Consider the following 57671-nt stretch of genomic DNA (forward strand, 5'->3'; position numbering starts at 1 on the left):
CTGCTTCAGGGGCTGAAGGCCAATGTCAGCATCGACTGGGCGCACCGCGACAGCGCCCGGGCCCGATTGCGGGTGCTCGTGAAACGCATCCTGCGCAGATACGGCTATCCTCCAGACCTTGAGGACGCGGCGGTGCGTGGTGTCTTGGCACAGGCGGAGGCCTTGCTGCAAGGTGCGAAACCGGACATGGTTTCCGCTTCGTATGGTTGAGAGAAAGCAGCTAGGCCAGGGCGGCTCGTTTCGCGTCCGACCCTTGATCTCAAGGCATACATGAAGATGCCACGCGCTGTCCTATCTGGTCAGGTCACCACGCGCCATGACCATCCTGCTGGGGCTGGAGTTGCGGCCTTGTCCTAGGGTGGTGGCTGACAGAGCTGCGCCAGCGGGTTGCAACCATCTGAAACGGCTCTGACGCCGATGCGCCGATGTAGCCTTTTCCACCGTTTGCCGGACACTCGCCCTAAACATGCAAGGATGACTTGGCAAATTTCTTTTGGGTGAAGCGAAACGGGTAGAAAGGGCGGACAGCGGCCTGATGGCGGTGCAGCGAACCAGCAGCCTCGGGACGCAGGAGCGGCCCTTCAGCCTCGGGGCAGCATCACGCGCACCGGACCCGACGCAAAGGACCGACCAGGGCCGAAAGCCCCGGCCGATAGGATGGCTAGAGGTCTATCGCCTCTGACAGCGACAGCGCGTCCTCGATATCTACACCAAGATAGCGCACGGTGCTGTCCATCTTGGTGTGGCCGAGCAACAGTTGAACAGCACGCAGGTTACCCGTCTTCTTGTAGATCTGGGCAACCTTGGTACGCCTCATCGAATGGGTGCCGTAGGCGCTCGGCTCCAGACCAAGCGACATGACCCAGCCCCGGACGATTCGGGCATACTGCCGTGTTGACAGGTGCGCGCTTCCGTGGATCCGGCTTGGCCACAAGAACTCGAGGCCGATCATCTCGGGGTTCCGGATCCAGCGGTCCAGGGATTGGCGCGTCGTATCGGTAATCTCGAACCGGACGGGTTTTCCCGTCTTGCTCTGGATCATCGAGGCGCGCTCCTTCACGTGCCCTGCGGCGAAAACATCTCGGACCCTCAGGGCCACGAGGTCGCATCCGCGGAGCTTGCTGTCGATCGCCATGTTGAACAGCGCGAGGTCGCGGGCATTGCCTGCCATTTCGAGCCGGACCCGGATCGACCAAACGTGCCGTGGCAGGAGCGGCCGCTTCTGACCGACGATGCGGCCCTTGTTCCAACTGACGCGCGCAGGCCTGACGGCGGGAAGAAGATCAATAGACATGGTGACACCTCCTGTCCGCCATGCCCGCCCTTCTTCGATAGTGTCGACAAACAAAGCATATCATCCAGCAGGTTCGGCGTCTGCGCTCAAGCCGGCATCAGGAGCGGCCGTATACCGAGTGCAGGGGGCCGAAGCACTTCCGGCGGCAAGGGCGGCAGCATCGACGCATCAGGTCCTTAGCAGAGGATCAATATTGTTCGATTTCTCGCGGTCGAGTGCGTTGTCATTTGCCGCAGCTATTTGTGCGGATCACAGGGTTACGTTCTACTGGTGTATTGGAAGCCGTCGAAGGCGGGGAACTTGGGTTGCAAATCGTGAGCATGTAACAGGCTTATATATGTTAAGAATTATAGATTTGCTTATCACGCCAACGTTTGGCTATGAGATAGTTGGGCGGTCGCCCTTAAGGCCCGCCAGTCTGGAGTCTGATAAATTAGTATAGACATGCTGCGAATGCTTGATCCAGCAGAAATCGTTGCGACCCTTCGTCAAAGTCTTCTGGTTTTGACCGAGGACCTGGTGGTTGAGTATGTGAATGATTGGTTTCTGGCGACGTTCCAGGTCGACCGTAACGACACGGTCGGTCTTCCGCTGCGTGTTCTAGGAAACGGGCAATGGAACATCCCAGTATTGCTGGAACAGCTGGCTCTGATTGTAGATGGCTCAGGCGTAGTCGAGAATATGGAGGTCGACCACAGCTTCGAGGACATTGGGCGACGTGTCATGCGCTTGAACGCGCGGAAGACCGTCCGGCCCGGAAACGGGTCGCGGCGGATCTTGCTGGTTATAGAGGATGTGACAGAAGCGAGCGATGCTGCCGCCGCTCTTGAACGCGAGCGCCTGCTCTCGGCCGGAGTGGTTGCGACGATCCGTGAGCCGTTGCTGGTTCTTGACGAGCGGCTTACGGTCATCAGCGCAAACCGTGCTTTCTACACGACATTTCAGGTCGAGGAGACTCAGACAGTAGATCGCCGCCTTGATGATCTGGGCAACGGCCAATGGTCGATCCCTAAGCTCATAGAGCTTTTGACCGAGGTGGTGCCGAAAGATACCGTAGTCGAAGATTTTGAGGTGAAGCATAGCTTCCCAAAGATCGGCGAGCGCGAGATCGTGCTCAATGCTCGCAAGGTTTTCCGAAAAGGCAACCATACGCACATGCTTCTGCTGGCAATGCAGGACATCACTGTGAGAAGGCGCATCGAAGCCGAGCGGGAGGCCGCATTAGAGCACGCTGGACGACTTCTGGAAGAGATCAATCATCGGGTGATGAACAGCCTGACGATGATTGCTGGCGTTATTTCGCTGGAGGCGCGCAATCTCAGCGATGAAACCTGCAAAGCTGCGCTTGCCCGGATCAGGTCGCGGGTAGATGCGATCGGCCGTCTTTATAAAACGCTATCGCGAAGCGGATCTGTTGATAGCGTCGGAACCCGGGACTACTTGACGGCGCTGGCAAGTGATTTGATCTCGACCTCGGAACAGGCTGATTGCTTGTCGCTTAGCTTGGAACTGGACGATATTCCGCTTTCTACGGAAGTTGCTGTTCCTCTAGGGCTGGTGGTCAATGAACTGATCACCAATAGCATAAAATACGCTTATAACGGGCGATCCAGTGGGTCGCTGGCCATTACCTTGAGGGGCCTGCCTGACCGGCTGGAAGTTAAAATATCGGATGATGGACCGGGCATCGACCCAAACGCGCGCGTTGACTCCGGTCTCGGCCAGAAACTGACCGAGGCGTTCATGACGCAGCTTGGTGGCGTGTTGATAACAGATAGCAATCGGGACGGGACGACACACGCGTTTACTGTCCCGCTCGGTGCGACGGCTGGAGGCTACAGCTAATCGGTCCGGCGGTATATCTACTAGCTGCCTAAGCTGAAGGATCCCTAGCGATCGTCCGCTCGGACCCGCAGAGCAGACTGTGCCTGCTCGATCTCGCTGCGCCAGGCACGAACGTCAGGTTTGGAGGAGCTGCACGGCGGCATTTGCCAATCGTCGACCGGCCGCAATGGCCGGGCACGATGCTGCGCCTGCGAAGGTGCCCTCCATGCTGCGGCCTGCCTGAATGTCGCTGATGGGCTCTTAGCGTCACGCGCGGAGCCGACCCCCAGTGGCCGCTTCGTCTCAATCGCCCCAGGTCGCTGGCCGCGTTAGTCTTGTGACCCTGCCTGCTGTCGGCCGATGGGAAACATATCTTCACCGTAATGATGCAGCTTGACGTGATGGCTGCGGCAGAGCCACCGCACGTTCAAGGGTTCGTCGTATCGGTCGTGGTGGGCATCGACCTTGGCTGCGCCGCAAACCTCGCAGCCCTGCTTTTCCAGTGCGCCGGACATAAGCGCCCGCTGAACAGCAAGATGGGCCTGATACTTCGGCAGGTTGGTGCGGCGCCAGTTTGTCTGGCGGGTCTCGCTTTTCAGCGACGGGGGGCGTGGAGGCTTTGGATCATCCGTCATCACGCCGCCGCTGCTTGCCGGCCCAAGGTGCGATACACGGTCGGCCGTGAGATCGAAAAAACCTCCGCCAGATCACTGATGGAATACTCGCCAGTGTCATACATGCGCCGCAGCTCCTGCTGCTGGCGCTCTGACAGCTTTGGTTTCTTGCCGCGCAGCTTGCCCTTGGCGCGAGCCACGGCCATGCCCTCGCGGGTCCGCATTCGGATCAGATCTGCCTCGAACTCGGCAAAGGTCGCCAGGATGTTGAAGAACAGCTTGCCCATCGGGTCGGTGGGGTCATGGATCGAGGTGCCAAGCTGAAGCTTGATCCCGCGCGCAGCCAAGTTGTCGGCAATGTCGCGGGCGTCGGGGACGGAACGCGCCAGCCGGTCCAGTTTTGGCACGACTAGGGTGTCACCCTCCCGCAAAGCTGCAAGCGCCTGATCGAGACCAGGGCGGGCGCGGTTCGTGCCGGTAAAGCCGTGGTCGGTGTAGATGCGATCGGAGGCAACCCCGAAGCTGGCAAGAATACCCTTCTGCGCAGCAAGGTCCTGTTTGTCGGTGGAGCAGCGGGCATAGCCGATCAAAATCTGTGTCATGGCCTGATCTGTAACAGTAGCCGCCCCTTCATTGCAAAAAATATCGGACCATTCATCTGAGATTCTGTGCTGCCAGCATTTGCTGGCCTTCAACGGGCCTGTTCAGCGGCAAGCTGGCCGTCCTTTGAACGATCCCTTTCGGACGCTATCGGGAAAGGACTCGAAGTGGTGAGCCTCGGATCTACGATACGTGTCGCTATGCGGACTAAGCGGGCGTTCGCTGCGCCGGCTGCCACAACGGCGTCGAGGGCGAACAGGCAATCCTCGCGTTCCGTCAGATAGGGCACTGCATGATGATGGTGTTCATAGGCAACCGCCGCTGCATCCGGCATCCAACTGACTGAGGGCGTGTCAAGGCCGCCCGCCATGCGCAGAAAGCTCATAGAGGAAGAGTGACACGACGATCAACATTTCAGTTGCTGCAGGTTCACCATAGCAAGAACGGCTGCGCCGCTGCAGAGACCAAGTCTCTGCTTCTATTCTGCTTTTTCGGAAAGCCGTGCGGCGACAAGCTCCTGCAGCCGCCACAGGTTCCCATCATGAATGCCAAGCGCCTCAAGGTGCGAGACCGTGTTGTGGAGGTATTCAGCACATGAGCCCCAGTGCCCAGCGGCCGCGGCCAGCGTGTCGGCAACCTGCTCCGGTGCAAGTCCGCCCGAGTAGAAGGCGCTGCCTTGATCCACCACAAAGCCCAGCACCCGCATCGGGCCTTCTTCGCTGCGCGCCGACAACCAACGTGGGGGAGTGCTCGGCGGGCGGACAACGAGCTCGCGCCGGAAGAGCGCATGGAGCGTGGCCTCCGCCTGTTCCGCCGGAACTCGGAATGCCATGCCATCGCACTGCCCGCCGCGATTGAGGGCCATCATCAGGCCAGGATGATCGCGTGTGCCACGGAAGCGTGCGACACGGATGCAGAACGAACGATGCCAGCCACGCACCGTTGCCGAACGACTCTCAACAAAGTCGAAAGCGGGCTTCCAAAGCAGCGAGCCGTAGCCGAAGATCCAGAGATCCCCTGGGGGACCATCGGCCAGAACCTTGTGGACGATTTCCGCATAGTCCTCGTCAGTCAGGTAGATCGCACCAGGACTGGGACCTGCATCCTCCACCAACCTGGCCGCCCGAGCCAAGAGTTCTTCCGTGAGCGCCATCGGCCGCCGTAAAGGGGACGGTCCGGATCTAGGCATTGCCGGTCACCCGCTTTTCTGGATTGCCGTCATCATAGCACGCGACAGGCGTCCACACCATCTGAACGAAGGTTGTCCGTGAGCGACTTCAGTAAGAAAAATCATCACCAGAAGCGAGTAAGCTTCCTTAGTTTTCCTTACCGAGTAGATTTACTAAAATCGGCAGGTTCTGCAACGAACGCGAGGGCCTGCAGCCTAGGGCAAGAAAACCTCCCTTTTCTTACCGTGCTCTTTTCGCCTGACAGCCCCCGCCCGCCCGCAATCCCGTTTGGCGGGGCTTCTCTTCTCCCTTTTTGCGAACCTGCGCGCCGGAACGCGACTAGGCAGATTTCTGCTTATCTTTTAGGCTTTCAAAAACCCAGATAAAAAGTGTAATAATATTAGAGCACTGCTTGCAAGCCGCGAGCAGGCAAAAATTACTTCTAATTGATTTAGTAAAAATACCACAACCTGAGATAATCCTCGGCGCTATGACATGCCGGGATATTGTCCATGCGCAGCTTGCCAAACTTTCCCGACACCTCCTAATCTTTCACCTGCTCCATTCCACCACGCGGAGCAGTAATGAGTGCGCCCCGCCATGCCCGGCGGGGCTTTTCATGCCCTCAGATTCCTTCACGCTTTGCATCAACGCTGACCGGACCTGCGCCTGCCGTTGCGAGAGACAGGAACACAAAGCTGAACAGGATCGCTGCGACGCCGCCGTTCTGGGCGGGATAGAAGCCCTGCGGAGCGTGGGCGAGGAAATAGGCGAAGGCCATCAAGCCCGAGAGCACGAAGGCCGAGACGCGGGTCCAAAGGCCGATCAGGACCAGAAAGCCCAGGGTGAGTTCCAGCACACCCGCGATCCAGGCAGGCGGCAACATGCTCGACTTGGACGACGCCAAGTCAGGTTCTGCTCAATGGTGGAAACCCGCGCATAGCGGATCTTCATGGCCGAGGGCAATTGTCGGTACCATCAACACATTCACCCGGTCGACCAGTTTCAGCCGGTCGGTCTGGGCCAGGAAGCCGAACTGCCGGGCGATGCGGTCCGACACGGTTCAGCGTGCGGTTTCGGTCAGGCGGCGGCGGACATAGCCCTGCACCAGATCGATCATCGGCTTCATGTGCGCCTCGTCGTCGCGGAAGAAATGGTCCGCGCCCTCGATCTCCTCGTGGGTGATGGTGATCCCCTTCTGTTCGCGCAGCTTGCGGACCAGCGTATGTGTGTCCTTGGGCGGGGCCACGCGGTCGGCGGTACCGTTCACGATCAGGCCGGACGACGGGCACGGCGCGAGGAAGCTGAAATCATACATGTTGGCGGGGGGCGCCACGCTGATGAAGCCGGTCATTTCCGGCCGGCGCATCAGCAGCTGCATCCCGATCCAGGCACCGAAGCTGAAGCCGGCGACCCAGCAATGCTTGCTGTTGGGATTCATCGCCTGCAGGTAATCCAGGGCTGATGCCGCATCCGACAATTCGCCGATCCCCTGGTCGAACTCGCCCTGGCTGCGCCCCACCCCGCGAAAGTTGAAGCGCATCACGGTGAAGCCCAGCTTGTGGAACGCGTAATGCAGGTTATAGACGACGCGGTTGTTCATCGTCCCGCCAAATTGCGGATGGGCATGCAGAACGATGGCAAGGGGGGCGTCGGGCCTGCCCGGTTGCGGGTGATAGCGGCCCTCGAGCCGGCCTTCGGGACCGGGAAAAATCAACTCTGGCATCGTCTTCCTTCGACATGACGGTGGTTTCTTGACGCATCTGCGTGGCGCTCTCAGACCGCTATCTGAAATAGCCTGCTGGCATCTTGGTCTGTCGCTTTGCAGTACATACAGGCACAAATACGATAAAGCACATTGTGCAGCCTCCATTCTCCTGACGCATCGAGCCGCCCCGAGGCAGCAAGAACCTGAGGAGGCGTGAAGGACTTGCCCACATTCTCGGCCGTGGCCAGAACCTCGCTGTCATCAAAGTCAAACCGCTCATAGGCCAATGCGAGGATGAGGGGGATCTGCAGGCTGCGCAGGCGCTTCGCCACCGCGACCACCGGGTGTCCGTGCAGGTTCACATCAAGGACCGCCAGATCAGGCTGTTCACAGGCCAGGAAGCCGCAGGGCTTCACCCACGGTTCCAAAAGATCCGAGGACATTGTAACCATTGCCTTTCAGGATTGACTGCAGATGCAGGGCAACCATGGGTTCGTCCTCAACGACAAGCACCGCGAGGCGAGTGCCATCAGCGGAGCCGCAGGGGCAGAGCATTGGCGAGCGGAACACCTTCTGTCTCGGCAAAGTCTTCGAGATCTTCATGCACCTGTTCTAGAGCCTGGCTCCATACTGGTGCTACCAGCATGTCTTGGAAGGTAGAGCAACGACGCTTCTCCCCCTGCGACGTCAGTCGAAACCCATGCTCGTCTTGAGCAAGATCTCCCGCAGCTTGAAGACGCCAAATCAACGCTTCCCACCACGAGCGGGAGTCATCATCAGGAATGCAGATGCCTGCGGCAGGAACGTGTGGCAGCGCCAGAAACAAGAGACCGCACAAAACTTCCTGGTCGAACGGCCACTCAAAGAAAAGCCGAAACCGATAGACAAGATCAAGGATGTAACCAGCTGCCGGCTGATCAAGCACTTCAAGAGGATGATCCGAGAAGGAATGAAGATCGGGACGCAATCCGGTCATCAGATCTTCCAATCGCGGTGCACACAGACATATTGGCCATATTAACTCGGCGTCAGGATGTACATCAAGTTCCTGTCCTCTGAGTTACACGCGTTCCTCGTGACATCGGTGCTGGGCATCACCGGCCTCTGGATGGCCATCCTGGCCGATACCGGTGCGACGGTTCTGGTCACGCCCAACGCCTTGCGTCTGCTGGATTTCGACCCAACAAAAGAGGCCTGAGATGTCATCATTACCATCGGATCGCACCGTTCCCACAACGATACAGCTGGCATGTTTTCTTGTTCCACCAGTGCTTTACATGTGAGAGGAGGAGGGCGATGGCCCGCCCTATAATACCGCTGGTTGGCGTCGGTCGTGGCCGTTCATCATCCTCAGGTTCCTTCATTGATCGTGACGGGTGCAATGCCAGATATCACCGCACTTGACGGACCTGCTGCGCCAAGATCATCTGGTGGGGAACAGGTCAGCCGTTGGCTGGCTATAGCCAAGCCATGCAACGACAACAGGACAACATCGTGGCCAAGACTGTCTTGATCACTGGCGCAGGGTCCGGCATGGGGATGGCCACTGCACTGCAGCTGGCTCAGTCCGGTTATCGCGTCTTTGCAGGGGTGCGCGACAACTGCGCGGACCTGATGACGCAGGCGCAGGCACGTGGGGTACAGCTCACGCCGGTCCGCCTGGATGTTCAGGAGACCGGATCGGTCCGCGCAGCCGTGGCGCAGGTGATGTCGGACATAGGCCGGATCGACGTGCTGGTCAACAATGCCGGCTTTGGTCTTCTGGCGACGGTCGAAGATGGCACGGACGAAGAAATGATCTGGCAGTTCGACGTCAATGTCTTCGGCCTTCTGCGCACCACGCGCGAGGTCCTGCCGCATATGCGCAATGCCGGGGGCGGCGTCATCATCAACATTTCGTCCTTTTTGGGGCGCATGGGCCTGCCGCTTCTGACTCTTACAACGCCAGCAAATATGCGGTCGAGGGGATCACGGACTCGCTGCGCTTCGAGGTCGGACCCTTTAGCATCCGCGTGCATTCCATCCTCGCAGGGCTGTTCGGAACCAACTTCGTCAAGAAAGGTCTGGTGGCGAATGCCGCAACCACGAGCGAGGCATCGCCCTATCGCGACCTGGTCAGCCATTTCGTGCCGATCGTCGCCCAGGCGATCAATGAAGGTCCTTCGCCCGAGCCAATCGCCAAGGCGGTCCAGGCCATCATCGAGGATGAGAACAGCGACATTGCCGTCGTGGTTGGCACCGAGGCCGAGCAATTCGTCCCCTTGCGCCGAAGCCTGCCCGACAAGGACTTCGAGGCCCAGGTGATCGGGACATTCGGCCTGCCATCCGCTGAAGCTTTCCTGCCAAAATAACAGCCTAAATGTTGCGGCAGGCTGGATAGCGTCTCACGGGGATGATCGGGACATCGCCACATCTGGGCGAAGGGATCGGTACTGCCAGGGAGCCCCGCCTGGCCCTTGTTAGCGGCACTCATGAAGAAGAACGGATCGGCTGCTTCCTGCTGATCGACAGAACGCCGCTGAAAGTAATCAAAAATTCACCCGTAAGCGGTGGCCACCGGTTGCATGGCATGGTTATCCTTCGTCTCATGGTAACTGCAACCGCACGCAATTCAGGATGCCATGCTCAAGCATCCTGCCTTACCTGCTCCGAACGGAGCCGCTCCATCTGTGCGTATACCGGACCTGAGGAGCTGCGTCAGCTTGAAGCGATCCGCTTCTTCCGGTCCTATGAACCTCGGCAGACCATCTTTATGGACGGCGATCCGGTGGATTTTGTCGGGACCGTTCTCAGCGGAATGGTGTCCCTGACAAAGATCATGCCGGATGGAAGAACCCAGATGGTTGCCATGCTGCGGCAGGGGAACTTCCTTGGCCATCCTTATCGTGCCCAGACCTCCTATAATGCCGTGGCCTCAACGCCCGTGGTGATGTGCGGCTTTCGCCGCGAACCCTTCGAAAAACTGCTGCGCAAGATACCGGGACTGGGACAAGGGCTTCTGGAACAGTCCTCTAAAGAACTCGATGCGGCCCGGGAATGGATGCTGCTTCTGGGCAGAAAGACCGCCCGCGAGAAGGTCGCCTCCTTTCTGATCATCTTCGCCCGGGAGAAGGTCGCGCAGCATCCCTCCTTGATGCAGAAGCGGATGCATCTGGATATGCCATACACGCGGGCGGAGATGGGGGACTATCTGGGTCTTTCGCTGGAGACGGTCAGCCGGCAATTATCAGCCCTGAAAAATGACGGCATTGTCGATCCCGACGGGAAGCGGGGGGTGACTGTTCTGAATTATGCGGCGCTGCTTTCCGAGACCGGCGATGACGCAGATGGAGGGTGGCTGGCATAAGCGGTCTGTTTTCCGCTGCCAGCCGCCCGCCGGATCCGCCATGCACCTGACCACCGCACTCCACGCCGACTGGCGTAAATGGCCAAAAAGGCTCTGGTCGCTGCTGATGAGAGCCCCATGGCAGGTTACACTCCATAAAGCAGCTTGAGATTTCGATGTTCAGGCCACGTGGGCGCGTAGCTGACGTGACGAAGGAACGGCTGTCCGGTCAGCAAAGCTGCTTCCACCATGGGCTGTCATGCAAACGGAACGCATTGCTCGCCTGCTCGTTCGTTCCTGCTAACTGCGGGGAAAGAGAAAGTGCCCGACGATCCGAACACTGAATATCTGCCCATCGTCGAGGAAACGGCATCTTTGGCTATCCGGAAGGTGGTCACCGGCCGCGTCAGGGTTGCCAACCAGACCGAGGAAGTCGACCATATCCTGCCGACCGAGCTTTCGAGCGTGGAGGTGGACGTGGTCAGGGTCCCGATTGATCGCAAGATCGAGGCGGTTCCTGATGTTGTGACCGAGGGCGAGCTGACGATCATCCCCGTGGTCGAGGAGCGGCTTGTGGTGACGCGCGAACTGTATCTGCGAGAGGAGATACACGTCCGCCGGGTCAAGCAAACGGAAACGGTGGAAATCCCCGCCACGACCCGTCGTCAGACTGCCCAGATCGAGCGTCTTGCCGCTGATCCGGCTCCCTCTATTAACAAGGACGATCTCAATGACCTATGACAGCAATGCCGGCACCACCGGCAATACCTCAGTGTCTGCCATGTTCGACAGTCATGCTGAGGCACAGCACGCCCTTGAGCGTCTGACTGCCGCCGGTATCTCCTCTTCCCAGATCCGGATGATGTCGGGTGAAACGGCGGGCGCATCCACGACCACGACCGGCCGCGCGGCGGATGACAAGGGCTTTTGGGAAAGCCTTGGCGACTTCTTCTTTCCCGAGGAAGATCGTTATGCCTATGCCGAGGGGCTGTCGCGCGGCGGCTATCTGGTGACGGTCACCGGGCTGGACTCCACCCAATACGAGACCGCCCTGGACATCCTGGACGACGAAGGCAGCGTGAACCTGGACGAGCGTGAGCAAAGCTGGCGTTCGGAAGGCTGGGGCGGCTATGAGACCAGCAGCTATGCCACATCGGGCCGCACGGCCTCAGCATATGGGACGCGGACTGGCATGGAGGGGGCTCTGGACAGCCCTTATATAGATAACGACACCCTTCACCCTGAGGGCGTCCGGTCAGGTGGGGATGACTTGCGCAGTGGGGACGAGACGATCCCGGTCATCGAGGAACGTCTCCGCGTGGGCAAGCGCGAAACGAGCCACGGCCGCGTCCGGGTACGTGCCTATACCGTCGAGGAGCCTGTCAACGAGAGCGTCGAGCTGCGTGACGAGCGGGTCGAGATCGAGCGCCGCGCTGTGGATCGTCCTGCGGTGGCGGATCAGGACTACCTGGACCGCACACTGGAAGCCGAGGAATACCGCGAGGAGGCGGTGGTCCAGAAGGAAGCCCGCGTAGTCGAGGAGATCGGTCTGCGCAAGACCAGCGACACGCATACCGAGACCGTCTCCGACACCGTGCGCCGCACCGAGGTCGAGGTAGAGGACGACCGCACTGGTCTGGATCGCGACACGCTGACTGGCGGCACGCGCCGCGACGACCTGAACCGCGACAAGATCTGACACGGACACTGACACTGATGTCCTGACAAGAAAGGCCCCGCATCGCGCGGGGCCTTTCCATCAAGGGGTGCCCGACGTGTCAAGCGAAGGCGTACCGGCATGACCTGGTCACCTGAGCCCCGGAACCCGAGAGGGTCGGGCGGGCTTTCCCAAGAGAGAAATGAAAGGCGAGCAGACATGCTGGATCGTTTTGCCCGCTACGCGCTCGTCGTGGATGACAGTCCCCTGATCCGGATGGATGCACAGGCAATCCTGAGAGGAGCGGGGTTTCGCGTGCTCACGGCCGCAGGCTTCGAGGACGCCATGGAAATCCTCGCTTGCCGCGGCCATTTCCTGAAGCTCCTCTTCACGGATGTGCACATGCCGCCCGGCAGGATGACAGGCTGCGACCTGGCGTTTCGATGCGCAAGGGGCTGGCCCGATATCGGGATCATCGTCACCTCCGGAGCAACGCCGCCGGGACCGGCTGATCTGCCAGAAGGAACCCTGTTCATTCCCAAGCCCTTCAGTGAAGAGACAGTCAGACGCGGCGTTCGTCAGCTCGTGAAGGAACAGTCTGCTGAGGACTGACAAGATCTTGGCAGAAACGATTGTTTGCAGAGCGCCTTCTTGTCACCCGCTGTCGCAAAAGGGTTTTGAGGAGCAAGCCGCAGACCTTTGCGGCTGTATGTCGCCGGGCGGGACAAGGCCCTTCCTGAACAAACGTTTCCTGGGCTTTTTGCGCAACTGTCAGCAAACATGGAAACAACAGACGCTTGCATTTTTGAGCGGCATCCGACAAAGAACCGGCGACTGAAGGCCAGAGTCGTTGTCAGTCGGTACGCAGATGCACAAGGCCTGTGTACGAGAATGGCAAGGAACCAAACCGTTCAACCGGCCTGCTTCACACCGAGACCTCACATGATGCGCAACGATCAGGCGTCCACCCCAGCCGTGGCTCCGGAAGAGGGTGGCGATAGCTCCGAGGAATTGGCCTATCGCCTCCAGCAGCAAGAACTCACCGCAGAGTTCGGGCGATACGCGCTGCGCACCCATGACACGCCTTCGTTGCTGCAGGAAGCTACACGGGTTTGCGCGCTGGGCCTCCAGAGCGACTTCTGCAAGGTGATGAAGTACCTGCCCGACGAAAGGCAGTTCATCGTGCAAGCCGGTGTCGGCTGGAAGCCCGGTGTGGTCGGCCATGCCCGGACCGGAGCCGATACCGAAAGCCCCGTGGGCTATGCCTTCCAGACAGGCGAGCCTGTCATCTCCAACCACCTGGCCAAGGAAACCCGCTTCCGTACCCCGGCGCTCCTTGTGGAGCACGGGATCACGCGGGCGATCAACGTGCTCATCCGGGGAGATGGGGGAGGCTATGGCGTTCTTGAGGTGGACAGCCCGACCCCTGGGCGGTTCACGGCTGCTGATCTGGCCTTTATGCAGGGGTTTGCCAACCTGCTCGGCGTGGCGCTTGAGCGGCAGCAGGTCGAGGAAGCCCTGCGCGCCAGCGAGGCGCGGCTGCAGGAGGCCATGGCCCACCAGGAGGTCCTGACACGCGAGATCAGCCACCGGGTCAAGAACAGCCTTGCTATGGTGGCAGGCCTCTTGAGCATGCAAAGGCGTATGTCCTCTGACCCGGCCCTGCAGAGCGCGCTTGATGACGCCCGCGCCCGCGTGACAACGATTGCGCAAGTCCATGACCGGCTATGGCGCGCAGACGAGGTGCACACGATCAACCTGGCTGAATTCATGGGCGAGTTGTGCGACCAGATCCGTGTAACGGCGGCCCCTGGCCACACGTTGAGCACCGACATTGCGCCGGTGCTGATGGCAACGGACCAGGCCGTGCCCTTGGCCTTGCTCATCAACGAGTTGGTGACGAATGCGTTCAAGTACGCTTATCCGTCGGGTGAGGGCGAGGTGCGCCTTGCGATCCAGCCGACGGAGCCAGGGCACCTGCGGTTGACGGTTTGCGACGAGGGCCCGGGTCTGCCGCCGGGCTTTGATGCAGACAACGCCGAGAGCCTCGGCATGAAGCTCATTGCCAGTCTAGGCCATCAGCTTGGTGGGCAACCCGAGTGGCAGGATGCTCACCCCGGCACACGCTTTGTTCTGGAATTTCTTGTGCAGGAACGCTCGACGCTGCAGTTCCGAGGCGGATAAAGTGCCTGCGGGTCCAGCCCTGTAGATCGAAGGGCCGCCGAAGGCCGGCCATGGGCGCGACCGACGAGTCGCTGGCCTGATGTAATCTGACGCTATGGGTCTCCAGCACGTTGCGAAGAGGTCAAAGCTGCCTTTCGGGGTAGATGACGTGCCTTCTGGCAGGCCGCATATACGATTGCTCTGACAGCCAGAGACCGGACACGTTTTCTACCTGATAGCGTGGACCCATATCTCGGGGTTAGCGCGACTGGCGAGATCGTCACGTCAAGCCACGAACAGATGCCGAAAGGCATCTGGGGTGCGTGCCGCATCCGACAGGCGGCACTTGTCCAGCACTGTCATGAAGGCTTCTCTGGCTTCGGAAAAGACGTCCGGCAGGCTGCATCCTTCGGCGATCCGGCAGGTGCTGCAGTCGACGAGGCCCCCATCGCGTTCAGTATGTCGAACAACCTGACCAATGGTGATTTCCGCAGCCGGTCGGGCCAGCGCCAGTCCACCGTAACGTCCCCTGGTGGTCTTGACGAAGCCAGCAGCACCCAGGTCCTGAACGATCTTCATCAAGTGGTTCTGTGAGATGCCGTGGGCTTCCGCGATCTGCCGGATCGACACTCGCCCACCGTCATGGCCGGCGAGGTAGATGAGCGCACGAAGCGCGTAGTCGGTGTAGCGGGTCAGTTTCATCTTTTTACATTAGATGCATTCCAATTGCATGTATAGAGATCTATAGGTGCATTAGGAATGCATGTTTAGGAGAGACTCATGCCGCGCCCCTTGTCGCAACAGACCATCGCCATCGTGAAGGCTACGGTGCCGGCGCTGGAACAGCATGGTCCTGTCATTACCGAGACGATGTACCGCCGCCTGTTCCGCAACGAAGACATCGCTGCGCTGTTCAACCAGGCCAATCAGAAGAAGGGCACGCAGCGCCTTGCCCTGGCGCAGGCCGTGCTGGCCTATGCCCAGAACATCGAGAACCTGTCCGTTCTGGGCGCGGCAGTGGAGCGGATCGCCCAGAAGCACATTGGCTATGCGATCCTGCCAGAGCATTATCCCTTTGTGGCCGAAGCTCTTCTTGGCGCCATGGAAGAGGTCCTGGGTGAGGCGGCGACACCGGACATTCTGCAGGCTTGGGGCGAAGCCTATTGGTTCCTGGCTGACCTTCTGATCGAACGCGAAGCCGCCATCCGCACGGAGATCAAAGCAAAGCCCGGAGGCTGGACCGACTGGCGCCGCTTTGTGGTGGCGGAGCGGCAGGTCGAGGCGGAAGGGATCGTCTCCTTCATCCTGCGGCCCGAGGATGGCGGCCTTGTTATCCCGCACCGGCCGGGACAGTATCTGACCCTGCGCTTTGACGAGGCCGGCCTCTCGGGCGTGAAGCGGAACTACTCCATCTCTAGCATTCCAAGCGACGAGGGCTACCGGATCACCGTGAAGCGAGAGCCGAATGGCGAAGCATCCTGCTTTCTTCATGATCGCGCGCCTGTGGGCACCCTCCTTGAGGCCACGCCACCTGCTGGGGACTTCCATCTTGCCAAGAACCCGCAGCGTCCCCTGATCCTGCTGTCGGGCGGCGTCGGCCTGACGCCCGTCGTCAGCATGCTGGAAGTTCTGGCAGAACAGCATCGCGATGTGCCTGTCTTTTATGTGCATGGCACCAGCAGTCCTGCCCATCATGCCCTTGACGCGCAGGTACGGCTTGCTGCCTCCCGGCACGGCAACGTTCTGGTCGAAACCTTTTACGAAAGTGGCGCCGACGACAGGGCCAATCCTGGCCGGATCACCATCAACTGGCTCCGGGCCAACACGCCGCTGGACGAAGCAGAGGTCTATCTCTGCGGCCCTCGTCCTTTCCTGCGGCACTTCGTGGTCGGCCTGAAGGATGTAGGCATCCCTGCCGATCGCATCCACTACGAGTTCTTCGGCCCGGCCGACGAACATCTTGCGACCTAGCGGAAAAGAGCGGTGTCATGAGCCTCGGCTTTACCACGAAGATCGCATTCGACGAGGATCGTCCCATCGTTGAGGCGGCCGAGATCGCACCGTTCTTGGAACTCGATGTGCCCAGCTTTCAGGATCTCATGCGCTCCGGGAAGATCAGAAGCACGGTGGAACGAGGCGAAGGAGAGGACGGCGGCAAGTTCCGCCTGACGTTCCAATCGCCTCGATGGCGGGTCCGCTTGACCTGCGGGCATGACGGCACTGTCCTGACGCTGACACGCGTGCGGTTGGATGTGCCGCGGGAACTGCGGTCTGTCAGCACAGGGTCATGACGTCTCGGTCGCGATGTTGCCATGCAATTGCGGCCTCCGTTGCCATCACGGGTTCGGTCGCTCGTGGGCCGTGAGGGGTCTTTCTGCCAATTGGCAGCATCGGCCTCTTCGCGTCGACGGAAGCAAGAGGCTGTTTCCATCAACCGCGCTCAAGGCCACTAGTGCTGCAGTGTAGGCTCATGCTCCTCCGGGGGAGCGCAGGCCGGCGTCCGCGCTTTCGAGTGGGCCCCGGGATCATCTTCAGCAGCAAGGCAGGAGGGGTGATCATGGTGTTTGCTCCATGCGTTGCCGTTCGCTCAAGCCGATCAGGCTGCCCGTCAGGTTCAGCTGGCCTTGGTGGAAGGCGCGGGTCATCCCGCGCAGGTAGCCTCCTGTTGCAACCAAGTTGAAATGTCCTCGGCTGCGCAAAGTAGGAATGTCTCACCGAGGGTGGGCAAGCATGGCCGGGCAGGGCGGAGACATCCGCCATCGCAGCCCCGACCGGCCATGCGTTCAGAGCCGCAGCTTTCGACGTTCCTTTGGCGAGTAGAAGGCGCGCACGCCCTTCGTTTCGACCCGCTTCTCGAAATCCCGCCAGGCAAGACCATCGGCAAGATAGGGCGGGTTATCCGAAATCGTCAGGGTGCCGAACCTGTTCATGACCGACAGCACCCAGCCAGGGGAGATCGATGTCCGGTAGATCTCGACAGAGAACCGGTGGCCATCGATCAGCACGTCCTGTGTCAGATCCGAGAAGATGATATCTGGCTCTGCGCTGTCTGCCATGTTCTTGCCCTGCGTGCTCGATCAAAGCACAGGGTATCACCGCAACTGGGCCAGGGAAGCGTCATTCCAGGGGTGGAGCGGCATGCGCCTTTGCCTTGCGGGCTGCCGAGGAGTTCCAGCCGTTGTTGCGGCGTCCCGTGGGCGTGTAGCGGGTCCGTTGCTTGGCCCGCCCGGTGCACCTTCGGCGGAGCCTTGTCCTGCTCGGCCTTGATGTATTCCAGGACCGCGCTCAGATGCTTGTTCTCGGTAATGGCCGCATGGGTCACCCGCTGATCCTTGTCGAACACGGAGTAGGGCAGCGAGACACCCTTCCAGCGGAACTCCAGCCGGCCGTCCGCGAACTCATAGCTGTCCACGTATTTGCCCGGCAGATCGCGGGTGATCTCGTTCTCGGCCAGGATGATCCGCAGCCGGTCGTAGGAAAAGGCCAGCTGGCTGCTGACATAGCGTTCGTCGCGATAGCACAGAATGTCACGCAGCCGATCCGGTTCGACATTCAGTGGCCGATGCAGGTTGTCCGCACGGCGTGGCACCTTGGCAAACTGCGCGTTGTAGCGCGCCATGAAGCCGGGAAGAAAGGCATTGGCAGTCTCCATGTCGGAGATGCCGGCCAGCCGCAGTTCCTTGACCAGGCGGTCCTGCAGGGTGCGGTTGGCGCGCTCGACGCGGCCTTTTGCTTGCGAGGAGTTGGCGCACAGGATCTCGATGTTCAGTTCGTTCAAGGCCCGGCCGAACTGGGTCATCCCATAGCCTGTCCTGGCACCTTGCTTTGGCACCCGGAACACTGTGTGCTTGTCGGAGTAAAAGGCAACGGGCCGGCCATGCAGCGTCAGATACCGCTCCAGGGCTCCAAAATAGCTGAAGGTGCTCTCGGAGCTGACGAATTCCAGGTGCATCAGGGTGCTGGTGGCGTCATCGATGAACACCAACAAGGTGCAGGCCGGCCCGCGATCCTCGAACCAGCGATGATCCGAGCCGTCGATCTGGATCAGCTCGCCAAGGCACTCCCGGCGCAGGCGCGGCTGGTGGAATGTTCGGCGCTGCTTGCGCGACAGCCACAAACCCGCATCCTGCATCCACTTGCGCAAGGTCTCGCGCGACACTGTCAGCCCGTGACACTCCGCCAGCTTCTCGGCCGCCAAGGTCGGGCCAAAGTCGGCATAGCGGTCCCGAACGAGCGACATGGCAGCCTCCCGGATCGTCGGGTCGATCCGGTTGTTCGATGCCCGTCCACGTGCCTGGTGCCGGATCGCCGCCGCGCCGTCAGCCCCGAACCGCTTCAGCAGCCGGTGAACCTGTCTGCGGCTCAGGTCCAGAACATCCGCCGCACTCACGGCTGACATCCGACCTTGCAGCACCTGGCTCAGAACCTCGATCCGGTTCAGTTCTCGCTCGCTCATCATCACCCATCCCATGTCCGGCTCCCAAGGATCGACACGATGTTCATCCAGGGGAGTGTGACATTCCTGAATTGCAGAGGTGAGACATTTTAACTTTGCGGCTATACCTCCGAGGTTAATAATCGGGATTATGGAACCACGTCGTCTGACACGAGGGATGGACATTTTAGTTGACGCAGGGACCAGCTACAGATCTAGTTGCTTGCACGCCTCCTGCCTAGCAAAGCAGTCCGCAGCCGCAGCGTATTCAAGCATGTATTCACTTTGTTCAATTACTACAAGCAATGCCCGCTTCTTAGCGAGTTGTGGCAAGCCCTTGGCAGCTAATTTAGGATTGCCAAGCTCCCCGAGCAGCGTGTCGGATGACGATCATAAATCTGTCGGGGATCGCTAATTCCGCTTCATGATGCTTCTAGGCCGTAGACCCTCAGTCGTTTGCTGAATACCGGGGAACGCTACACGTCAGCTAAGCCAATTCAGGTCTGTGATTGAGATTCAAGCCACTTGCTCATCACACGCCTGACGACCTCCGGTCGGGATGGCAGGTCAGGTTGCTGCCTTCGATAGTCGTCTATCGCGCGTAGCATATCCTGCTCCATGCGTATGGTAACAGGCTCCGTATCCTTAGGGGGGCGCCCCATTTTTGCCATTCTGTAGATTCTTCTAACTAGGTAGTTGACTATTTAATGTCATATAGTCATATTAGCCGGGCGAAAGCAAGAGATTGAGCCCTCCTGCTCCGCCCTAACCACAACGATCCTACGGAGATCAATCATGGCTGTCCCAGCATCTACCACGCCGTGCGGCGTGACAAAACCCTCTGCCCATTTCACACATACCGAGATCTCGCGCACGTTCTCTCGCCTGATCGGGTTGGTCAGCGGCTACATTGAGGCTGAGCGAGACATCGAGGATGCCGCGTCCTGGCATCCGGCATTCCTTCACTGGCATCGCGACGCGGAAACCGCCCGCACCCAGGTGTTGACGCAAATCGACCATATCCGCGCCTTTGTTGCCGTGCGGCGCGAGGATCTGCCCCTGAAGCGCATGGCGCTACTGCTCTTCGCGCTGATCGAGTCCGACTCATCGTCGGAGTTCCTGCGGCTTACCGCCTGCCTCGACCGCGAAGACGGCCTTTTCGACTGCCCGGGCACCGATCCTGTCGCGCGGCGGGTCGGCGCGATGCTGACGGCGGCGCGAATGCAGGTCGCGGACCTGGCCTCGCTTTCGGCGCTTGTCGATCCGCTGGAGATCGCGGCGGCCGACAGCCCCGACCACCCGGTCCCCGTCGCCGCCTGACGCCCGCCCCCTGACACCCAGTCATGCCGTGACCGGTGCGTGCTTCGCGCACCGCCCGCCGGTTTCCGCAAGGGCCGCGCGGCGATGCCCCGCGTCCGGCACTTCCACCCATTGCTTTCAGGAGCATTCCCATGTCCAGCCTGCATCATCCCACACCTGCTGCGCCGCACCCCGCCGATCTCTCCCCTCACCCCGGTCCGCTCCACGCACGCTGGGCCGAGGCGGCATACCAAAAAGGCTTCGATCTGATGGCACGGGTCCAGGACCGCTATCACCTGGCCCTGCGCTGCCGGCAATGTGGCGCCGTCAGCATGACGAAGCTCTATGTGCTGATGAACAACCAACCGCTCTGTCGGTCCTGCCTGGAGACGGCGCGGGCTGAGCGCGCAACGGCGGCGGGCCTTTCCTATCTCGGCCCGGACCCCGATCATCCGCAATACGGCTTGTTTCGCGCCGCCTGCGGCCATAGCCTCCGGCGGCAGTTCGAGATTATCAACCGCGTCGCCGATGGCCAGATTGGCCTGCGCTGCGAGCGGTGCTTTGCTCAAAAAGAGCAGCAAATCGCCGCCCGACATGGTTGGACCCGGATCGGACCCGATCCGCGCGGCAACCCGAACTACCACCTTTATCGCCACAATGCCTGCGGGCATGACCAGCGGATCGCCCGCGCCAACCTGCAATGGGGCCAATGCGATTGCGCCGGTTGCGGTGAGACGTGGACCGCCAAGCCCAGCAATATCTATCTGTTCGAGATCCGCTACAACGGCCTCCATCTCCTGAAGTTGGGCTACAGCGCCAATCCGCTGAAGCGCCAGAAGCATCAGTTGGGCTTGCCCTGCAAGGCGCATGTCACCTTGCTGCGCAGCATCGCCATGCCCACAGGGCACGCGGCCTGCGCCACCGAGAAACGCCTGCACGCCCGCCTGCGCAGGCAGCATCCGGACGCCGTAGTGCCGCCCAACGACTATCGTGGCGTCCTCAATGTCGTCAGCGAGGTTTACCATCCCTGGCTGCGGCCTGAGCTGGAACGCCGCCTCAACCGCATCGCGGAGACCGCCCGGGACGGCAAGGCGCCCGGCGCCGGGCGGGCCGCAGCGATCGGGGATGAGGACGGTGGCGGGTCCAAGGGTGGGGGCGAACACGAGGCAGGCTGCTGAGCCAGCTCCACCCTGCCGTCCTGTCCGCCACCCCTGCCCTTCTTGAAGGAGTCCGCCATGCCCGCCTGGATGACCCACTACCTGACTGTTGCTGCCTGCCTCGACGCGGCACCCTGCCCGCCTGTTCCCGACAGGGAGATGTCCGACGAAGTCTTCCAAGCCCTTGTAGACGGCCGCCTCGACGAGGTCGAGGACCAGATCGAGGAGTTGCCCGAATGGGGGCAGCGCCCGCAGCCTGTGTCTTGCCTGGCGGACGATCCCCTGCGCGCCATCGCGCTTGCAGGCCTCTGTCGGACGCTGCCCGACTCCGAGGCCATCGCCGCGCTGACGGCGGTGGGCGCGGTGACCGTCCTGCATTGCCTGCCCGGCGAGATGACCGACAAGGCGGCGTCGTTGCTGGCGGCGCTGCTGGCGCCGGGCAATGGGCGTCCGCCGGTGCAGATTATCGTGCTGCGCCTGCCGGGCGACATCAAGGCGAGGGACCGTCCGTCTGCCGCACTTGAGCACGCGATGGCGGCTATCAGCGCGACCACCGCACCGCATGTCCTGCTAATCGAACAGGGTGTGCCGGTGCCGGGCGAGATCGCCGCCATGCTGCCTCCACCCTTGCAGATCGGACCGGTAGACGGAGGGTTGATCGCCGCCGCCCTCAGCCTGCGCGGCGGTGACGCGGCCGGTCTGCGAAAGCGTCTGCCGGGCGACGCCGCATTGCGCGCCCTGTCGCCTGCCCAGTTACGTTTCGCCCTGCGCCACCGCATCCGTGACCGGCAGATCGCCGAGCTGCACCGCATCGCCCGGTCCAGCCAGTCCAACTGTCCGACATTGGACGACATCGTTGGCTATGGCGAGGCCGAGGAAGCCGCCCGGCGGCTGGTTTCCGATCTCGCCACCTGGTCCGCCGGGCACATCGCTTGGGGCGAGATGACCCGGTCGGTCTTGTTCCATGGCCCGCCCGGCACCGGCAAGACCTGGCTGGCGCGTGCCATTGCCGCCTCGGCGGGCGTGCCGCTGATCGAGGGCAGCCTGGCCGCCTGGCAGGCTGCCGGGCACTTGGGCGACATGCTGGGCGCGATGCGCGCCACCTTCGCACAGGCGCAGGCAGCGGCCCCGGCCATCCTGATGATCGACGAGATCGACAGCGCCGGCGACCGGGACGGCTCGGACAACCACGCCCGCTCCTATCGCCGCCAGGTGATCAATGCCCTTCTTGACCTGATGGATAGCGCCGGCCGAACGCCGGGCGTAATCATCGTCGCCGCCTGCAACGAGGTGGAAGCCCTCGATCCGGCCATCCGCCGCCCGGGCCGGATCGACCGGATCGTCGAAGTGCCGCCACCCGGCCATGCCGCCATTGTCCACATCCTGGCCCGGCGTCTCGATGGTCAGTTGCCGGGCAGGGAGATCGACCGCCTGGCACGGCGCGCCATCGGGCAAAGCGCCGCCGCGATCGACGGCGCCCTGCGCGAGGCCCGCAGCCGGGCGCGGGCGGACAGTCGCGCGCTGACCGCAGCCGATATCGCCAAGGCTCTGGGACTGGCGCGGGAGGAGCCGGCCATCATCCGGCGGGTGGCGGTCCACGAGGCCGGCCACGCCATCGTCGCGACACTGCTCGCGCGCGGTCGCGTCCACGAGATCCGCGTCGGCATGTCGGGCGGGCAGGTCATGGTGGCGGACCGGGCGCCGCTGCTGACCCGGCGTGATCTTGTCGACCAGCTGACCTGTCTGCTGGCGGGCCGGGCGGCGGAGGAGCTGGTGCTGGGCAACGGCTCCGCCGGTGCCGGGCGGGGAGCGGACAGCGATCTGGCCAAGGCCACGGAGATCGCCCTGCGGCTGGAACTGGTCTACGGCCTCAGTGGCCACAGTCTCGTCCGGGTTCCGGACCCTGCGCGGATGATGATGTCCGACCAGGGCGTGCGGACCCGCGCCGACCGGCGGCTGCGCGCCGCACTGCGCCGCGCCCGGCAACTCCTCGCCGTCGAGCATCTCTGGCTGCGCGACCTTACAGACCGCCTCTGCGCCGAGCGCGTCCTGGTGTTTGGCGAGGAAGGGTTGGACCGGCACAAGCCGGACCCGGAGGCACGCCATGAGCCTTGAGATGGCCCTCTTGGCCGAGGCCCGGGACGAGGCGGCGGTATTGGCCGAGATCCTTGAGTTGATCTTCTGGGCCGCCGAGGGCCTCGGCGACAGCCATGGCGCCGCCCTGGCCCGTGGCGCGATGCTGGCCCGCGACAGGGTGGACCGGCTGCGGGCGCTCCTGCGCCAGATCCAGCCACCATGACGGACAGCCCTTCCCGCCGTCCGCCATCTGTTCGTCAGACGGAAGGATCATCGAGTTCCGCCTCGGCCTCGCGGATCAGCTCCGACAGCGGCGTGCCGAGTCGGGCCGCGAGCTTGGCCATCGTGGTCAGGCTCGGGCCATGCTTGCCGCCTTCGAGGAGCGAGACATAGCGCGGGCTGATCCCTGCGCTGTAGGCCAGTTCCTCCTGCGCGATCCCCCGGGCTGTCCGATGGCGACGAAGCACCCGGGCAAAGGCTGTGACAAGAGGGGCGGCGGAAACGTCCATGCCGAGGATAGACCCGACACAGTCCAAACCAATCCATGAAGTATTTTGTGGATCTGGAAATATTCTATGGATAGAGATCAGGAGATTTCCAGTGTTGCCTCATTCCAATCCGAGAACCGCATGGCTGAGCATTTCCAGAAGGTCTTTCGGCGGGCGCTCCGCCCCGGCCGTCCGCCCGTGCATTCGAGACGGTCCCTTGCGGCCATAGGCGCCTGACACCTTCCGTCCCGCGGCGGCGCCTTTCCCGCTTACCCTCCCACCCTCCTGCCCCTCCGCCAGCGGCCTCTGCCCGCATGCGTTCCCGAAGGATTGCCCCATGAACAAATCCGTCACCGCCCTCCTCGGCTCCGTCGCCACACTGTGTCTTGCCACCTCGGCGCTTGCGGATGAGGCCCGCTACTACACCTCGCAGTCCGTGACCTGCGACGGCCGCAGCCATGTCCTGGAATTGCGTGTCGCCCCGGACGAGGAGCCCAACATCCGCCTGTTCTGGCGCGGGCACGACGATCGCATCTCGGGACGGGACTGGCACCTGCCGGCGGAGTTCCTGGAAGGGCAAAGCGTCGTCCTGGACCGGGTTGCGAACTACCCGAAGGCACAGGTGAGCGGCCTGGAGGGCGACGCGCCCACGCTGCAGCCGGCGGGCTTCGACGGCGCCCCCCTGCCGGGTTGCGAGGCCTTCGCCTTTGCGCCGGCGGAGGCACCCCTGGCCCGCTATGAGGCCGTGCTCGCCATGACGGGCGCGCAGGACCCCTCCCCAACCGATCTTGTCGCCGCGCGCGCCGCCGCCGAGGCGCTGCCCCCGCCTGTCCTCCTGCCGCCCCTGGACCAGCAGAGCAAGCGCCGGGCGGTCCAGGACGGGCTGAAGACGATGGGCAGCCGCATGGTCGAGCGTGCCCGTGCCCTCGCCGGCGAGATCGACGGCGAGGAGGCGGCGGCGCTGCTGCCCGCCATGCGCGACGCCTGGCGCGCCAGCCGGGACCGGACCGACGCGAAACTCCTGACCGAACTGCAGGACACCCGTGCCCTGGCGCTGCTGGTGGCGGGCCGCGACGTGTCGGTCATGGCCGAGACCGATCCCGCTCGGATTTGCGCGACCGTGGACGGTGTCAGCACCAACATGATGTCGCCGAACCTCAGCATGATCGGCGAGGAAACCTTGCTCGAGATCGCCTCGGGCATGCCGGTCCAGCACTGGACGCGCGAGTTCGCGCAAGCCACCATGGATCTGTCGCAATCCTGCGCCAGCGACCGGTATGAGACGCTGGTGGCCCAGGCTTGGCCCCGCATCGAGGCGCGCATCGCGGGCATGGACAAGCTGCGCGCGACCATCGGCAGCCTGGCGGCCACCCCCGTCACGTTTGATAGCTACCGTGCGGCCAACTGGCTCAGCCTTGATCCGGCGGCGCTGCGCGACAGCGGTCTTTCGCGCGAGGAGATCGACCGCGTCCTGCGGCCGGCCACCGCGCGTCTCCTCGAGGCCGCCGTCCCGGTGCTGGCGGAGGAACTGGCGCAAGGCGTCACGGACGAGACCGACATCGCCGCGATCACCAGTCACTGCGCGCGGCGCATCGGCGCCGTCATGGCCGGCATGGACACCGCGCTCGCCGCCCGGATCACCCGTGGCTGCGGGGACATCGCCGCCCCGCATCTGACCCGCGTCGGCAAGGCCCGGATCGCCGAGAACGCGGCCCGCGCCGAGGCGGCGGGCGAGAGCTATGAGGATGCCTTGGCGACCGACGGCTACGCGGTCCTGCCGGACTTCGGGCCGCGCCCGGCAGGCGCCGCCTTTGACGCGGCCGTGACTGAACTGAACGCTGTCGCGCAGGAGGCCGAGGCCCGCGTGGCCGAGAAGCGCGCCCGGGTGCTGGCAACGGAGGCCGAGCGCCTGGCGGCGGCCTATGCAGACCTCGAACCGGGTAGTGTGGACTCGGCGGTGCTGCTCAACTGCACCCGCTACCCGGAGGCGCCGCTGCTTGCCGGCCTGCACCGTCAATGCCAGGAACTGTCCGCAGCATTCCAGCAACAGCATGGCGAGGCCCACTGTGCCCGCCTCTATGACGAAGCCAAGGCAGGCGACGATCTACGCAACGCCGATCTCGACCTGGGCGAGAAGGGCCTCCTTCCGCTGCGCAGGCTCCTTTGCCACCTGCCGGCCGCCGCAACGCTGACCCGGCATGGCGGGCTGTTCCGGGAGACCCGCTACGAGGTGAGCCTGCAGGCCCAAGGCGAGAGCGGCGTGCGGACCCTGACCGGCACCCTGACCGCAGCCGGGGCGCCGGGCGTCTGGCGCATCACCGGGATCGCGCTCGATCCGGGACCGTTGCGCGGCGATCTCGACCCCGACGCGCCCGCCACCCTGGATCTTTGCCTCGCCCATGCCGACCGCTGCGTCGACTGATCCCCCTGCCCGTCCTTTCCGAAGACTTTCCCGAAGACCTTTTTTCGATTGTGGAGACACCCATGAAGCCCTTCCTCCTTGCCGCCGCCTTCGCCCTGCCCGCCGCCCTCGCCCAGGCCGAGCCGTATCTGGCCCGCTGCCACATGGGAGAGTGCATCCACTACGACCAGACCTCGCGCCAGGTTGTCGGCCAGGGCAGCGCCGCTGTGCCCGGCGACTTGGTGATGGTCACCCTGCGCCAGGCAGTCTCGGACGATCCCGACACCCCGGCTGGCGGCCTCGACTGGGGCGAACCCTCGCCCGTGCAGGTGTTCTGCAGCGGCAGGCGCCCGGCCTTCATGGCGGGCGACGCCAGCTATACCGCGCTCGACCTGGTCACCCCGGCGGGCGCCACCACACTGATCACCACCATGTATCTGCGCGCCTGCCATCCGGACCTGGGCACCTTCGACGATCCCTTCGCGGCCGCCAGCGATCTCGGCTACCGCGCCACCGAAACCGGCACGTTCCCGGACTTCGCCGCGCTGATCCGCCGCTGAGCGCCCGCGCCACGCCTGTATCGGGGCGGCAGGCCGCCGCCCCATCTTTCGGAAAGGACAGAAAGCATGACTCGCACGCGCATCCTGATCGCCGCCGCCGGCGCCGCTATTCTCCTGATCGCGGTGATTGCCGCCACCGCCCTGTTTCCCGGCGGCCCGCTCAGCCGCAAGGAGATGCGCCTCGTGGACAGCTTCGTGGCGGCCTTCACCGCCTGCATGGACTCCACCGGCAACAGCAACGGCATTAGCCTTGGCGACTGCAACGAAGCCGAACTCCTCAAGACCCAGATTGACGAGGCCGGTCTCTGCATCGACTATAACAACAGCCGACAGGACACCTACGAGGACTTCTACCGGTGTGGAAGTCCGCGATAAAGCAACGGGTTGAGGTGATAGCATAATAGAATTATATTATAGTAGGTATTTATCATGGTAGGATCCTATCACCTCCGCACGTCATCCCAAGATCAGAACTATGATAATAGCAAACTATCGTAATATTATTCTATCATGCGATCACCCCCGGCCGGAGCCAATAGCGTGATGCAACGGCGGCGCCCTCAGCGTCACGGGCACGGTTTATGGCGAAGCTATTATAATATTACACTAGGATGATATTATCTGGGAGACCCGATGAGGGTCATGCCAGAATGATCCCCAACAGGCACAAAAATCTAGCACAATAGATCTCTATAGTAATATTACAATAGTGTAATATAGCGTCCGTGGCACGGCTTGGATCCCAAGCTGCGCCACCGCCACGCCGCCGCAGTTCAGGTCGACCGTCGTCGGGAGAGCTTGATGTGCCGTGTCCCATCATGGCCACGCATCCTGCAACCGCAGGCCAACCTCGCCGATGCATGAACGGACGCGGCAGATCAAGGCAGAGCTTGTCGGCGAGACCAGACAGCAGCGACCCGCGGTCCTCGCGCCCTTTGTCCCGCGGCTGATAAGATGTCCGTGGCATAGGAACGGCAAACGGGTGGCCATGCTCTCCTGCTTGCGGCGCAGAGTCCCGGCAGCGGCCGTTTCCCGATCGTGGTGTTTCGCGGATATCAATTCGCTCGCATGATGTCCCGCGCCGAACATTGTGGAAAACAGGCGGAGACTTTTTCTTTCCGGCGGGAGATAGTCCTCATGACCCGAAGAGGGATAAGATTATCACTAGTAGGTTATAATATAAAATGCCTGACGACGCCGAGAATATCCTTATGGATAATGTGAAAAACGGAAATCCCCGGGCCGTTATCATTCGCCTGGAGGCGGCCAGTTGCAAGGTTTATTCCGGGCAGCGGCGTCACGATCTGCGAATCGGACCGCAGCCGAAATATGTCGACGCCGCGCGCCGCGCGTGCAATCGAACCCTGATGGCATATGCCAAGCCCGCCGATCTGCGGGCCGTCTGCGCGGCGCGGCGGGAACAGCGCATCGTCAAACGGCGCATGAAGTCCAACGCCGCAGTGGCGACGCGGGGCATCATCGGCTTTGGCCATGAGGCCGCGCAGCTCTTCGAAGCCTTGACCCCCGAGCAGCGGGACGCCGCCTTTCAGGAGCTGGCACAGGCCGTTGCCGATCGCTTGAAGACCACGCTCCATGGTTTGGGGTCGCACGGCGACGAGGCCACGATCCACGCCCATTTCGTCCTTGCCGCCGTCGATCTGGACGGTCAGCCGCTCTCGACAACCACCAGACCCGCGGTCATGGCCGAGTTGCAGAGCCTTGCCGCCGAAGTCATGGCCAAGCACTGCCCGGGTGTCGAGCGGGGCCACAGATACGGAGACCGCCTGGCCGCCGGCGCCACCTTCTCCGAGGTGACACACAAATCGGTCCGCCAGTTGCATCGCGAGTTGCCCGGGGATCTCGCCAGGAAGCGCGCGGAACTGGCCGCGCTGACCGAACAAGGCGCCGCTCTTGCGGCGCGGCATGGCGAGATCGAGGGGCAGCTTGCAACCGCCACTGAAACCCTCGCGGCGCTCGGCGCCCGGACTGTGGCCCTGCGGGAGGAAGAACGCGCCGCCGAGGAGATGCTGGCGGAGAAGAGGCTCCTTCTGGCGGTGCTCGACCAAGAGTTGCGCCTGAAGGACGACAGGGCCGTGGCAATGGAAGCGCGCGTCGAGATGGCGCGGGCGGCCGCCGTGCTGGAGACAGAACGTGCCCAGGCCGCGCGGAGGCAGGCGGACGCCGAGGCCCGTCGCGCCGATCAGGAAACCGCCCGCGCCGACCAAGCGGTCGAGCAGCGGACGGAAGCCCTTGCGGTCCGGGACGCCGCCGAACAGGAGCGCCAGGCCGCCGTCGACGCCTGCGCGGAGCTGACCCATGTGACCGAGGATCTCAAGAAAGAAGCTGTCATGGCCATCCGGGCGCGGGATGAGGCCTTCGCCGAGGCCGGGCTGTGGCGGAAGCGTGCGGCAGACATTGCCAAGGCCGTGGTGTCCATCACCCGGGAGATGGTGGCCGGGACGGTGCTTGAACGGGACGGCGCCATCATCGCGGGCGATCCGAGCGCCATGCGATACGATCTGCCCGAGATGAGGCCGGTCATCCGGGCTGCCGCGAAGCAGGGAAGCCGGCTTGCGCAACAGAAAGCGCAATTGCGGCAACAGATCGAGAAGTCTGATAAACAGCGGGCGCTACTCCAGCGGGTTGGCGACGGCCTGATGGGCTGGATCAAGCGCAACAATGTCGACCTGCGCGAAAGCGTGGCTCTCCAAGCGGTCTGCAGGGAAGCCGGGATCCTTCCCAAGCAGGACTACGGGATTGCCGGCCGGGTTTTTCCCCCAAAACGGTCCCCCCGCGAAGGCCTCGGTCCAGGTCCGGCGATAGGCTGACGGTGCGGACGACTTGGGCGGCAGGGTTTCGGGTGCCGCGGTCCAACAGTCCGACAAGTCCGACAGATTTTTCGGCGGCGTACCCTTCGGCGAGGCCGAGGCCGCGCGACACGAAGGCAACTCCCGGCCTACGGCACTGCCGCATAATACGCCCGACCTGGATCGCCAGACGCTCCAGGTCAACAACTGCCCCGTCGTCCGTCTCCCATCCCCCCTCCGTTTGAGAGACGCTATGTCGATAAGTTTGAGTAATGTATTGAAACAGCTTCCTTTGGTGCTATCTTCCAATAAAACCATACTGGAAACACCAAAGCCATGCTCCACAATGACTTGGATAGCCGGATAATCCGTGATCGGGTCGACCTGATCACCGCCTTCGACGAATGGCAGCGCGTCCGGGCCGAAGCCTTGTCCGACCTGAGCGGCACCATGGGCTATGAGGATCGATCCGGCCGTCAGTATCTTTATCGCCGCACATCACGCAACGGGGTGCGCTCCACCCGCAGTCTCGGCCCGCGTTCGAACGAAACGGATGCGATCCTCGCAGCCTTCACGCGCCGCAAGGCCGAGGCGGAAGGCAGGCTGGCCAGCCTGGCCCAAAGGATCGACCAGCTTGCGGCCGTGATGCGGGCCCTCAACCATCAACGGGTTCCAGGCCTGGCCGCGCGCCTGATCCGGCGGCTCAATGACAGTGATGCCACCGCGCGGTTTCGGATCGTGGGAACGCATGCCCTTTACGCCTACGAGGCGGCGGCATCCGTGACCTTCCAAGGCGAGATGGTCGCGACGGGGGATCTCGACGTGCTTGTCGACGATCGCGCCCCATTGAGGATCGCGATCGATGGAAACCGCAAGGGGTTCGAGGCCTTGGCGAAGTCGGTCGATCAATCGTTCGAGCAGCGGCAGAAAGGTGATTATCGGCTGACCAACAAGGACGGCTTCATGGTGGAGTTCATCCGGCCGGAAGCCCGGCCCGCCCACCGCCGAATGCCCGGTCAGACAAGCCGGATTGAAGGCGATGCCATACCCGCGCCCATTGTCGGTCTCGAATGGCTTGTCTCGGCGCCATCCTTTGCTGCCGTGGCCATCGACGACCGCGGCTACCCGGTGCGCATGACAACGCCGGCCCCCGCTATCTGGGCAGCCCATAAGCTGTGGATGTCAGAACGCGAGGACCGCGACCCCGGCAAGGCCCGGCGCGACAAGATCCAGGCCGAGGCCGTCCTCAATTTGCTTGCGCATCGCCTGCCGCAGGAACAGTTCGACCCAAAACGGCACAGCGCCCTTCCGAAAGCCGTCGCCGATCTGATGGCACGGCATGGCGGGGCGGGAAAGGCAGGAGGCATGACCCCAGGCTGGTAAGTCTCCGCTCACCTATGGGGATCAAGGGGGGGGCGGGCGGGATGACCCTGGCGACCGGTCTGGGGGCTGGCAGTCCAACAAGTCCGACATGTTTTTTCCGCACCACGGCGCACCCAGATTGTCTCTCCATTGTTTCCGTTTCGTCAGATTTTTGACCCACACCTCCACCGTGGTCACCTCGTCGAAGCAGGAGGAGGTTGTCATCTCATTGCAGGTCATGTTGCAGAACTGTTTCGGGCGGCGAATGGCCTCGTCTGCCGAGAGCAGGGTGATCTTCACGGTCGGGTTCGTTTCTGCGCAAAAATCATTGATCGCCGGAGCGCTTGAACCATGGACGGCATTGGCCTTCCGGGATGGCATGGCTCGGTCGGTGAAAGCGTGTGTTCGGAAAGAGACCGCGCAAGCGCGGCTTGGCCTGCTTGAAGCCCCGTCATGAGCCGACTGGAGAACGTTTGGTTCTTGGAGAAGGCAACTATGTGAGGTGATAGCCCGGCCGACGGAACCGTCGTCTGGCACTTTGCTCTTCCGGGTCGACGGCAAGCCGGACCTCCCCTTGCCCTGCCCCAACGACGGAGCGCCGCTCTCCTCGAGCAAGGATCCAATTGCCTGTCCTATGGAACACAGAGCGGAAAATGATCGCCCGACCTGTTTTCTAATGAAAACTTTTAAAGAAGCCGGGCAAAAACGCCCCCTTTGGGCGGATTTCTTCAAGCAAGTTTCGAAATACGAAAAGGACGGAAAGTTGATTATTTTTTCCGGGGAGATGAGCAAGAAATCACGCTTTGAGGAAATCGCATCTCCGCGAGGCGAGATTACCGTCGACAGCCTAAGTATCGAAGAAATTGCGGAGCCAATTCGAATGTGGCATCCGAAGGTAGAGTGCGAAACACCTTGGCTGGCGCTCCTTGTATACCGGGCCTGAACGGTGGCAAGGCATCCTTCATGTTTGCGTCTTCGTCTCCCGCAGCCAGGATGACCATCGCTGAGGCAACGTGTCTCCCCGCCATCACCCATACACCAGTTCGGGGCACACAGCCTCCCAGACCTCCCGGCGCAGATGGGCGCGGAACTCCTCCTTGTTATCAGTTTTCCGCCACCGCACCACGGCGCCGACCTCTCCCCGCAAGAACTTCAGACCCGCTGGCGGGGACCATGTCCGTGCCATACGCCCCAGAGCACGTCCCCGGGCATCGTGGATCAGCCACGCTCCTCCCTCGTTAACCACCCGCACGGGATCACCGACCAGGGCTTCCGTGATCGCCCGCAGCGAGGGATGATCCGCAGGCAGACGCCCTGCCCAGGACAGATCCACCGCCTTCAAGTTGGGTATCTGATACTGCGCCGTGGCCAACACCACGTCTTCCCTCTGGGGCGAGGCCTTCCGCCGGAGCGCATACTCTCCCCCCTGCTGTAGGAATGGGTGCGCCCCGTTCGCCATGATGCAGAGGCTGCGCCGCGCCCGTGTCATGGCGACGTAGAACAAGCGCCGAGGCGCATCGGCATCCTCGTTCTTCGAGGGAGCATCCCAACCACCGTTAAGGATCACCACATCGTCGAACTGCAACCCCTTGGCGCGATGGGCCGTCAGAAGCAGCAGACCCCGCTGTTCGCTCCGGATATCGCGGGCCCATTCCGCAAACCACTCGATGAGGTCGGGCACCGGCATGGTCTTGTCGGCAAGCTCCCGGGCCAGCGCGGCAATGCCTTCGGCAATCAGGTCGGTCCAGCGGTTCGATGGCAGCGTATTCACGGCATCGACCAGATCGCGGATGCCCGGAAGACGCGCGGGATCGCGCCGCAAGGTCTCGATGAAGCGCTGTGTCTCGCGCAGGCGCCAGACGCTGGGCGGGCTTTCATTGGCCATCTCCACCGGCAGCCCCAAGGCTTCCGCATAGGCGCGCACCGGCGCAAGGCGCTTCCAGTCGCGTGAGATGATCGCCGCTCGGGACCAACTCCAGTCTGGGTCCAGGCGCGACAGGCGCACGAGTTCATCGACGGCCGCGATGGCCTGCACCACATCGCCGGATGGACAATCCAGCACCTGCACCCGGCCATGGGCAACTGGATCAAGCTTTGCCATCTCGCCGCCGGGCGGATCCTTCCGGCGGTTTCGATCGACGCTGATGGCGTGATCGGCCTTCATCCGGTCCCTGGCCGGGGCGATGACCGTATTCGCCGCCTCGATGATATGGCAGGTGGAGCGATAGTTCTCGACCAGGAACTCGGGCCGCGCCCGGTAGTCCGCCTCGAACTGCCGGATGAAGCGGACGGAGGCGCCCGCGAAGGCATAGATGTTCTGGTCGTCGTCTCCGACCGCGAACAGGCTCAGCCGCAGGTCAGGATCTTCCAGCGACCGGCCTGCCACGGCGGCAATCAAGGCGTATTCCTCGGGTCCGATGTCCTGGTATTCGTCCACCAGGATCCAGCGATAGCCCTGGATCAGCGTTTCGCGCTGCGCCTCGGCCTCGGCCTTGCTCAGGCCCCCGCCGTTCAGAAGACGCACAGCCTCCCTGATGATGCCGTCGAAGTCATGGACCTCTGTGTCGGACCCGGCGAAGCTGGCGCCGACCAGCCGCATGGCCAGCGCGTGGCAGGTCGAAATCGTCACCATGCCCGCATCGTCACCGATCAGGTGGCGCAGGCGCGCCCGGACCTCGGCGGCGGCGTGCCGGTTGTAGGTCAACACCAGGATGCCGCGCGGATCCTCGCGCCGGACGCGGATCAGATAGGCGATGCGATGGACAAGCACGCGGGTCTTGCCCGAACCGGGACCGGCAAGCACCAGAACGCTGGTCTGCTCGCGGTCATCGGCGACGATCTTCTGCTGCACGGGGTTGTCCAGGGCCTCGACGATGGTCTTCCAGGAAGCGCCGGTAGTCTGGCGGCGGATTTCCATGGCCTTGCCGGGCATCCAGCGGCGCAGGAAGGCGTCGCGGTCCAGAACGAAATAGTCCTCTGACAGGCGCGAGGCCCGATCCATCGCGACAAGGCCCGTCTCGGCATAGGCGGCCATGACATGGGTCTGGACGGTCTGTTCGCTGTAATGTTCCTCCAGGGGGATGAAGTCCTTCTGCGTGAACGCGCCGCCCGCAATGTTCAGGTGAACCGTCATGGCGGGACGGAAGACGGTCAATCCCTTGCCAAGACTTACCACATCCTGTTCATGAAGCCACAGAAGGCTCCGCTCCATGACCCTTGTCATGTCCTTGATGCCACTGGCCCGCAGCAGCGCATCCGAGGTCAGCACGGACAGAAGGTCGCCCAGGGTGGCCTCGACCTGGATGTCCTTGCCCCGGACGCCCTTCGGAACCTTGCCCAGCAGATGAGCCAGCAACAGTTCGGCCGCCTGCCTGCGGATCAGGGTGGTCTGGTCCAGCACCTGCCAGGACCGCTGCAGCGCCACCAGGATCGTGTCGCGCGACGCCTTGCGCACCCGCAGGTTGCCCTGTCCCCCATCCTGGTCACGCCCGTCGCGGCCCATGCCGCGCACCAGCTTTTCCACGATGTCCGGCCGGACGCTCGCATGGCCCCCATCCCGAAGGCTCTGGCAGGCGACCGGCAGGTTCAGGGGAATGCCCCCAGCTCCCTCGGCATCGGGGGCAGCCTCGCGCAGCAGCGCGATCAGGTCGCGCTCGAGGGCAGAGGCCATCTGGAAGCGTTGTCGCGACTGACCCTCGACCCCATGATGAACGAACACCATCACCGCCACGTCGTTGCGCGCGATGCCCAACGCTTCCAGATCGGCCATGGCCTTGTTCAGTGCGCCCCCTTTCAGGCCGCTTGCCCCGCTCAACTCGTCGGTCGAAATGCCCTTGTCCCTGGGCGCGTTCATCAGGTGGCGCACGATGTCCAGAAGCTGCTTGCGCCGCGTCGCGGTCACCTCGGCCCTGGCCAGGATGGCCTCCGCCTCGGCCAGCGTGCGGACCCGCAGCGAGGACGGGAAGACCTGAACGCGGTTCTCTTCCCGCGACAGGAGGCTCGCCTCTTCGAGCCAGGACACGGCCGTCTTGACCCGGGTGTCGTCCGTGGCGCTGTCGCGCTCGAACTCCTGCTCGCGTTCGGCCCGCACGATCTCGGCGGCGGTGGCCACCACCTTGCCGGTCTTGCGTGTGCGCTCGTCCAGGCGGCGCAGGGCTTTCAGAATGGCGCCGATCTCGTGTCGTGCCAGCCGGGATCGCGCGGAGAGCGAAAACTGCCGCTCCACATCTTCGGCGGCGAACAGCAGGACGCAGTTGGCGTGATCGCGATCCCTGCCCGCCCGCCCGGCTTCCTGGAGGTAGTTCTCGAGCGAGCCCGGAATGTCGCCATGCACCACCAGCCGGATGTCAGGCTTGTCGATCCCCATCCCGAAGGCGTTGGTGGCCGCGATGATCCGCAGTTCGCCCACACGGAAGCGCTCCTGGATGTCGCGCTTCTCGTCCGGCGGCAGGCCCGCATGGAAGTGCTCGGCCGAGAGGCCTTGCTGCTTGAGAAAGCCTGCCACCCGCTCCGTCTCGCCTCGAGTGGCGCAGTAGACGACAGCACCCGAGGCGCCTTCCCGCGGCAGCTTCGCCTCGATCACATCGAGAATGTCGGCAAGCTTGGTGCCCTTCTGCGTGGGGCGCACCTCGAAGCTCAGGTTGGTGCGCACCGCGCCGCCATCCAGAAGCAGAAGCTCGACACCCAGCCGGGACTGGAAGTGATCGCGGATGTCGCGCACCACCTCGGGCTTGGCGGTGGCCGTCATGCACAGGACCGGCGGAGGCGGTTCGTCTCCGGCACTTTCCTTGATGAAGCGGCCGACATAGCGATAGTCGGGGCGGAAATCGTGGCCCCATTTCGAGACGCAATGCGCCTCGTCCAGAACCCAGAGCCCGATCTCGCGTTGCGCTAGGACGGAGCGGACCGACGTGCTGCGCAATTGCTCGGGAGAGATGAGCAGCATGGCCGCCTCGCCCATGCGCACCTTGTCGAGCGCGTCCTGGCGCTCGGGCATCGACAGCATGCCGTTCACCGTGACAGCCGCCGAGATGCCGGCGCGCTCCATGCCCTGCACCTGGTCGGCCATCAGCGCCACGAGGGGCGAGATCACCACGGTCAGCGCGCCGGTCTTGTCGAACTTCGACAGCGCCGGGATCTGGTAGCAGACCGACTTGCCGGTTCCCGTCGGCAGGATGCCCAGGATGCTGGCACCCTTCATCGCCTCCTCGACGATCCGTTCCTGGAGCGGACGACCTGCCTCATCCACGGGCTGCGGGCGGAAGGCCGCGAAGCCGAACCACTGCGACAGCGCGCGGACCGGATCGTTCTTTTCCCGGCACCATCCGCAGTCCTGATCCTCGCAGGCGGTATCCCGCAGATGCCGGACGATGAGCGCGGCCTCGCGGAACTGCGCCCGCACCCAGGGCGGCATCACGGAATCCGCGCCCGCGACCAGGATCCAGGACAGCGCGTAGGCCGCAGGCCATCCAAGATGGGCAGCCGCGATCCGCTCGGACACCTGCCTGATCCGGCGCCCACAGGCCCGACCGTTCAGAAGCCGCAGGATCGCTTCGCGCGCCGCGGCGGGCGGTGGTGCCTTGGCTTTCCTGACATGGCGGAACACGGCATCGAACCCGCCCGCATTGTCCATCCGGGTGGTGAGATAGTGATAGGCGGTCACCGCGTCAGGCTCGTCGCCGTTCAAGCGCTCAAGGGCGGCAAGCTGATTTTCGAGAACCTGGAAAACAAGCCGCGCGTCCAGTTCCGGATCGTTGACGTGCCCCGCCTGCAGCCGCCCTCCGTGGTGGTGCTTGACCAGGTGGTGGTAGGGGTTGCGCGGAAAGGCCAGCGGATTGAGCCAGAGGGTATCGATGGGGGACCGCGACAGTGCAGCAAGCTGCGGCCGGACCGCCAACAGATGCGGCAGATCGTGGCGCAGGATGTTGTGGCCGATCAGGTGGTCGGCATCGGCCGACGCTTTCTCCAGCCGATCCAGGGCAGGTTCCATGTCCCGACCCCTTGCCAGGATGGGGGGCCGATTATCGTGCCGGACAGCGGCAAGAGCGAAGATCCGGGCGGTTTTCGGATCGACTTCCAGATCAACCGACAAGCAACGGTGGAGAAAGGATCCGTGCAGGACGAGCATGGTCAAATGAATATCCGCAGGTCGGTCGGAGCGGTGAGCGATCATCGCCAGGACGACACAAGATCGTCAATATTCATTTAAGACGTAAGACAATGCAGCTTCAGCAGACCTTCCTGGCGCCAGACAATCTTTTGCATGTGTGACAGGAGTGTTCCGAATACGCTCTGTCGGCAAAGGAGAAAGCCCCGGCTCATCGAGCCGAGGCTATGCCGAATTGATCGGCCTTCTCGTCTAGATCCACATCCCCAAGGGGCTGCTTCTCCCATCCCCGCATGTGCGGGGCAAATCCACCTATTCGGTGGCAGCTAGCATAAAAGGCACAAGCCCTTTATCATTCTAAGCCGCCTATTCGGCGGTAAACGTCCTTGGTCCAATCCAAAGATCGGAACTCGGAACATCCCCACATGCATGGGGGCACCTCGATTTTTTGAGCTTTTCCACTCGCATGTAGCGGGCGGGGCGGCTTGAGACGGGGATGATACCGCCCGTCAGCATCCTTGCGCGCTATGGAGTCCTCAGCGCTCCGTCTGTCACGCGCAACATTTCCTGTCGCCCGACTTGATTTCCGCGCCCCGGGGTCAGCCCGGGCACGGGTTCAGGCGGCTCAACTGGCCGAGGCGGCGCATGTTGTAAGCCAGGTTCTTCATTCCGATCTTTGCCTTCGCCCGCACCATGCCGATCGTGCGCACCAGTGTGCCGCCCATGTCATTGGCTTGTGCGCCGAAGACATGCTCGACCCGCGCGCGAACCGAGGATTTGGTCCGGTTGCTGCTCATGGCCTGTTCGGTCAGCGGCTTGCCGCGCTTGCCCTTGCGGTGGATGTGGCTCTTCAGCTTCATGCTGCGCAGCTTGGCTTCCATCTCCTCGGACCGATAGGCGGGATCAGCCCAGACCCCCGCGCCGGTATTGCCCCGCGTCAGCAGGTGGTCCACCGCTTGGCTATCGTGCAGGGCGGCATCGCTGACATGGTAACGCCGCACCAGCTTGTGCTTCCTGTCCATGTTCACATGGTTCTTGTAGCCATAGTGAGATTTCCCGTGCTTCTTGGTCCAGCGGGCATCCGTATCCTTCTGTGACCGCTTGGCCGGTTTGTCCGCCCAATCCTCAGGCACCTCACCGTTCTTGATCGCCTTGTTTTCATCACGCGTATTATGGTTGCGCGGCACCGGGACGATGGAGGCATCGAGGATCTGCCCGCCCCGCGCAATGTAGCCCTGTCGCGCAAGATAGCCGTCGAACTGCTTGAACAGCATCTCCACTAGGCCTGCCTGCGCCAGCGCTTCGCGATAAAGCCAGACCGTCTTGGCATCGGGCACCCGGTCCTCAAGTCCGAGGCCGAGGAACCGCATGAACGACAGACGGTCGCGCACCTGATACTCGATCTGGTCGTCCGACAGGTTGTAAAGCGCGCCCAGAACCAGCGTCTTGAACATCAGCACGGCGTCCATGGGCTTGCGCCCCGCTGCTGACTTGCGCTCTGCAGCTGGCTTGCGCCAGACACCCTCCAACGTCGGGCGGAACTCCTCCCACGGCACAACGGCGTCGATCTCGATCAAGGGGTCCTTCTTGGCATCCAGGCTCGCGTAGCGGTCCGAAAGATCGAAAAAGCCCAACTGCGCCATCGTCACACCTCAGACCCCAAATGCCGCTGCGTTCATACCGCTGCCGCAAAGTCAGGGCAATTTTTCGAGGTGCCCATGGGCTAGCCAGAGGCGACACCCAGAATAAGGCCGGCTCTCGCGAGACTTATCTCGATGCGCTTGGCACAGGAGATTTATAAGGCTAGGAATCCCATTTTTCAATCGCGAAAAAAAGTAGAATCACTATCTTCTTCGCAAAGCCTATTTGTCAACGTTGTTCACTGTTCAAAAGCACGCTGAGGCTGGTCGGGCCATTTGCCGCGATTTCAAGTCAGCCGCAATATGGGCCGCCCGTCGTCCACTTTCGCGGCCGACGCCGCGCTCGCTTTGGTACAGTTTTCCCCAAGCGGCCTTCGCTTCCAAGGTGGAAGATGGCACGCAGACCATTCTAGGCCGAAACAATATTCACGTCCGAGTTCTCTCAATCCCCGGCACCCATTTAACGAACGTTCGATCTTCCGGAAGTTTAACCCTCGAAGGCGCGAGAACTCATCGCGGCGCTTCGCGACAGCAGGGCGGAAGCCCCGGTCCGGCTGGACCTTGATCCATTTCGAAGACGGGACAAGGATGATAAAGACAAACTCCATCACGAGTTGGACGCAAGGCGTGGCGAACTGTATCAGTGATACGGCCAAAGACCACAGCCGCGTGAAGATCGACGACGATGATCCTCTCGGCGTTGTTCTGGATGATCAAGACGAGGAGGAAGGGGAGTAGGCCGAGGAGACCAGGTTTCCTGCGGTCCTATCGGGTTCCTCAAGAGCAACAGATGGACACACTGACATCGGATCAGCGCAGCAAGCTAATGTCGCGTATCCGCGGCAAAGACACGAAGCCCGAGATGGTCGTTCGGCGCTTGCTGCACGGGATGGGATACCGTTACCGGTTGCATGCGAAAGAGCTTCCAGGAAAGCCCGACATTGTGTTCCGGCGACGCAGGAAAGCCATCTTCGTGCATGGATGTTTCTGGCACGGACACGAGGGATGCAAACTGGCCCGCATCCCGAAATCCCGCGTGGACTTCTGGATTGAGAAGATAGGGCGAAACGCGGAACGCGATGCCCGAGCGATCAAGGCGCTCGAAGATCGGGACTGGAAAACAATGACGATCTGGGAATGCGAAACGAAATCCCCTGACCTGGCGGACCGGCTGCGGTCATTCCTCGAGGTCTAGTTCCTCCGCGAGTTCCTCGGCTTCCTCATGCGCGATCCGCTCATCCGCGCGACGGATGCCATCGATGAACACCCGGAACACATCGTCCAGATTCTGATAAACACGTGTCCGCTCGAAGTGCCGGCGAATGTCTTCAAGGATCTCCTCCCGGGATCTGCCAGGCTCGTTTCCTTCGGCCCAGCGGCGACCTGGATGGAGAGTATCCCACGGAGATCGCTTGTTCGACCTGGTCTCAGCGCTATCCCCGTGCTTTCCAATGCCGAACATGATCTTCATCTCGTTGTTCCAAAGTGGCTGGAACACCCGGATGAGATGACTTTCGGCCGCGGCTTGAAACCCGCTCTGCACAGCCAGGGCGCGGCACTCGAAATCGGCGATGTCGAGATCGGCACCCTTTTCGATGCTTTTCCTGTGCTCGTCGAGGCGGGACCACAGCTTCGTCTCCTGTTCGACCACAGTCCTGGCACCGACCGGTGGATCGGCTTTGCCGACATAGATCGGAGTCTCTGTGCCCGAGATCGGAGCGTAGGGCTCGAAATCACCGGTGTAGTATATCGCGTAGACGCCGGCGCCATAGAATTTCCGCCCGCGGGCAAGCGGACGGCGATCTCGCGCGAGAAGCGCAAGCGCGACAAAATGCCCGATCAGCCGAGGGTCGCTGGGCTCGAAGATCGCGTCGGGCATCGCGATCTCGTCTATCGAGCGATCAAGCCTTTCCAAGGCTTCCTGCATTTCAGCGATGGTCACCCGGACCTTCTTTCGAGATGGTGTTGTGAACTCCGCATCCCGGATCGCGGCAACCATCTCTTCCAGAGCTTCCTGGACCTTCTCGACCTCCCTTACTTCAGGTCGCTTAGCCATTCGCCGCCTGCAGCTTACCTGCGACACCCTCGCCAACGACCCGCGCCAGTTCAGCAGGCACGGCGTTCCCGAGTTGCCGCATGCATTCTGTCCACGCCCCATGGAAGCGATAGCTGTCGGGAAACGTTTGAAGACGGGCGCTCTCGCGGACAGTGAAGTATCTCACGCTGCCATCCGCGCGGCGCAGCATGTTCTCGCCACCGGGAACGCCGTGGACACCCGCCTTCAGCGTCTTCGCGGGCTCGTCGAGGTAGCTCCCTGTGTGCCCTGGGTACGTCCGGGCGCCTGGCTGATACCGGTGCCCGTTCACCGCTTCGGCGCGACGGAAATGACGGGGATCCGGGAGGTCGAAGATGGCGTCACGTGTCGTGCGCCACGGCTTCGATCCCGGCTTCTCGTCTTTCGACAAGCGCTTCGCGATCTGCGCCGCGCGACCTTCAAGCCGCCTGTGGTCTCGAGGCACACCGTGGCGATCCCAATAGTCGCCGTAAACCTGATCCCACACCAATGCTTCTTGCGTGAAATCTCCATCATCGGGCGTCCATCGGGCGTCGATGTCGGAGCGGAAGCCAACAAAGACCACTCGCTCACGCCGCTGGGGCACACCGAAATCAGCGGCGTTCATCAGCTTCGTCACGACGTTGTAACACAGTCCTGATCGGTCGGTCGAGGTCTTGTGCTTGTGCAGCCTCTTCAGATGATCCGTCCAGTCCTCTTCCGGTCGAGCGACGACATCGGGGTATTCGAGTTGAAGATGAATATAGGAGAAATAGTCGTGGAAGCTGGCCCTCATCAGGCCTTTCACGTTCTCGAAGACGAACGCCTTCGGCCGTGCTTCCCGCACAGCGCGCACCGCCTGCGGAAACATGTCGCGCGTGTCGTCGTATGCCCGATGCCGTCCACCCAGCGAGAATGGCTGGCAGGGCGGGCCGCCCGAGATCAGATCGAGCCGGTCTTCGAACACCCGGAAGTCGACCTTCCGGACATCTCCTTCCTGAACGCGCCAAGCCGCCTGCAGATCCCCATCATCAAGTTGCGTGTGATTCTCACGAAGGGTGTCGCAGCACCAGCGGTTGAACTCGACAACAAGCTCCGGCACAAAGCCCGCCTGCGCGAGCCCGATCCCGAGTCCGCCGGCGCCTGCGAAGAGTTCTAGAGATTTGAAAGTCACGGCAGCATCGTAAGTTATTGGTTGTTCATTGCTACCCGCAATAAAGCCAGAACAAGTGCCGAACGGCAACAAGAAACAGCGACATCGTGTGAGATCTACAACCTCTCGCGCAAGATGTTGCGATGCGATAGCCACCACTTCTTTGCGGCTCAGCGTTCCAGTTTGCGCGAACTGGCCTAATGACCCGTCCCGCGGGTCGACGGCGCGGATGCCGTGCTTCGGGATGTCGATGATCCGCTCCTTTCTGGTCATAAGACCGATCCTGCCTTAATTCAGTGGCTGAAATATCAGCGTATGATGGAAAGTTCCTGTCGCAAACCATGCGCCACAGGAGACTAAGGCCTTCATGGTGAAGCTTGCGTGGCCGATCGAAAAGGAACCAATTCGGTGTGCCAGGCAGAGGTGCGAGCCCAAGAACAGCCCGCGCCACTGCCTGGAATGCTGTTCAACGTCCTGAAGATTACTCACTCGGCAAACCTTTCAAAGAGCCTCTTCGCCGGATCCACCTTTCCCACCAGCCCTTTCGTCTGTCTGCGCCGCTTGCCAGGATGATCCGCATGGCCGCCAGCGAGGGACAGGTACTTTTCGGATACCGGAGAGACCGGCTCGGGCGCGGGTACGGGCTCGCGCACCGGTTGCAGAAGCTTGAGCGCGCCCAGGTCGGTGTCGTCGTCGAGAAGCTGCCTGCGGATCTCGCGGCCAAGGATCTCCGCGATGAGCGACGGGACAGCGTTGCCCAACTGGCGCTGCGCATCCAACCTGCCGCACTCGAACTTGAGCCCGCCGGGCAAGGTTTGCAGACGGCACATCTCCCGCACGGAGAGTTTGCGGTTGTTCCAGTGGAATGGGCCGATCGCCGAACCGGGCTGCGCCTGGATCGTCCATGACGGCTGGTTCTTGGCCAGCTTGAGCAGGAAGCTCCAGTAGCGTGTGCGCCAGCCAAACAGCGGCAAGCCGCCATTGCGATTGGTGTGCCACAGGTAGTTCCGGCCCTCCGGGATCGAAGGGAGAAGTTCTCCCCACTTCCCCCCGACCGTTAAGGAAGGCTCGTTGGGCAGCGCCGGAAGGTCTCCGATGGCGTCCCATGCCGTCCGATACGGCTCAAGATGTCCGTCCGGCAGATTGGTGTTCTCGGGCGCGGTGTGCGTCGGGGAGGGAAAGTCAAAGCCCCGCCCCTCCCGGCTGCCGACCAGGAACACGCGTTCCCTGATCTGTGGCACACCATAATGGGCGGTGTTGATCGCCTTCCAAGCCACCTTGTAATTCGTGCCGCATTCCTCGTTGATGAGGGCGATGCCGCGCGCAAGGTGCTGGAAGCCCTCATCCTTGCCCTTGTAGATCAGCCCCGGAACGTTCTCCAGCAGGAAGGCCTTCGGCTGGAGGTCGCGCAGCACCCGCAGATAGGCCGTCAACGTGTCGGCGCGCGGATCGTCAAGGCGGAGCGAGTCCCCACTGACCCAGTAGGAAGACTTCGAGAACGGCTGGCAGGGCGGGCCGCCGATCAGCACGTCGGCCTCGCCGGCGGCAAGACCCGCCGTCTCCATGATTGTGCTGGAGGGGATGTCGTGAATGTCACCCTCAAGGACAGGCCAGTCCCGGTTCAGGCGCACGGTGCGGCAGGCTGCGGCGTCGTTATCGAGCGCCACGGCGGTTTCGAAACCGGCGGCTTCGAAGCCGAAGTCGAGACCGCCAACCCCGGTGAACAGACTCACCGCTTTAAGCATTAGTGGATTCCCTTCTAAGCTTTGGCGCCTGACGAGCGGCTTCCGCATCGCGGGCAGGCGCGCCATGGGACCTTGTCGCCAACATGGCCGCCCAGCCACTCATTTTCGCCGACGCTCAGCGCACTCGTGCCGCGCTTGGCGATACGCCGCGGCGGGCCATGCGGATGCCCGCGCTTCTGCTCCAGGTAGATGTTGTGTGGAAACCAGTCTCCGATGAGCTGGCGTCGGCAAGTCTGGCTGCGTGGGGAGGCGGGCGATCGATCAGGTGGAATTGCCCCATGAGGACGATCATGCCTGCGGGAAGGACATGCGACAGCCACCCCGCAGATTGCGGGTGCATCCATCGTTGGATCGACCGAAGCCTCCCCGATTGACGATCCGAGATCGTCCTGAGAAGGTCTGGACAATTTGCCGCTCGTCCATTTCTTTGCCTCGGCGGACCTAGTGTGCCATGGTCGCCCAGGAGGACGGGCCTGTGTTTCTGACGAGTGACTTATCCCGACAACATAGGGGATCGTCCCGCAGGTCGCGTTCCGCGCGAGGCATGGCTTTTCCCCAAGCTCGGGAACAAGAGGAGCCGCCTGGTCCTGCGTCACCGTGGCCCTTTGCGAATAGAGCGAGACGATCTCGGTTCGTGCCAAAGACGGCTGGACCGCACGCGCCGCCGCGGTAGCCAACGGCAACTGCTCCAAGCGCTCCCGCAGGTCACCCGCGCCACAGCCAACGGCGCGGATAAAATAATTCGAACTCCGCGAGTATCCCTTCAGGCTTTCCCTATTCTCGACAGCATCACAACCTGGGGGTGGCAACAGAGCCCCGGCCCTGCTGCCCACGCGGCGGATGATCACATCGGCGTCCTTGAGATCGGCCACAAACTCGAAATCCGGATGGACATCGGCTTGGCGCTGATCAACCCGTTTGTCGTCGCGGCGCTCCCAGACCTGGAACACGCAATTGACCCGGTGGACTGCCCCCTCGATCAGAAACGGCTCCTCCGGAAGGTCGATCTGACGGCATAAGTGGAAATGTGGGTCGATCCCGCGCTGCATGGAGGATTTCGCGAAGGACGCGGGCAGGATGAAGGCGATCACGTCGGCGAAGTGCGTTGCGTGCTGAATAAAGCGCTTCGCAATCCGCCCGCTCCTTCCGAAGGGCGGATTGCCCAGAACAATGATACGACCGTCATGCCGTGGCGCGGTGAAGGACAGAAAATCCGCCTCAGCGATCCCTGGCGCGTCCGGCGCGATATCGAGCGCGATCAAGCGCTCGGCCGGCAGATGCCGGCAGAACGCGCCGGCCCCGGCGGAGGGCTCCACGAAGAGATCGTCGGCGCTCAACCGGCATTCGCGCCAGACGGCACCAATGCACATGCGGGCGGTCGCGTCGGTCGTGTAGAACTTGTCGAGCGCTCTCGCGCACGCGGCTGTTTCATCTATCGTCATGTTTTAACACACTTCCCACAAGTAACCCGCCCCTTGATTCGACGGTTACCCCGGGAACAAGAAAAACCGAAACACAATCTGCGGGTGTATTGCGAAAAGCGCCCCTGCCTTAGCTGGTGACGCTGTGGAGCCATCTCCGGGAGGAGAACGACATGCTCCTTCGGCAGACCTGCGCCAGGCCGCTGACGCACGGAGCCGTCATGAGGCCACAACTGCCTGAGTCGGGGACCGCAAGTTCCCGTCGCCTAGTTCCGATCACCTAACCTGCAAAGAGATCCCTGTGCGGGTGGTTGCCTTTTCAGAGAGCGTAAGGACTAGGCTGCAACAGTCCATTCGCCTCAATGAGTCTTCGGTCCTCGATCGCCTTGGCGATCCCTGCGGTGATCCGTGCCTTGAGGCTCTTGCTGGTTAGCTTGAAGCCGAGCGTCCTGGCGTTCCCCCACTCACCAGTTGATCCTGTGCCGCCCAAAATTCACCCGCACGATCTCGACCGCGCCTGTGGCGATTTCTGAAGGGGGATCATCTCCGGTTTTCTGGCCCCTTCCTACTTCGCTGTGGGCGCCCAGCCGGATAGCAGATCAGCGACTTCGCACAGCAGCCTATGTGCTTGAAGCAGGCGTAGCGCACACCATCTGGGAAAGCGAGCTACGCTCGCGCAAACAGGCCGGACATCTGAGAGCAAGCGATTTTGTTAGAAGTCTGCTACCATCCTTACAAGCAGGGGGCCGTCCACATCTGCTATCTGTACTAAACTGATTCATTTTAAAAAAAACTCCGGAAATTCTGCGATCAAAATAAATCTGCAAACTTGTCTGGCCGACAATCAATCATCCTCTATCTGAATTGTTGATTTTGTCTGACACAATCTCTAGTTTATTGCACATGCAGCACACGACTTTTGACTAACCCGACGGCGTTTCATCAAGACTTAGCCACGGATTTTGGGAGCCAGCTTGCTGGCGGTCCAACGGTCCAACGGTCCAACACCTTTTTCGAGCACCTGTGACTCAACGGCAAAGGAGGTTGGCCATGATGACGGACGATTTCAATCGCGACGGGATCTCGCCTGCAAGCGAGGAGAGCGTTAGGGAGAGCCGCAATACTTCCGAAACGGAAGAGCACTGCAACCTCCCCGTTCCCCTTGCTGGTTTGCAGACGAAAGGGACTGAAGCCACTTTCGATCCTATTCAGGAATTCATGCAACAGGTCCGGGAAGCGCTTCCGTTCGGTTATGCCGTGGATGAAGAAGAGCAGGTCATCTTCAACGACGACAATCCGAGCGGCGTCTGTGGTCTCTTCCGACCAGTGCTGCGTCTGCGTGATCCGCATTCGGGAAGCAAGTGGGCCCTCCAGCTCGAGTTTCTTGATCCCGACGGCAAGCTGCGCACTCGGGTCTTCGAGGAAACCGATGTATTCGGAAAGGGGCAATACCTTCAGGAGCTTCGAGGTCATGGCTTTTACATCGGTCCTTTATCGACGGAGGTGACCCGGCTTCTGCGATATTGGCTGCGTCGTTCGCCCCCCGCGAAAGGATGGCGAGTCGAACGGACGGGCTGGCTGACCAATCCGGGAGAGCCGGAAGTCTACGTTCATCTGGATGGCAGGATCGGGGCAGATCGCGACCATGCTGGCCAGGAGATCGTCCTTGTCGGGGCACGCCGGGACGAGGTGAACGGCACCCTTGAACAATGGTCCGTGGACATCGCGGCCACGGCGGTCGGCAACCCCCTTATGATTTTCGTCATCGCGGCGTCTCTTGCGGGGCCCTTCATGAAACCGGCTGACCTGCAAACGATCGTGTTCAACCTTTATGGCCGGTCGTCTTCTGGCAAGTCCCTGCTCCTTCAGATTGCCCAAAGCTGCTGGGGCAATCCGGCAGGGGTTCGCTGCTGGTCGGAAACCTCCGCGCGCATGACCGAGCTCAGAGCCTTAGGCAATGATGGGCTGTTGGCCTGTGACGGGTTCCCGGTAAACCCATCCTCCAAGGATCTCGTGGCGCTTGCGGCCCTTGAGCAGGACAGTCACTTCACCGAGGTCGATGGCCGACACCGAAGCCTCGTTCTGATGAGTGGTGAGATTTCGACCCAGTCCATCTTCCGCCGCCGCCGCAAAACACCTTCCGAAGCGCTCCAGACCCGTGTTCTGGATATCTCCGTCGATGGAGGTGCATATGGTGCCTTCGATGATCTTCGGGGCCAGAAAGGCCCGGACGCACTGGTCGCCCTCCTACAAAAGGGAATAGCTGCCAATCACGGGCATGCAGGCCCGGCGATGATCAGGCTGCTGATCGAAAATCACGACCACTGCACTCACAACCTGTCCCGCTGGATGGCCAACTTCGTGAGAGAGGAATTGAAAGCGCGCGGCTTGGACGGCTCCAATATGGTCTTCGTTCAGCACTTGAGGCGCTTTGCCCTGGTGTCTGTCGTCGGGGAGATGGCGATCAAATGGGGACTGCTGCCCTGGCCATCCGGCACGGCCCATCAGGCTGTCCGTGATGTTGTTTCCGTCTGGCAGGCCGCATCAGCTCAAGGTGAGTTCGGCGAGGCGCTTCACCGGCTTATGGCCTTCCTGAGGAAACGTGAGGGCGATCTTCCCTGGGCGGGAATCACGCCCTTTCCCGAGGACCATCCCGCGGGGTATCAGGATGCCGATTACTATTATGTCAGGCCGGAGCTGTTTCGCGACGAAGTCGCCGATGATCCTGATGAACTGGAGGCGCTTGATCGTGCGGGCATTCTCGCGAACGGTGGAGAGCAACGGTCGCATCAATACAAGATGGGTGCGACGCAGTGGCATAAACGCCCACGCGTTTACAGGATATCCAAGGATCGCCTCGCCAGAGGTTCTCCTACAAAAACGTGTGATAAAAATGCAAGAAGGGAAGACTTCTATCATCGCGGGCCCCTGTCCTGACGCTGGGAAACCCAGGAGCCGCCATGATCTTGGCGGCTCTTTTTCCAATCACAGAAGATATCTTCGAAGATCCAGCTCCCATTGTCCGTCAGAAGACATCACCGACATGGAGGCACCACCAACGACAGCACAGGGCGGGTCAGCATAACGAGGTCGGGCCTGGACATCAGGCAGACATGCCGGTTCACAGTAGGGCCGCATTTGGCCTTAGCCGCGCTGGTGCCACTCCTCGACGACTGGACGACGCACTTCGAGTCCGTCTTGGTGCTGAATCTTCCCTCGAAGAGGATGAACGCTCGAACCTGCGCGCTCATCGACTGGTTCACAAGTGTTCTGGATCTAAATGAAGCAGCATAAGGGGTGTTGTCGAAACACGTCTTTAGGCTCTGAATGTCGATCCGGCCATCTTCACGAGACGACATTCTACGACGTAAGCACAGTTTCTCGATACGAACCGGCCGACCGGCCAAGGTTAGTTCTTTGACGCTTTTCATCCGCAAGTCGAGTGAGATTGCCAAGCAGAGTGCGACGCACTTCACCAACATCGCATTCCCAGTGCTTTGCAATCTCCGCCATAGTGGATCGGAGAGCATTCACCGGGTATACCCCATCCACCGTCGATGCGAATGGGGCATCCGTTTCCGTGAGAACGCGCTCCTTCGGAATTCGTCCAAGCAGCGCTCCAGCGCGCTTGCTTTGAACCATCGGCAGACCTACAGAGAACCAAGCTCCCATTTCCACGGCACGATCGAGATCGCGGAGCGACCCACTGAACCAATGGAAGATCGGGATGCCGCAGCCGGGTTCTCGAGCGAGATGTTCGAAGACTTCGCCACTGGCGTGCCGGCTGTGGAGCGACATGATCTTCCCGCCCGCTGTAGCGCAGGCCCGCAGGATGCGCGTCAGAACCTCGCGTTGGAGGGGCAGACTGCCAGCATGCTCGGACCCGCCATCCAACCCGATTTCTCCGACGTAGGAGGTGGTCGGCAGGAGCTTGCAGAAGAGGTCGGTTTCGCCGTGGCGATCCCGGACAAGCTGTGGGTGCAGACCCAAAGCAGTCCTGATCCGTCTCGATGATCCGGAAAGAGCTTTCGTCCCAGCATATGCTCTCGGCGTCGTCGTCACCGAGAGGAGGTAGATTCCAGCCGCCTCGACATCCTTCACAGCAGCTTGGGGCTTCGCGAAGAGGTCCAAGTGGCAGTGGAAATCTATCAATCTCTTATCCCTTCCCGTCGGAGATAGTCCCCCATCTCCTGCAATCCGCGGTCGTGAACACCGAACCAGCCGTCCCGCTCTCCTCGGTCTAGCGGCAATGGACCGCTAGCAGCTGCTCGCATCCTGGCATCTCCGGCACCGTCGGACGACGCGAGCACCATGGCGAGGAGATCGTCCCGAAGGTCATTCTGCCGCCAAGCCTTCTTCAGATCATAGCGGTAAGGGGTATCATCGTCGACACCTGCCTTCGCAAAGGATGCGCGCCGGATCAGACATGGCACGCAATATCCGCAATGCATGTTCTTCCGCTTCCATTTCCCGCACGACATCGTTCCGGTAAGCCCCTTGTGCCGGCCTGCCGCGACTGCCTCCGCCACCATTTCGCCCTTGGTCTTGTGGCGAAACTCGTTCTTCAGGTCCACACGCATTCCGATCTGATCGAGAATTTCCTGGACGAGGGCAAGAAAATGCGGGTGTGTCGTGCGGGTGCTGTGTGATCCGATTCGCCTCCGGGTCAGGGGCGCGTTCAACGCAATGAATCCGTTCTCCGGTACGAAAGCTTCGACCCTACCATGGCCGCCGCCTTTCGCGTGCAGTGCCGAGGCAGCCACGGCGGCATAGGCTAGGAAGCCAAGGCTGCGTGTCCTCATCGTCGTATCGTTCGGCCTGCCGTCGGTTTTTGCAGGGTGAGCATTCGCCGCGAACCGAGGAAGCGCCATTCCCAGATTCGGGGCCGAAAGTTCCTGGTATCTCTTGTCGCCGCGATAGGCATGGCTGACCAGCAGTGGCGTTCGCCCCTCGGCCACGAGTTTCCCGACCCCGATGAAGCTGTCTAATCCGCCAGAGAAAAGCGAAACGCAGTCGGCCGCACCGATGTCCGTATAGGATCGACGACGAGCGATCATCGCCCTCGACGGAGGCCTGGCTCCGTCCGCTCTCAGCGAGAGCTTCCACTGGTCCCCGCTCAGGAAGCTTAATGCCCGTTCGAGCTTCTCGACGACAGGGGTCCAGGTCTTGGGCTGAGCCAGCGGGATCTCGAGTTGGAAGCTCCTCGTCCATCCGCCGCTTGCCCACTTCGAACGCCGATCGATAAACGTGTCTGCCGCGATGACCGAGAGAGCGATAGTCAGGAAGTCGAAGGCTTTGACGTCGACCGGAACCCCGAGCGCGGCAACCGCGTCGGGCAGCTGGTTCCCCACGGAGCCGGTGAGAGGACGGCCAGGTTTCGGACCATAGAGGATGATGTCGAGCCGGCCGTCCTGCTGAGCATCGGGCAAGCTGGCCTCATCGACGTGAAACACGAGTCTATTCACCATGTGCCTCCCAGATGGCCCAGACATCGTCGAGTGTTTTTCGCATGAACCTGTGTATCTCCGCGCGAGAGACGATTGCCCGCCCGTCAAGCTGGGGGCCGAGCATCACCTCGATGACCGCACGGATTGTTTCGAGCAGACGGCGTTCAGCTTCCGGAGTGGCGTTCGCCGCGGCCTGCGACCATGTCCCGCCCACTTCTTCAACGATCTCCTGAAATACGGCTTGGCTCAGATACTCTCCCAAGATCATCTGGACGGCTTCTTCGTCAAGGCGATCGGGATCGAAGTCCGAGGTGCCGAGAACCTCGATCATCGCCTCGTTCATCGCCTCTCGGATCTTGTCGGCATCGCCATTCGGCGGCACCAAAGCATCCGCCAGGCGTTGACACACGACATCGATGGGTTGCCCTGCGAGCTGATCCTTCGCGATGCCGAGCGCCTCGGCGAACTCTCCATCACCGCCGAGCGAAGAGAGCACCGAGTAGAGATCGCTGCCCGCCGTATAGACGGCCCCGAACCTGCGGGGACCAACATCACGTCCGCCCGTGGCGCTGCGCGCATAGTGACCCAGAGCCTTGTCAAGATCGGCCTGCTTGCCGGACTTAAGGTAGGTCCCGAAAGATCGCCTGAAGGCCTGGAACCTCTTCGGTTCGAGGTCGGGCAGCGGTTCTCCCGGGCTGTCGTCCGCCCATGGCGGCACCAGTGATTGATCGGGGCCGGAGCCCCTGGAAGATGCAGAGGTTCCCATGTTCAGTTCTCCTCGAGACCTTTCATCAGCCCAGCCATCCATGGTGGCCGTTCCGGCAGGTTTTCTACGAACCGAACGAGCCGAAGGTGCGCGTCCGCCGAAACTTTCGCGAGCAGGATCGCTCCGCGGAAATCCGGTCGGATCGTCACCCAGTCCGCGTTGCGGGACATGGACGCGCACATCTCTTCCATTGCTTCGTCGGCTTCGCGAAAATCGATCTTCTCTAATGCCTCCTGCGACGCCCTTGACCGCATGGATGCCGTTTTTCGTAGAATGTCGATCGCCTCAAGCGTATCGGCACTAAGGCCGCGCATCGTGGTCTTCACGGGAAGCGTCTCACGGGACAGGTAGACGGCGGCGCGCAAGTCGACTCCTGCAAGCGCCGGTTCGAGCTTCAGCCAGTCTGCAAGGAAAGTTCGATGCTTCGCCCACTCCTTTGGGAGAAGGGTTTCGAGTGCGTCTTCATCGGCTACGGCCTCAAGTTCCGTGAACTTCGCGACCGCCCCATCAGGAGAAGAATTGACAAGCTGGCCGAAGGCCTTGATAGCTTCGCCGTCGGTGCATCTTTCGAAGAGTGCAAGTTTCGCAATGAGGGAGTCGTCGAACGGCATTCCTCGACGTTTGGCGACTGCCGAACGCATCCTTATTACGTTCAGCAGTCGCTTGATGATCCGCGGATTTCCTTGAACGCGTTCGGCATATGCAAGCTGACGTGCGATGGTGTCCATGGCGTCAAGCGTGGTTCTGAGCGGGTGTGCGGCATCGAGGCCCAAGATCCGGCTAACGTCTTCGACCTTTACCGCAGGCTCATCCGACCAGCTCCGGCGAAGCTTTTCGATTAGGTGAAGACGCAGCGCTTCTAACTTGGCGCCATCGACCTTCTCTCTCACAGTCGCCAGCATGAACAGGTAGGCGCGAACCTCCTGCAGCCCCAGCTTGGGCACCCGAACCGGTATGTTGATAAGTTTGTCCAGGTAGTCCGTGACATGCCGGCTTCCGGGCTCGTCGAAATGCTTCGACACCGCGTGACGGATCATGTCCTCGTCGGCCGCCACGACGAAAGCCGTCTTGGGGAGGAAAAGGAAGAGGCGCATCGCCTCCATCGTGGCAATGGTGTTGGCAGGCAGGCAACGATCCAGATTGTCGACAAAAACGATGAGCCGCCGATCCAAGGCCTTCAAAAGCTCCGCGAACTCGTGACGGAAAGCTGCGATCTCCGCCGGCGGGCTGCGCTTTTCCTTCTCGGACAGCAAGCCGCCAAATCGCTTCTGGCCCTCTTCGGCTCCTTCACGAACATCCGCAAAATCCTCCGCGTCGCCTTCTCCCTGAAGAAGATCCTTTAGAGCTCCAGCGCCCTTCGCCAAAGCTCCGAAGGTCGGAATACCCATTGCCAGCGCACCGAGATCGAGCGCGACGCCAAGCGCTTTCACCTTGTTGACGCGCCGGACGAAACTGGCGGCCTGTTCTTTCATGTCGTCCGGCGTCGCATCGTAAAGATGCTTGGCGATTACGGTCATCAAGGCAGATTTCGCCTCGTCAAAATCCTGGTAGAGCCAAGCGTCGAATTCGACGACCAGATATCTGTTATCCTGAAGTCCTGCTCCGGTCAGTTTCAGGAGGCTGGATTTTCCGACACCCCAGGTTCCATATACCCCAATCGAGGTGGGGAGCATGTCATCGTCTGAGATGATATCGACCAACATCTCGGAGACTTCGGAGTAATTCAGGTAGTCAGTGTTGCTCTCAGTATCGGACCACATCTGTCGTGCTTGAAAAAACGCTATTAAATTGAATCCTCCAACGCATCGGAGGCGATTCAGGCAGATGATGGACGCCCAGCTGATTGCCTGTAAAGCCCTTTCGGGGGCAGAAGGGGCAAACCACCTGAGGTCGTTGTTCGAAGGCTATGTGCTCGGACAAGGTCGGGCATCCAAGCTTGAACCGCTCCGGGTTTGCAGGAACGGTTTAATCTGTGGGGGGGCACGACTCTCTCAGCTTGGAAGCGACCACGTCGCTCTACTGCTTTCAACTACAGACATCCGCCAGACATACCTATCTCCGATGGCATCGCCCCAAGAAGAAAGGCGAGAACAATGTGGTTTCGCCATCGAGCTGTTTCTGCAGCCAGCGAGCGGTGTGGCATGATGAACGCATTTCGGGGAACCCCGCCCCGTTTTCGTTGATCGGACCATTGGTTTCGAGCGCGAACGATGCTACGTCTAGCGCGAGAGGATCCTGCACATGTCTGGTAAATCCCAAAAACCCGCACCAATGGGCTTCAAGATCGGTTTCGCGACCGAAGGATATGTGATGCCTGCCTTGGCGCCTATGCCTGATGAGCCGCGTGAAGAGCATGGGGCGCGTGCAAACCGTGGGATCTACGTCACGAAGCGAGGAGGCGCTTCTGTCGTCGCCGAGAATACCCGCATTCGCCCGCAGAAGATCCGCCAATGGAAGGTCGGAAAGGCAGATAAAATCATCTCGGCGATGGTGAAGCAGCACCGACGGCAGGCTGAGGAGCTGGTGGCCTTGGACCGCAGCTCATCGTTGATGCCATGAAACGTGTTGGACGTATGTCGCGCGGGCAGGATCCTGCGCACCGTCTACCTGTGGCGGCGATGATGATTCAGGCGGCTGAGGAGAAGCTCGTTCCGTTTTATGAGAAGCTGAAGTTCTCGGGGAAGAGCAAGGAGCAGCCACTAATGCTGACGCGGCCCATTGCTGACATCGAGGCGCTTCTTGCGGCCGATGAGGCTGCGCGCGCCGTGGGTCGTATTGCTGATGAGGAAGGCGCGCGCCCCGTCGCAGGGCGTTAATTTCCGTCCCCGATCCGCCAGTCTGGGCCAGACTCTATCCTTCTTTTTGTTTTTCTTGAGCCGCAGGCGAGAGAAACATTCAGCATCGAGAATGAGGTCCGACGACGGGAGGCTCCGCTTCGGCGACGCACGGACATCGGAACCAGATTCCTCCTTAGCATCTCGGGAGTGGATTGGAATAGGGCGGTAGCGAAGGCGCATCCGCCGGAGCCGACGGGTGAATAGAACGCTTGTCTCGCGATCATATCGGGCCCGTCCTCGAAAGCGTCGGCGAACATTTCAGGAATGTTAGCCAAAAAATCTTGTGTCCGCTCGTCCACCAGCTCGATGATCTTGGCCGACTTCGCGGCTTTCGGCATGTTCAGGAGGCGGTTTCGCGCGGAGAGATCCAGAAGCTCCGTTCGGGCGCGCTCGAGCTTTTCCTCGACGGTGCCCGCACCGGAATACACTCCACCCTCTTTGCCAAAATCCGCGTCGTCCAAATTCGCCCCCTGAAAATCGACTTTCGGTCAATACCGTGCGAAGGAAGAGGTTGCGACATCCTCCTACTCCGGCAACAGGGGGATGTTCGCGTGTTCTCATCCTCGACTCCAGAAAAATGTGAATCGAAAACGTCAGAGTTGTCGGTGTTTACCCGGCAGTGTGAGATGGCTGCCGTCTGGCTATTGGGGTCCACAGGGGAGCAATCACGGCCGATGACGAGATGAGGCCGAGGCGCACAGCCTCGAAGCGTTAACTCGCCTGCTCTAGCCAAGCGGAACCTCCCTCATGCCAAGCACCCCTGGCTGATGTTCGTGCCTGCTACGGTGGGCGCCGGCGGCATCGGCGTCGCAATCGCGGTCATAGTTGTCCTGTTGGGCGTAGAGCCATAACGGTTTGTGGTGAGCTGCCATCGTCCTGATGGATCGGGCTCCTGGCCGGCCAGATGTCCGATCAGTTTTATCCCTCATCGGCCGCAGTGCGCCTCAGGCGGCCAGCCGGACCGTGCTGCGCCCGCTTCCGCGGTTGCTCACATGAACCTGGACCGGAATACGCTCCTTCATGGCCTGGACATGGCTGATCACGCCGATCGTGCGGCCCTGGCTTTGCAGCCGCTCCAGCGCGTCGATGGCCAGATCGAGGCTGGCGCCATCGAGAGAGCCGAAGCCCTCGTCGATGAAGAGCGTGGCTGGAACGCCCCCCTGCCCGCCCATTCGCGAGAGCGCCAGGGCCAGGGAGAGCGAGACGAGGAAACGCTCGCCACCTGAAAGGCTGCGGGTCGAGCGCACCTCTCCCGCCATGTCGGCATCGACCACGTGCAGGGCGAGGTTGTCCGCCTTGACCAGGCTGTAGCGCGGCTTCAGGTCGGCCAGGTGCTGGTTGGCGCGCTCCACCAGCATGTGCAGCGTCACCTCCTGCGCGATCTGGGCGAACTTGTTGCCGCTGCGGGCGCCGATTGCCGCGTTGATGGCGGACCAGGTCTCGCTTGTCTCGCGCGCCTTGACGATCTCCGCATCCAGTTCCCTGAGCCCTTCCCGGACCTTGTCATCTGCCGCAAGGATGGTGGCGATGGCGCCCAGACGCCCGTCGCGAGCGCGACGTGCATCGATAAGGGGCTGGCGAAGCTCGCGCAGCGCCGGGGCGTCACGTTCCGGAATGCCTTCCTCGATCAGCACATCGAGGTCCTTGCGCCGCTCGCGCAGGGCCGTTGCGGCCTCAACCCCCTGGTCTACCACCGCCTTGACCCGCTCGCGGATGCGGGTGATGACCTCGGACGCGCATGAAAAGACCGCATCAAGCTTGCTGCGCTCGAGACCCGCGCCCTCAAGAGCCTTGGCCAGCGCCTCTTCGGCCTCCCGTTGCCGACGCTCGCAGGTGGCGACATGTCGCTGGGCCGTTTCATGGCCGGTGGTCGCGCCCGCCAGGGTGCTTTCGGCCTTCGACAGGGCAGTGGCGGCCGCTTCCAGGATCGCCTGGGCCGCCTTGCGCTGTTCATTGAAGCGCGTGCGGTGGGTGCCGGTGGCTTCCCCCTCCAGAAGCCCTTTGCGCTTGTCCGAAAACTCCGCGAGCCGCTCCTCGCGGCTCTGCGCCTCGCCGGCGGCCTCGCCCGCCGCCTTGACGGCCTGCTCGAACCGGGTGGTCGCGGAGGCGATGCGGGGTGCCAACTCGGCCAGGCGTTCGCGGGCCCTGGAAAGGCTTTCGGCATTGCGGCGCCAAACGGTGACAGCCCCGGCAAGCCGGGTCTGGATTTCAGCCGGCCGGGCTTCGAGATCGTCACGGGAAGCATCCAGGACGGCCAGGCAAGGCGCGAGCCTGCCATCGACACGCTCGATATCCTCCTCCGCCGCACCGATCTCCCGGGCGGCGAGCGCAAATGCCTGCGCGGCCTCGGCGAGCGCGGCCTTCATCGTCCCGACTTCGGCCGCACGGCCGCTGCAGCGCTGCGCGATTGTGTCGCGATTCCTGCGTTCCGCGGTCAAGGCCGTGCGCAGCCCAGTGCAGCGTCTGATCCTTTCCTTCGCCGCTTCGACCTTTCCAGCCAGGTTCTTCTCCGCACCGGCGATGGTCTCGATCGTCCAGGTTTCGGAGCTAGGGGCATCGACCAGTCCGGTGACGGCGAGATCGGCCGCATATGCCGAAAGACGATTGCGGGCAGCCGTTGCACGCCCCGCGGCCTGCTCGGCACTGCGCCTGGCCGCCGAGGCACGCTCTGTCGCCGAAGCAATCCGGCATCCGGCATCGGCGATGCGTCCCTGGGCGTCCCTCAGCCGGGCCTCTTCCTCTGCCATGTCGTCGCGCAACGCGCGGGCGGAGCCGGCGAAGCCCTCGTCATACATCAGCGGGTGGTCGGCGGAGCCGCAGACTGGGCAAGGTTCTCCCTCCTCCAGCCGCGCGCGCATGTCTGACGCGGCTTGCGTGGCCGCGGCCTCTGCCCGGTCGAGAGGGCGGCGCAGGGCCTCGACGGCACCCTCGGCGCGCTTGCGATCGCTCTCGGCCGCGTCATGCAGAGCCTGGGCCGCCTCGGCATCGTTCTCGGCCTCAGCAAGCCTTCTGGCTTCCTCCACCCTGTCGTCGTCGGCCTTAGCGGCAGCCTGGGCCTCGTCCCGCATCCGCTCGAGCAGACGCGCAGCTCCCTCGAGCCTGTCCCTTTCAGCGTCAGGCTGACCCGCTTCGAGTTCATCGAGATCCTGGCTCAGGACCCCGATGGAGCGCTCCAGCTTCTCCAGGTTGGCCCTGTCCTCGCGATCGGCCTCCTCCTGCTCCGCAATGGCCGCTTCCTGCTTCCCCTGGTCATCCCGCGCGGTCGCCTGAGCACCCTTTGCCTTCTTCAGGACCTCTATCAACCTCGCGCGCTCGGCAAAGCACTCCTCGATCCCGGTCCATTCCGCGGCGAGCTTCTCCAGGCGCGGATCGCGGGCGGCCTCCGCCTCGGCACGGTCCTTCTCCCGCGTTGCCTCATCCTCTTCCTCTTGGAGATCCTTCAGCGCGGCCTCTGCCTTGCGCTTCTCCTCCCCGGCCTTTGCGACCGCACCTCGGGCCTCAGTGGCCTCGCGGGTGGCGTCGGCGATCTGGCTGTCGAGCGTGGCCGCCTTGTCCCAAATGGGC

The 57671-nt window shown here is 62.0% G+C and carries 52 protein-coding genes and 2 pseudogenes (2 of these 54 running past the window's edge); 28 read left to right on the forward strand and 26 right to left on the reverse strand.

Annotated features, from left to right (window positions below; genetic code table 11):
- Window positions 1–210, forward strand: the 3' end of a protein-coding gene (locus J0F76_RS02175) for a type I restriction endonuclease subunit R (RefSeq protein ID WP_242689934.1). The gene continues 2937 nt to the left of window position 1, outside the view; 210 of the gene's 3147 nt are visible here — the last part of the coding sequence; its start codon lies beyond the left edge, outside the window; its stop codon occupies window positions 208–210.
- Between the two features lie 451 nt (window positions 211–661).
- Here J0F76_RS02175 and J0F76_RS02180 read toward each other — a convergent pair whose 3' ends face one another.
- Window positions 662–1294: a tyrosine-type recombinase/integrase gene (locus tag J0F76_RS02180; protein ID WP_207465222.1), complete on the reverse strand. Its 633-nt coding sequence runs from the start codon at window positions 1292–1294 to the stop codon at window positions 662–664.
- Window positions 1295–1738: 444 nt separating this feature from the next.
- Here J0F76_RS02180 and J0F76_RS02185 point away from each other — a divergent pair, with 444 nt between their 5' ends.
- Entirely contained in the window at window positions 1739–3139 is a 1401-nt protein-coding gene (locus J0F76_RS02185; protein ID WP_207465224.1) for a sensor histidine kinase, read from the forward strand.
- Between the two features lie 308 nt (window positions 3140–3447).
- Here the strand turns inward: J0F76_RS02185 and J0F76_RS02190 are convergent, their stop codons facing one another.
- The 9 genes from J0F76_RS02190 to J0F76_RS02230 form a co-directional block, all read right to left on the reverse strand.
- Window positions 3448–3756, reverse strand: coding sequence for a hypothetical protein (locus J0F76_RS02190; RefSeq protein ID WP_207465226.1), 309 nt, complete (start codon window positions 3754–3756; stop codon window positions 3448–3450).
- On the reverse strand, window positions 3753–4427 hold the full coding sequence (locus J0F76_RS02195) for a recombinase family protein (protein WP_242689935.1): 675 nt from the start codon (window positions 4425–4427) through the stop codon (window positions 3753–3755). The genes J0F76_RS02190 and J0F76_RS02195 overlap by 4 nt, the downstream gene beginning before the upstream one ends.
- Window positions 4424–4717, reverse strand: coding sequence for a hypothetical protein (locus J0F76_RS02200; RefSeq protein ID WP_207465228.1), 294 nt, complete (start codon window positions 4715–4717; stop codon window positions 4424–4426). The genes J0F76_RS02195 and J0F76_RS02200 overlap by 4 nt, the downstream gene beginning before the upstream one ends.
- 93 nt (window positions 4718–4810) lie before the next feature.
- Window positions 4811–5485, reverse strand: coding sequence for a gamma-glutamylcyclotransferase (locus J0F76_RS02205; RefSeq protein ID WP_207465230.1), 675 nt, complete (start codon window positions 5483–5485; stop codon window positions 4811–4813).
- Between the two features lie 641 nt (window positions 5486–6126).
- A complete protein-coding gene (locus J0F76_RS02210) occupies window positions 6127–6387 on the reverse strand; it encodes a DoxX family protein (RefSeq protein WP_207465232.1) in 261 nt (86 codons plus the stop codon).
- Between the two features lie 33 nt (window positions 6388–6420).
- Window positions 6421–6561: a hypothetical protein gene (locus tag J0F76_RS02215; protein ID WP_207465233.1), complete on the reverse strand. Its 141-nt coding sequence runs from the start codon at window positions 6559–6561 to the stop codon at window positions 6421–6423.
- A 3-nt stretch (window positions 6562–6564) separates the two neighbouring features.
- On the reverse strand, window positions 6565–7227 hold the full coding sequence (locus tag J0F76_RS02220) for an alpha/beta hydrolase (RefSeq protein WP_207465235.1): 663 nt from the start codon (window positions 7225–7227) through the stop codon (window positions 6565–6567).
- Window positions 7228–7277: 50 nt separating this feature from the next.
- Window positions 7278–7652, reverse strand: a complete 375-nt coding sequence (locus tag J0F76_RS02225; protein ID WP_207465237.1) for a response regulator — start codon at window positions 7650–7652, stop codon at window positions 7278–7280.
- Between the two features lie 86 nt (window positions 7653–7738).
- Complete coding sequence (locus J0F76_RS02230; RefSeq protein WP_207465239.1) at window positions 7739–8197, reverse strand: hypothetical protein; 459 nt, start codon at window positions 8195–8197, stop codon at window positions 7739–7741.
- Window positions 8198–8242: 45 nt separating this feature from the next.
- Here J0F76_RS02230 and J0F76_RS02235 point away from each other — a divergent pair, with 45 nt between their 5' ends.
- From J0F76_RS02235 to J0F76_RS02265, 8 genes and pseudogenes are all read left to right on the forward strand, one after another.
- Window positions 8243–8407, forward strand: a complete 165-nt coding sequence (locus tag J0F76_RS02235; RefSeq protein WP_207465348.1) for a hypothetical protein — start codon at window positions 8243–8245, stop codon at window positions 8405–8407.
- Between the two features lie 341 nt (window positions 8408–8748).
- A pseudogene (locus tag J0F76_RS21325) lies at window positions 8749–9209 on the forward strand (SDR family NAD(P)-dependent oxidoreductase); the annotation flags it as partial.
- 12 nt (window positions 9210–9221) lie between these two features.
- Window positions 9222–9560: a Rossmann-fold NAD(P)-binding domain-containing protein gene (locus J0F76_RS20815; RefSeq protein WP_242689937.1), complete on the forward strand. Its 339-nt coding sequence runs from the start codon at window positions 9222–9224 to the stop codon at window positions 9558–9560.
- A gap of 236 nt (window positions 9561–9796) precedes the next feature.
- Window positions 9797–10555, forward strand: coding sequence for a Crp/Fnr family transcriptional regulator (locus J0F76_RS02245; RefSeq protein ID WP_207465340.1), 759 nt, complete (start codon window positions 9797–9799; stop codon window positions 10553–10555).
- Window positions 10556–10855: 300 nt separating this feature from the next.
- A complete protein-coding gene (locus J0F76_RS02250; RefSeq protein ID WP_207465243.1) occupies window positions 10856–11275 on the forward strand; it encodes a DUF2382 domain-containing protein in 420 nt (139 codons plus the stop codon).
- Window positions 11265–12233, forward strand: coding sequence for a YsnF/AvaK domain-containing protein (locus tag J0F76_RS02255; protein WP_207465245.1), 969 nt, complete (start codon window positions 11265–11267; stop codon window positions 12231–12233). The genes J0F76_RS02250 and J0F76_RS02255 overlap by 11 nt, the downstream gene beginning before the upstream one ends.
- A 177-nt stretch (window positions 12234–12410) precedes the next feature.
- A complete protein-coding gene (locus tag J0F76_RS02260; RefSeq protein ID WP_207465247.1) occupies window positions 12411–12803 on the forward strand; it encodes a response regulator in 393 nt (130 codons plus the stop codon).
- Window positions 12804–13133: 330 nt separating this feature from the next.
- Window positions 13134–14375 (forward strand): sensor histidine kinase, encoded by a 1242-nt coding sequence (locus J0F76_RS02265; protein ID WP_207465249.1) that lies wholly within the window; start codon window positions 13134–13136, stop codon window positions 14373–14375.
- A 264-nt stretch (window positions 14376–14639) separates the two neighbouring features.
- On the opposite strand, the gene J0F76_RS02270 is transcribed toward J0F76_RS02265, so the two are convergent.
- Complete coding sequence (locus tag J0F76_RS02270) at window positions 14640–15056, reverse strand: RrF2 family transcriptional regulator (protein ID WP_207465251.1); 417 nt, start codon at window positions 15054–15056, stop codon at window positions 14640–14642.
- Between the two features lie 78 nt (window positions 15057–15134).
- Here J0F76_RS02270 and hmpA point away from each other — a divergent pair, with 78 nt between their 5' ends.
- Window positions 15135–16325, forward strand: coding sequence for an NO-inducible flavohemoprotein (gene hmpA / locus J0F76_RS02275; protein ID WP_207465253.1), 1191 nt, complete (start codon window positions 15135–15137; stop codon window positions 16323–16325).
- Between the two features lie 17 nt (window positions 16326–16342).
- Window positions 16343–16645, forward strand: a complete 303-nt coding sequence (locus J0F76_RS02280; protein WP_207465255.1) for a DUF6522 family protein — start codon at window positions 16343–16345, stop codon at window positions 16643–16645.
- Between the two features lie 492 nt (window positions 16646–17137).
- On the opposite strand, the gene J0F76_RS02285 is transcribed toward J0F76_RS02280, so the two are convergent.
- Together J0F76_RS02285 and J0F76_RS02290 are read right to left on the reverse strand one after the other, a co-directional pair.
- Window positions 17138–17410, reverse strand: coding sequence for a hypothetical protein (locus J0F76_RS02285; RefSeq protein WP_207465258.1), 273 nt, complete (start codon window positions 17408–17410; stop codon window positions 17138–17140).
- Between the two features lie 193 nt (window positions 17411–17603).
- Window positions 17604–18825: pseudogene (locus J0F76_RS02290) on the reverse strand (ISNCY family transposase); the annotation flags it as partial.
- Between the two features lie 792 nt (window positions 18826–19617).
- On the opposite strand from J0F76_RS02290, the gene J0F76_RS02295 reads away from it, so the two are divergent.
- From J0F76_RS02295 to J0F76_RS02310, 4 genes are all read left to right on the forward strand, one after another.
- The gene (locus tag J0F76_RS02295; RefSeq protein WP_207465260.1) at window positions 19618–20109 is read left to right on the forward strand and encodes a hypothetical protein; all 492 of its coding nucleotides are present in this window, start codon (window positions 19618–19620) and stop codon (window positions 20107–20109) included.
- A gap of 131 nt (window positions 20110–20240) precedes the next feature.
- Window positions 20241–21266, forward strand: coding sequence for a GIY-YIG nuclease family protein (locus tag J0F76_RS02300; protein ID WP_207465261.1), 1026 nt, complete (start codon window positions 20241–20243; stop codon window positions 21264–21266).
- Between the two features lie 57 nt (window positions 21267–21323).
- Complete coding sequence (locus tag J0F76_RS02305; RefSeq protein ID WP_207465264.1) at window positions 21324–23360, forward strand: AAA family ATPase; 2037 nt, start codon at window positions 21324–21326, stop codon at window positions 23358–23360.
- Window positions 23350–23544 (forward strand): hypothetical protein, encoded by a 195-nt coding sequence (locus J0F76_RS02310; RefSeq protein ID WP_207465266.1) that lies wholly within the window; start codon window positions 23350–23352, stop codon window positions 23542–23544. Before J0F76_RS02305 ends, J0F76_RS02310 begins: the two co-directional genes overlap by 11 nt.
- 34 nt (window positions 23545–23578) lie before the next feature.
- Here the strand turns inward: J0F76_RS02310 and J0F76_RS02315 are convergent, their stop codons facing one another.
- A complete protein-coding gene (locus J0F76_RS02315) occupies window positions 23579–23788 on the reverse strand; it encodes a helix-turn-helix domain-containing protein (RefSeq protein ID WP_341351550.1) in 210 nt (69 codons plus the stop codon).
- A gap of 358 nt (window positions 23789–24146) precedes the next feature.
- Between J0F76_RS02315 and J0F76_RS02320 the strand changes: the two genes are divergently transcribed.
- The 7 genes from J0F76_RS02320 (at window position 24147) to J0F76_RS02350 (ending at window position 31882) form a co-directional block, all read left to right on the forward strand.
- The gene (locus J0F76_RS02320; protein ID WP_207465270.1) at window positions 24147–26231 is read left to right on the forward strand and encodes a hypothetical protein; all 2085 of its coding nucleotides are present in this window, start codon (window positions 24147–24149) and stop codon (window positions 26229–26231) included.
- Window positions 26232–26293: 62 nt separating this feature from the next.
- Entirely contained in the window at window positions 26294–26770 is a 477-nt protein-coding gene (locus J0F76_RS02325) for a hypothetical protein (RefSeq protein ID WP_207465271.1), read from the forward strand.
- A gap of 66 nt (window positions 26771–26836) precedes the next feature.
- Entirely contained in the window at window positions 26837–27145 is a 309-nt protein-coding gene (locus J0F76_RS02330) for a hypothetical protein (protein ID WP_207465273.1), read from the forward strand.
- 809 nt (window positions 27146–27954) lie between these two features.
- Window positions 27955–29598 carry a plasmid recombination protein gene (locus J0F76_RS02335; RefSeq protein ID WP_207465275.1) on the forward strand — a complete coding sequence of 548 codons (1644 nt, stop codon included), beginning with the start codon at window positions 27955–27957 and terminating at the stop codon, window positions 29596–29598.
- Between the two features lie 315 nt (window positions 29599–29913).
- Entirely contained in the window at window positions 29914–30960 is a 1047-nt protein-coding gene (locus tag J0F76_RS02340) for a GSU2403 family nucleotidyltransferase fold protein (RefSeq protein ID WP_207465276.1), read from the forward strand.
- A 151-nt stretch (window positions 30961–31111) separates the two neighbouring features.
- Window positions 31112–31396, forward strand: coding sequence for a hypothetical protein (locus J0F76_RS02345; protein WP_207465278.1), 285 nt, complete (start codon window positions 31112–31114; stop codon window positions 31394–31396).
- A 117-nt stretch (window positions 31397–31513) separates the two neighbouring features.
- Window positions 31514–31882, forward strand: coding sequence for a hypothetical protein (locus tag J0F76_RS02350; RefSeq protein WP_207465280.1), 369 nt, complete (start codon window positions 31514–31516; stop codon window positions 31880–31882).
- A gap of 84 nt (window positions 31883–31966) precedes the next feature.
- Here J0F76_RS02350 and J0F76_RS02355 read toward each other — a convergent pair whose 3' ends face one another.
- Entirely contained in the window at window positions 31967–36928 is a 4962-nt protein-coding gene (locus J0F76_RS02355) for a RecQ family ATP-dependent DNA helicase (protein WP_242689939.1), read from the reverse strand.
- A 716-nt stretch (window positions 36929–37644) separates the two neighbouring features.
- Window positions 37645–38688, reverse strand: a complete 1044-nt coding sequence (locus J0F76_RS02360; protein ID WP_207465282.1) for an IS5 family transposase — start codon at window positions 38686–38688, stop codon at window positions 37645–37647.
- 558 nt (window positions 38689–39246) lie between these two features.
- On the opposite strand from J0F76_RS02360, the gene J0F76_RS02365 reads away from it, so the two are divergent.
- A complete protein-coding gene (locus J0F76_RS02365; protein WP_207465284.1) occupies window positions 39247–39423 on the forward strand; it encodes a hypothetical protein in 177 nt (58 codons plus the stop codon).
- A 52-nt stretch (window positions 39424–39475) separates the two neighbouring features.
- Window positions 39476–39880 carry a very short patch repair endonuclease gene (locus J0F76_RS02370; RefSeq protein WP_207465293.1) on the forward strand — a complete coding sequence of 135 codons (405 nt, stop codon included), beginning with the start codon at window positions 39476–39478 and terminating at the stop codon, window positions 39878–39880.
- On the opposite strand, the gene J0F76_RS02375 is transcribed toward J0F76_RS02370, so the two are convergent.
- The 4 genes from J0F76_RS02375 to J0F76_RS02390 all read right to left on the reverse strand — a co-directional run bounded on the left by J0F76_RS02375 (window position 39863) and on the right by J0F76_RS02390 (window position 45078).
- Window positions 39863–40741, reverse strand: coding sequence for an Eco29kI family restriction endonuclease (locus J0F76_RS02375; RefSeq protein WP_207465295.1), 879 nt, complete (start codon window positions 40739–40741; stop codon window positions 39863–39865). The two genes, J0F76_RS02370 and J0F76_RS02375, sit on opposite strands and share 18 nt — an antisense overlap.
- On the reverse strand, window positions 40734–42164 hold the full coding sequence (locus J0F76_RS02380; RefSeq protein ID WP_207465298.1) for a DNA cytosine methyltransferase: 1431 nt from the start codon (window positions 42162–42164) through the stop codon (window positions 40734–40736). Before J0F76_RS02380 ends, J0F76_RS02375 begins: the two co-directional genes overlap by 8 nt.
- A 212-nt stretch (window positions 42165–42376) precedes the next feature.
- Window positions 42377–43702, reverse strand: coding sequence for a DNA cytosine methyltransferase (locus J0F76_RS02385; protein ID WP_207465300.1), 1326 nt, complete (start codon window positions 43700–43702; stop codon window positions 42377–42379).
- Window positions 43651–45078, reverse strand: coding sequence for a hypothetical protein (locus J0F76_RS02390; protein WP_207465303.1), 1428 nt, complete (start codon window positions 45076–45078; stop codon window positions 43651–43653). Before J0F76_RS02390 ends, J0F76_RS02385 begins: the two co-directional genes overlap by 52 nt.
- A gap of 1029 nt (window positions 45079–46107) precedes the next feature.
- Here J0F76_RS02390 and J0F76_RS02395 point away from each other — a divergent pair.
- A complete protein-coding gene (locus tag J0F76_RS02395; protein WP_207465305.1) occupies window positions 46108–47994 on the forward strand; it encodes a DUF927 domain-containing protein in 1887 nt (628 codons plus the stop codon).
- 423 nt (window positions 47995–48417) lie between these two features.
- On the opposite strand, the gene qatD is transcribed toward J0F76_RS02395, so the two are convergent.
- The 4 genes from qatD to J0F76_RS02415 are packed head-to-tail and all read right to left on the reverse strand — an operon-like array spanning window position 48418 to window position 53030.
- The gene (gene qatD, locus J0F76_RS21330) at window positions 48418–49158 is read right to left on the reverse strand and encodes a Qat anti-phage system TatD family nuclease QatD (RefSeq protein ID WP_377706718.1); all 741 of its coding nucleotides are present in this window, start codon (window positions 49156–49158) and stop codon (window positions 48418–48420) included.
- A 47-nt stretch (window positions 49159–49205) separates the two neighbouring features.
- On the reverse strand, window positions 49206–50510 hold the full coding sequence (gene qatC / locus J0F76_RS02405) for a Qat anti-phage system QueC-like protein QatC (protein WP_207465309.1): 1305 nt from the start codon (window positions 50508–50510) through the stop codon (window positions 49206–49208).
- 4 nt (window positions 50511–50514) lie between these two features.
- The gene (locus tag J0F76_RS02410; protein WP_207465311.1) at window positions 50515–51270 is read right to left on the reverse strand and encodes a hypothetical protein; all 756 of its coding nucleotides are present in this window, start codon (window positions 51268–51270) and stop codon (window positions 50515–50517) included.
- Between the two features lie 2 nt (window positions 51271–51272).
- Window positions 51273–53030: a KAP family P-loop NTPase fold protein gene (locus tag J0F76_RS02415; protein ID WP_207465313.1), complete on the reverse strand. Its 1758-nt coding sequence runs from the start codon at window positions 53028–53030 to the stop codon at window positions 51273–51275.
- Window positions 53031–53511: 481 nt separating this feature from the next.
- Between J0F76_RS02415 and J0F76_RS02420 the strand changes: the two genes are divergently transcribed.
- Together J0F76_RS02420 and J0F76_RS02425 are read left to right on the forward strand one after the other, a co-directional pair.
- Entirely contained in the window at window positions 53512–53829 is a 318-nt protein-coding gene (locus tag J0F76_RS02420) for a hypothetical protein (protein ID WP_207465315.1), read from the forward strand.
- A complete protein-coding gene (locus tag J0F76_RS02425; protein ID WP_207465317.1) occupies window positions 53826–54086 on the forward strand; it encodes a hypothetical protein in 261 nt (86 codons plus the stop codon). The genes J0F76_RS02420 and J0F76_RS02425 overlap by 4 nt, the downstream gene beginning before the upstream one ends.
- On the opposite strand, the gene J0F76_RS02430 is transcribed toward J0F76_RS02425, so the two are convergent.
- The gene (locus J0F76_RS02430) at window positions 54083–54568 is read right to left on the reverse strand and encodes a DUF4011 domain-containing protein (protein WP_207465318.1); all 486 of its coding nucleotides are present in this window, start codon (window positions 54566–54568) and stop codon (window positions 54083–54085) included. The genes J0F76_RS02425 and J0F76_RS02430 overlap by 4 nt on opposite strands.
- 483 nt (window positions 54569–55051) lie before the next feature.
- Window positions 55052–57671: the 3' portion of an AAA family ATPase gene (locus J0F76_RS02435; protein ID WP_207465319.1), read on the reverse strand. The gene runs 1103 nt beyond the window's last position; the window shows 2620 of its 3723 coding nt (coding positions 1104–3723); the start codon falls outside the window, past its right edge — the gene reads right to left on this strand; its stop codon occupies window positions 55052–55054.

Origin of the sequence: Paracoccus fontiphilus (genome assembly GCF_017356265.1) — a bacterium.
Lineage (GTDB): Bacteria > Pseudomonadota > Alphaproteobacteria > Rhodobacterales > Rhodobacteraceae > Paracoccus > Paracoccus fontiphilus.

What these genes read in the sequence shown, in the direction of transcription:
- J0F76_RS02280 (WP_207465255.1), top strand. Translation starts at nt 16,343, where the DNA reads ATGAGCCTCGGCTTTACCACGAAGATCGCATTCGACGAGGATCGTCCC.
- J0F76_RS02205 (WP_207465230.1), bottom strand. Translation starts at nt 5,485, where the DNA reads ATGGCGCTCACGGAAGAACTCTTGGCTCGGGCGGCCAGGTTGGTGGAG.
- J0F76_RS02255 (WP_207465245.1), top strand. Translation starts at nt 11,265, where the DNA reads ATGACCTATGACAGCAATGCCGGCACCACCGGCAATACCTCAGTGTCT.
- J0F76_RS02370 (WP_207465293.1), top strand. Translation starts at nt 39,476, where the DNA reads ATGGACACACTGACATCGGATCAGCGCAGCAAGCTAATGTCGCGTATC.
- J0F76_RS02410 (WP_207465311.1), bottom strand. Translation starts at nt 51,270, where the DNA reads ATGGGAACCTCTGCATCTTCCAGGGGCTCCGGCCCCGATCAATCACTG.
- J0F76_RS02385 (WP_207465300.1), bottom strand. Translation starts at nt 43,702, where the DNA reads ATGGCGCGCCTGCCCGCGATGCGGAAGCCGCTCGTCAGGCGCCAAAGC.
- J0F76_RS02305 (WP_207465264.1), top strand. Translation starts at nt 21,324, where the DNA reads ATGCCCGCCTGGATGACCCACTACCTGACTGTTGCTGCCTGCCTCGAC.
- J0F76_RS02220 (WP_207465235.1), bottom strand. Translation starts at nt 7,227, where the DNA reads ATGCCAGAGTTGATTTTTCCCGGTCCCGAAGGCCGGCTCGAGGGCCGC.
- J0F76_RS02330 (WP_207465273.1), top strand. Translation starts at nt 26,837, where the DNA reads ATGACTCGCACGCGCATCCTGATCGCCGCCGCCGGCGCCGCTATTCTC.
- J0F76_RS02285 (WP_207465258.1), bottom strand. Translation starts at nt 17,410, where the DNA reads ATGGCAGACAGCGCAGAGCCAGATATCATCTTCTCGGATCTGACACAG.
- J0F76_RS02425 (WP_207465317.1), top strand. Translation starts at nt 53,826, where the DNA reads ATGAAACGTGTTGGACGTATGTCGCGCGGGCAGGATCCTGCGCACCGT.
- J0F76_RS02200 (WP_207465228.1), bottom strand. Translation starts at nt 4,717, where the DNA reads ATGAGCTTTCTGCGCATGGCGGGCGGCCTTGACACGCCCTCAGTCAGT.
- J0F76_RS02380 (WP_207465298.1), bottom strand. Translation starts at nt 42,164, where the DNA reads ATGACCAGAAAGGAGCGGATCATCGACATCCCGAAGCACGGCATCCGC.
- J0F76_RS02340 (WP_207465276.1), top strand. Translation starts at nt 29,914, where the DNA reads ATGCTCCACAATGACTTGGATAGCCGGATAATCCGTGATCGGGTCGAC.
- J0F76_RS02265 (WP_207465249.1), top strand. Translation starts at nt 13,134, where the DNA reads ATGATGCGCAACGATCAGGCGTCCACCCCAGCCGTGGCTCCGGAAGAG.
- J0F76_RS02395 (WP_207465305.1), top strand. Translation starts at nt 46,108, where the DNA reads ATGATGACGGACGATTTCAATCGCGACGGGATCTCGCCTGCAAGCGAG.
- J0F76_RS02310 (WP_207465266.1), top strand. Translation starts at nt 23,350, where the DNA reads ATGAGCCTTGAGATGGCCCTCTTGGCCGAGGCCCGGGACGAGGCGGCG.
- J0F76_RS02320 (WP_207465270.1), top strand. Translation starts at nt 24,147, where the DNA reads ATGAACAAATCCGTCACCGCCCTCCTCGGCTCCGTCGCCACACTGTGT.
- J0F76_RS02245 (WP_207465340.1), top strand. Translation starts at nt 9,797, where the DNA reads ATGGTAACTGCAACCGCACGCAATTCAGGATGCCATGCTCAAGCATCC.
- J0F76_RS02210 (WP_207465232.1), bottom strand. Translation starts at nt 6,387, where the DNA reads ATGTTGCCGCCTGCCTGGATCGCGGGTGTGCTGGAACTCACCCTGGGC.
- J0F76_RS02335 (WP_207465275.1), top strand. Translation starts at nt 27,955, where the DNA reads ATGCCTGACGACGCCGAGAATATCCTTATGGATAATGTGAAAAACGGA.
- J0F76_RS02360 (WP_207465282.1), bottom strand. Translation starts at nt 38,688, where the DNA reads ATGGCGCAGTTGGGCTTTTTCGATCTTTCGGACCGCTACGCGAGCCTG.
- J0F76_RS02180 (WP_207465222.1), bottom strand. Translation starts at nt 1,294, where the DNA reads ATGTCTATTGATCTTCTTCCCGCCGTCAGGCCTGCGCGCGTCAGTTGG.
- J0F76_RS02355 (WP_242689939.1), bottom strand. Translation starts at nt 36,928, where the DNA reads ATGGAACCTGCCCTGGATCGGCTGGAGAAAGCGTCGGCCGATGCCGAC.
- J0F76_RS02300 (WP_207465261.1), top strand. Translation starts at nt 20,241, where the DNA reads ATGTCCAGCCTGCATCATCCCACACCTGCTGCGCCGCACCCCGCCGAT.
- J0F76_RS02375 (WP_207465295.1), bottom strand. Translation starts at nt 40,741, where the DNA reads ATGGCTAAGCGACCTGAAGTAAGGGAGGTCGAGAAGGTCCAGGAAGCT.
- J0F76_RS02270 (WP_207465251.1), bottom strand. Translation starts at nt 15,056, where the DNA reads ATGAAACTGACCCGCTACACCGACTACGCGCTTCGTGCGCTCATCTAC.
- J0F76_RS02260 (WP_207465247.1), top strand. Translation starts at nt 12,411, where the DNA reads ATGCTGGATCGTTTTGCCCGCTACGCGCTCGTCGTGGATGACAGTCCC.
- J0F76_RS02225 (WP_207465237.1), bottom strand. Translation starts at nt 7,652, where the DNA reads ATGTCCTCGGATCTTTTGGAACCGTGGGTGAAGCCCTGCGGCTTCCTG.
- J0F76_RS02235 (WP_207465348.1), top strand. Translation starts at nt 8,243, where the DNA reads ATGTACATCAAGTTCCTGTCCTCTGAGTTACACGCGTTCCTCGTGACA.
- hmpA (WP_207465253.1), top strand. Translation starts at nt 15,135, where the DNA reads ATGCCGCGCCCCTTGTCGCAACAGACCATCGCCATCGTGAAGGCTACG.
- J0F76_RS02325 (WP_207465271.1), top strand. Translation starts at nt 26,294, where the DNA reads ATGAAGCCCTTCCTCCTTGCCGCCGCCTTCGCCCTGCCCGCCGCCCTC.
- J0F76_RS02415 (WP_207465313.1), bottom strand. Translation starts at nt 53,030, where the DNA reads ATGTGGTCCGATACTGAGAGCAACACTGACTACCTGAATTACTCCGAA.
- J0F76_RS02420 (WP_207465315.1), top strand. Translation starts at nt 53,512, where the DNA reads ATGTCTGGTAAATCCCAAAAACCCGCACCAATGGGCTTCAAGATCGGT.
- J0F76_RS02185 (WP_207465224.1), top strand. Translation starts at nt 1,739, where the DNA reads ATGCTGCGAATGCTTGATCCAGCAGAAATCGTTGCGACCCTTCGTCAA.
- J0F76_RS02390 (WP_207465303.1), bottom strand. Translation starts at nt 45,078, where the DNA reads ATGACGATAGATGAAACAGCCGCGTGCGCGAGAGCGCTCGACAAGTTC.